Raw genomic sequence first — 55,256 nt, 5'->3', positions numbered from 1 at the left:
AGTCCTGGTTGGACTCAGCAGGAGATTCCGAAGATGAGGTCGACGAAGAAGCGCGTTGTCGTGGTCGGTGCGGTCGCCGGGGTGCTGGTCCTGGGTGGGGGCCTGGCCTACGCCTACTGGAGCTCGACCGGCACCGGGTCCGGTTCCGCCACGACCGGGACCAGCGCCGCGTTCGTGGTCACGACCGCCGCGGCGACCGGTGGCCCGCTGAGCCCGGGCGGGCCGAGCCAGACCGTGCCGTTCACCGTGACCAACCCCGGGACCGGCGCGCAGAACCTGACCAGCGTGGTGGTCACGGTGGCCAACGCCGACGGCACGCCGTGGACGGCGGTGGCCGGGTGCTCGGCCGCCGACTACACCGTGGGCACGCCCGCCGTGGCCTACGGCGAGATCGCCCCGGGTGGCGACGTGGACGGCACGGTGACGGTCACGATGAACAACCTGCCCTCGAACCAGGACGGGTGCAAGGACGCCGTCGTCCCGCTGCGGGTCGTCGCCGGCTAAGGGATCTCGGCTCGTGGCCGCGACGGGTGGACCCCGTGCGGCCACGCGCCACGTCCCGCCCGGTCCAGGTCGAGAGGAACAAGCATGGGACGCCCTCACGTGTGGCGTGCGCGGCGGCTGCCCGTCTTGTTCGGCGTGCTCACCGGGCTGGTGGTGATGGCCCTCGTGGCGACGCCAGCGGTCGCCTTTTGGACGGCGACCGGCGCCGGCAGCGGCAGCGGCGTGACCACGACGCTCGCCGCGCCCACCGGTGTCACCGTCCCCCCGACCAGTTCGACCACGGTCGCGGTCTCCTGGACAGGCTCGACCGGCTCCCCCGCCCCGACCGGCTACTACGTCCTGCGCGACTCCAGCGCCCCCGCCTGCGCCAGCAGCCCGTCCGCCCTGATCACCGGCACGTCGTGCGACGACACCGGGGTGGCCGCCGGGACCCACACCTACCGGGTCGTCGCGGTCTACCGGTCGTGGACGGCGACCAGCGCGGCCAGCGGCCCGGTGGTGGTGTCGACCGCGAGCAAGCTGGCCTTCTCCGTGCAGCCGACCAACGCGACCGCCACGCTGGCGATCTCCCCGGCGCCCCAGGTCGTCGTGCAGGACGCGAGCGGCGCCGCGGCGCCGGGCGCGGGCCGGACGATCACGGTCGCGATCGGGGCGAACCCCGCGGGCGGCACGCTGTCCGGGACGGTGAGCGCGACGACCAACGCCAGTGGGGTCGCCACGTTCCCCGGCCTGTCGGTCAACCGGGCCGGGGCCGGGTACACCTTGACCGCCGCCAGCACCGGGCTGACGTCGGCGACCAGCTCCCCGTTCGCCATCACGGCCGGGGCCGCGTCGAGGCTGGTGTTCACCGCCTCGCCCGCCACGTCGTTCGCCGGGCGCGCCTTCCACACCCAGCCCGTCGTCGCGATCCAGGACGCGGGCGGCAACGTCGTCACCAGCTCGACCGCCACCGTGTCGGTCGCCCTGACCACCCCCGGCGGCGCGACGCTCACCTGCACCGCCAAGGCCGCCGTCGCGGGCGTGGCGACCTTCACCGGGTGCCTCGTCAGCGCGGTCGGCACCCACACCCTGACCGCGACCTCGGGCGCGCTGACCCCGGCCGTGAGCACGCCGTTCCAGGTGATCGCCGCGCCGACAGCGCTGAACTGGGTGGACCACACGACCTCGGGGTGCGCGGGTCCGACCGGCACACCCGCCGCGCTGACCTACACCTACTGCTTCTCCCTCCTGGGCAACGGCACGGTCACATCGAAGGTCCAGTTGGTCGACGGCGCGGGGAACGCGGTGGTCAACGTCGGTCAGGCCATCACCATCACGCTGTCCACGACGACCGGCGGCACGACCCCGACAACGCTGACGATCCCGCACGGCGCGTCGGTCTCCACCGGGTCCACGACGTTCACCCCCGCGTACCTGCTCAACCCCGGTTCCACCGTGACGGCGGCGTCCTCCGGGTTCGCGTCCGCCACGGCCACCCTCCGGTCCTTCTCGTGAGGCGCGCGCAATGACCTGTGAAGAGGTTCCCCTCGCGCACACCGGCTCCCCGTTGGCGCTGTTGCTGGCGATCGCCGCGCTGGCCGTGGTCGCGGGTGTGCTGCTGGTGCGGTCGGCCCGGGGGCGCGCAGCCTTCGCCCTGCTGCCGTTGCTGCTGCTGGGCGCCCTGGCGACGGCGGAGCGCCCCGCGTCCGCCGACACCGTGTGCCTCCTGCGGATCGAGCAGACCTCGGTGAACGAGAACCTGCGCCCCGGCGCGGCACCCCAGTTGATCAGCGGCCGGGTCACCAACGACGCCCCGGAGAGCACCCGCGTGGCGGCGATCACGGTCGGGATCGCGGGCGTCACCAAGGCGCGGGGCGCGGTCGCGGGCGAGTGCGACGCCTCGGACTACCGGTTGACCGAGACCCGGATGCCCGTCGCCCGGCTGCTGGGGCCGGGGGAGTCCGCGGTCTTCTCGGGCGCGCGCATCAGCTTCGTCAACAAGGACCAGCTCCAAGACGCCTGCCAGGGCGCCGAGGTGCTGCTGCGCTACCGGAGTTCCTGAGCGGGTAGACCCTGACCGGGTGCTTGGCCGGGGCACTCCTCCACAATGGAGCACACCTTCACCACGGGAGCACCCCCGTGTCCACACCACCGCGAGACGCCACGCCGACGGCCTCGATGACCGGGGGACCGACGCGCGGTTCCCGGGTCTGCGTGGATCGCGCTCGTGGACGTCCTGGCGGCAGCGGGCGACCGGTCGCGAGAGCGCGCCGACGCGGCGCTGGCCGTCCCGGACATCGACTCCGACTGCTAACCGCTCGTCTTAGTCCCCGCCGACCGCGCCGACGACCTCACCCGCCTCGCCGCGCACGTCCGCGCCCGGGGGTCTGCGGCGTAGCCGCTCCGACCGTCACTCCCGCCGGGCGGAGACCGCCCGGGTGAGCACAGCGCAGAGGACCAGCACCACCACAGCGACCCCCGCGTCCAGGGCGGTGTCGGCCAGCACCTCGCCGCCGGCCGACTCGGTGCGCGCGAGGCGCAGGATCAGCGGGTTGATCGGCGGTAGGCCGCGGGTGAGCAGCACGACGACCAGCAGCAGGAGGGTCGACAGCAGCGAGTGCCCCGGCCTGCGCACGACCAGCCGTGAGGTGATCAGGCCGATCGCCGTCCCCAGGCAGGACGCGGCCACCAGCGCGACCGCCCCGGTGAGCAGGTCCAGTGTGGTGACCCGGTCGTTGCCCAGCACCGCGGGCAGCGCCACCACGAGCGCCGCCAGCGCCATCGAGGCCAGCAGCACGACGACAACGACGGCCACCAGCAGCGACCGGCCCGAGTTGACCGCCGAGATCGAGCGCTGGACCGGGTCCTCCAGGTTGATCAGCGTGACCGCCAGCCAAGCCGAGCAGACCAGGGCCGCACCGGTCATCGGCGCGAAGATCGGGACCACCGGCTGGTCGCCCGCGCCGTTGGCGAACACGCCCATGCACGCCACGAAGACCAGCGCGCTCGGCAGGTACCGCTGCGAGTGGAACATGATCGACGCCGTGTAGCGCACGAGCGCGATCACCGCCCGACCTCCTCGACCCGTACGACCGACCAACCCCGTCGCAGCGCGGCCAGCAGGAACGCGTCCGAGCGCTCGGCGTCCACACGCGCCACCACGGCCCCATCCTCCTCGCGCACGTCGAGGACCTCGTGCAGCGACGGGTCGGCCAGCGCGGGACCCGCCAGTGCGGGCGGGCGCAGCACGACGCGCGTCACAGCCACCCACTGAGCCGGACCGGCCCCGGTCACCACGACGCGGCCCTGCCGCAGGTGGCACACGCGGTCGGCGGTGAGCGCCACCACCGACTCGCGGTGATCGGTGAACACCACCGCCCCGCCCGCCTCGGCGACCTCGTCGATGAGCTGCCCCAGCACCCCGTGCGCGCCCCGGTCCAGCCCGGACCACGGCTCGTCCAGGGCCAGCAACGCGGGCGGCACCATCAACGACTGCGCCACCGCCACCTTCTGCAGGTTGCCCTTGGACAACTTCCGCAGGTGCGTGTCCACACCCCCGGCCAGGGCGAGTCGATCCAGCAGTGCGACCCCCCGCTCCGCGGCGGCCCGTGTGCTCATCCCGCGCAGCCTCCCCATGTGGGTCAAGTAGCTGCGCGCGGTGAGCCGCTCGTCGGACGGGAAGCGCTCAGGCACGTACCCGACCTGCCGCGGTCGATCCAGCACTCGACCGCTGGACGGCCGGGAGACCCCGGCGATGATCTTGAGCAGGGTCGACTTCCCGGACCCGATGGCGCCCGAGACGGCCAAGACCCCGCCGGGGACCAGGTCGAGGTCCACCTCGCGCAGGATCGCCCTGCCGCTGCCGTACCGCTTGCCCACGCCGCTCAACCGCACAGTCGACCCCCATCTCGCCGGCGAGGGTGGCGAAACCGGTGGTCCACCGCGGGTCAGACCAGAGGTCCTGGCGTTGACAGCCCGCCACCGGTGACCTGATCCGTCCGCAAGCCGTCCACCGGTGTCCGCGTCGATCGGCATACGGTCTTGGCGTGGACAACAGGGCGCGACGGGTCGTGGTGGTGGTCCAACCCGCGGTCAACCTCCTTGATCTGGCGGGACCGGTCCAGGTCTTCGACGCGGCCAACCACTGCGGCGCGGACTACCGGCTGAGCTACGCCGGAGTCGAGGACAGGGCGCGGAGCGCGCAGGGGTTGCTGCTGGCGGACCTTGCCCCACTGCCGGATGTGTCCGCTGGCGACCTGGTTCTGGTTCCCGGTCCCCGTGTCGAACGCTCCGGCCGCCTGGTCGACCCGGATCTGGTGGCCTGGCTGCGCCGCTCGGCGGATCGGGGGGCGCGGTTCGCCGCTGTGTGCAGCGGCGCGGCCGCGCTCGGCGAGGCAGGTCTGCTCGACGGCAGGCGGTGCACGACGCACTGGGAGCTGGTGGAGCCCATGCGATCCCGCTACCCCCGCGCCAAGGTCCAGGACGGTGTCCTGTTCACCCACGACGGGCCGGTGAGCACCAGCGCGGGTGTCGCGTCGGGCATCGATCTGACGCTGTCGCTGGTGCACCGCGACCACGGACCGGCCGTGACGGCGTCAGTCGCCCGCGCGCTCGTCGTGTACCTGCGCAGACCTGGTGGCGGGGCGCAGCTCAGCCCGTTCCTGAGCCACCGGGCGCACGTCGACGAGGCCGTGCACGCCGTGCAGGACCACATCGCCGAGAACCTGGACCGCCCGCACCGGCTGGCGGACCTGGCCGACCGGGTGCACCTGTCGCCGCGCGGGCTCAGCCGGGCGTTCGCCTCGGCCACCGGCATCACCCCGCTGGAGTTCCACCAGCGCCTGCGCCTGGCCATGGCCGAGGACCTGCTGACCAGCACCGACCTGACCGTCTCGGCCGTCGCCGCCCGCACCGGGTTCCGCGACGCCCGCCAACTCCGCAGGCTCTACCGCGACCGCCTCGGCGTCGCACCATCCTCGCTGCGCGTCTGAGCGGCGCATCCCTGAGAGGCCCTTCCATGCTGTTCCGCGTTGTCGGAGTTCTCGTCGCCATCGCCCTTTCCGCGGGTGTCGGCGTTCTCGGCGTGACCGCGTCGATGGCTGCGGCCTTCCCCGCGCCGCCGGCCGAGCGCTGGACCGCCGCCCCGCCTCCGCCCCCGGACCGGGTCGAGGTGGCCGTGGCGGTGGGCGCGACCGGGTCGGTGGCGGCCGACGTGCTGGCCCCGTACTCGGTGTTCGCCGGGTCATCGCGGTTCGCGGTGCGGGTGGTCGCCGAGGAGCTGTCGCCGGTCACCCTCTCCGGTGGCCTGCACGTCGTGCCGGACGACGTCTTCGCCGCGGTCGACGCCGCGGACGTGGTGGTCGTGCCCGCCGTCGTCGACTGGTCGGGGCCGGGGGAGCGGGCGCTGCGGCGGTGGGTCGCGCGGCAGGCCGCGCGGGGCGCGCTGGTGCTGGGGGTGTGCAGTGGCGCGAAGGTCCTCGCCGCGGCGGGCGTGCTCGATGGCCGCTCCGCCACCACGTTCTGGTCGGAGGTGGACGGGATGCGCGACAGCCACCCGGCCGTGGAGTGGTTGGCGGGCAGGCGGTATGTCGAAGACGGGAACGTCATCACCACCGCGGGCGTCAGCTCGGGCGTGATCGGCGCGTTGCGCGCCATCGAGCGCGTGGTGGGCCCGGAGGAGGCCGACCGGGCGGGCGCGCGGGCGGCCTACCCGGGCTGGTCCCGCACCGCGTCACCGGACATCCCGACGCACGGCTACGCCCTCGCCGACCTGCCCTACGCCCTCAACGCCGCCTTCCCCTGGGGCCGGTCCAGCACGGGGGTCGGTGTCGGTCCGGGGGTCGACGAACTCGACCTCGCCGCCGCCCTCGAGGTCTACTCCGGCTCGTCCTTCGCGGCGCGCACCACGCCGGTGGCCCTGCGGTCCCCGACGCGCACCAAGCACGGCCTGCGCCTGCTGGCCACCGCCCCCGCCGACCTCGACCGCCTGGTGCTCACCACCGACGACCCGGGGCTGAGCGGGTGGGCCGCCGACCACGGCGTCCCAGTCAGCAGGGTGAACGGGTTCGACGGCGCGCTCCTGGACCTGGCGGTGAACGCGGACCGGGGGAGCGCCACCGCCGCGGGCAAGTTCATCGAGTACCCGACAGGCCACCTCGCGCTGGCAGGCGGGGCTTGGCCCTGGCGGCCGACGGGGCTGCTGGTCCTGACCCTGGCCGTCGCGGGTGTCGCCGGGTGGGTGATCACCCGCTGGGCCGAGGCCACCGTCGCGCGCGCTCGGCGGAAGCCCTACCGGTCGAGTTCGTAGTCGAAGGTGATCCGGTGGGTGCCGTCCGCGTCCACCGCGATCGCCCCCGCGCCGGTGATGCCCGTCAACTCGTCCGTCCCGCTGCCGGGGACGATGGTGAAGAACTCGTCCTGCCGGTCGCTGCCCGTGGTGGTCGCGGAGTGGGCGAAGTTGAAGGTGCCCCGCCGCCCGTGCAGCGTGCCCTCGAAGGACTCCATCGCCACGTAGGTCCCCGTGCCGCTGGCCTGGTCGTACGCGGCGGTGAACAAGGTCGCGGAGCGGCCTTCCACCTCGCCGTCGTAGTGCTTGGACATCGTGCTGACGCCCACGGCCAGGGCGGTCGTGACCTCGGGGCTCGGCACCGCGGTCGGCGTGAAGCCGGCGACGGTGAACGTTGCTGATGCGTGCATGCCCGGATGGTATTCGGCCCCACCGACAACCAGCGGTCGACACCGCCGGGCGACCAGCGGAGCGGACCTAGCCCTGCCTGCGCGCCGCGATCGGGGGTCGCCTGCCGTCCTTGGTGAACACACCGCAGACGTAGGTGCGGTTGGTCTTGTCGGTCAGGAAGGAGACATAGGCCTGGTCGGCGTGCGGGCCCGCCACGTGCAGGACGGGGGAGGTCCCTGCTTGGAGGGCGTACCACTGGTCCACGACGAAGCAGTCGTCACCCCAGGCGGTGGGGGAGGGGACGGCCTCCCCGGTCCGCTGGGTGGCGTTGGCGCGGTTGACCACCACGATGGCGTGGCCTGTCATGAGTCCCTGCACGACGCCGATGTACTCGGCTCGCGCTCCTGTCGGCAGGGGGCTGTTCTTGGCCATCAGGATGGCCATGGTGACGCACACGAAGCTCTCGCACACCCCCGTGAACGGCTGCCTGACGGCGCGGTCGGCGCCCCACTGCAAGTACGCGTTGACGCGCTCCTCGTACGGGGGCGGCGCATTGTCGTAGCCGAAGGCCTTGGCCTCCCACTCGGTCAGCTCGGGTTTCAGTATCGTCGGGCTGGGCGTGCGATCGGGCCGGGGATGCTGCTTGCTCCTGCCGAACCGGTGTTCGACGTCGGGGTTGATGGCGCTGTAGGGGTTGTCGATGTAGACACCCTGGCACGGCCCGTTCACCGGCTCGCGGACCGCGATCCCCAGCGACGATGCCTGGACGCGCTCGGCGATCTGTTCCTCGAGCGATCTCGTGTCGGTCATGGTCGGCGTCCTCTCGTCGGCGCTCTCAGCCGTGCCACGCCAGTGTCGCCGCTTCCGACTGCCGAGGTCAGCACCCGCGGTGGCACACCATCCGAACTGCCGACCCTCGCTCGCCGCTCCCCGCCGTCGAGGCCGGGGCAGGCGGCGGGCGACCACCCGAACGACTTACGCCTAGGCTGGCGGTGATGGATGAGCTGAGCGAGTACGTGCGCGGCCTGCCCTCCGCCGCGCTGCGTCCCTACGCCTCCTACTACAGCGGCTACCGGGACAGCGGAACCACGCCTGCCGTGCACCGCGGCCTTCCGTCCCCGTACCTGACACTGATCTTCACCCTGGACGACCCGCTGGTCATCACCCAGCACCGGGGTCCGGGCGTGGGCACCCGCAGCTACCGCTCCCTCCTCGCCGGACTGGACGCCGTGCCCGCGCTGATCGCCTACGGCGGCAGGCAGTCCGGGGTGCAGGTGTCGCTCAACCCGCTCGGCGCCCGGGTCCTGCTGGGCTGCCCCGCTGGTGAGCTGGCGGGGATCGAGCTCGACGCGGGGGACGTGCTCGGGCCGGTGGCGGGTGAGATCCGGGAGCGCATGGTGCGAGCCGACACCTGGGCGCGGCGGTTCGCCGTGCTCGACCGGGCGTTGCTGTCCCGGATGGACGAGCGCGGGGAGGTCGACCCGAGGGTGCGCCACGCCTGGGGGCGGCTGCTGGGGTCGGGTGGGACCGTGTCGGTGGCGGCGTTGGCCGGGGAGCTGGGGTGGAGCACTCGCCACCTGTCCGGTCGGTTCGCCACGGAGTTGGGCTTGTCGCCGAAGACGGCCGCGCGGGTGGTGCGGTTCGACCGGGCGCGGCGGGCGCTGGCGGGCGCCCCGCAGAGTGTGGCCGCGGTGGCCGCGGCGCACGGGTACTGCGACCAGTCCCACTTCGTCCGGGACTTCCGCGAGTTCGCCGGGTGCGCGCCCACCACCTGGTTGGCCGAGGAGTTCCGAATCGTCCAAGCGGGCGCCCCGGTGGCGGCGGCAGACTCCCCGGCATGAGCACACCGAACGCGAACACCCCCGCACCCCAGGTCTGGCCGACGTTGCGGGCCAAGGACGCCGACGCGCTGATCCGCTTCCTGGTCGACGCCGTCGGCTTCGAGGAGACCACCGCCCACCGCGACGACAGCGGGGTCGTGCACCACGCCGAACTGGCCTGGCCCGAGGGCGGCGGCGTGATGCTCGGCCAGGAGCGCGAGGGCGGCGCCAAGGTCACCCCGCCGGGCGCGTTCAGCGCCTACGTCGTGACCGCCGATCCCGACGCCCTGCACGACAGGCTGGTCGCGGCGGGGGCGGAGATCACCACCGCCCCCTTCGACACCGACTACGGCTCCCGCGACTTCGCCCTGCGCGACCCCGAGGGCAACGCCTGGCACTTCGGCACGTACCCCGGCCACCCCCGCGAGGGAGGCTGACGGAGGCGGTCGGTCACCCTCGGGGCCGCGAGGGTGACCGACACCGGCTCGCCGCGTCTGCGGCCGACAACCTCCGCTCGCACGGGAGAACCCGCGAACCCGGGGTCAGTCCGCGAAGACCGGGCTGATGTCGACGAAGATGCGCGAATCGCTGCACAGGCCCTCGTCGTTGACGACCAGGAAAGCGGCGCCGCGGACGGTGACCTCGCGCTGGTCCTTGCGCGTGTAGACCACGTCGCACTCGAAGATGACCAGGCCGCCGTCCTCTTCCCAGGCGTCGCGCAGGGTGTGCTTGATGCCGCCGAGGGAGCCGAGCAGTCCGCCGAGCACCTCGGCGATGGCGTCCTTGCCGCGCACCGGCTCGGCGTTGGCGAGGACCAGTCGGGCGTCGGCGGTGTACATCGCCAGGTAGGCGTCGTGGTTCATCGCGTCGACGTGCGCGTAGTAGGTGTCGAGCCACTCGCGCTTCGCGTCGCTGATGCGCACGGCAGACCTCCGGGGCAGGTGCGGGCTGTCCAGGTTGCTGGGTCCGGTCCCGTGTTGTCAATCAACCGGTTCACGGTTGCCGCATCTGGGTGGACATCGGGCGCGACAGGCAAGATAACGACATAATCGGGTTACCCCGAATGGACCTGTACTGGCCGATTCGACAATGTCACGCGGCATTCGTCGTATTTGGCTGAGCATTGCCAGGAAGGCGCTCTGACCATACGATTCACCCTCGCTGGGGCGCGTCGGGGGCAATTGTTTGGGGAACTGTGCGGTTCCCGGTTCCGGCATCCGGACTGCCCATTCGACGAAGGGTGCTCAGTGCGATTCAGGATGTTGTTCACGCGGTCCGTGGTCGGCGTCGCCGCCGCCGCGGCCGTCGCGGCGGGTACGGTCGCGGTCACCGCGACGCCCGCGGCCGCCGCGCCGAACGGCGCGACGGCGCAGAACTGCCAGTTCCCCCTGCTCGTGGTCCAGACCACCACCGTCCAGGTCTCCACTGACCTGCCCGCCAGGACGCCGATCGGCCTGCCCTCGCCGGAGGCCGCGGGCAGGGTGGACATAACCCTGCCGGACATGGCCGGCCAGGGCTTGGCGATCGTCGGCGCGGCGCGGCTGGAGGGCACGGTCACCGTGCCGTTCGAGGGTCGGTACTCCGACGGCCGCACGACCGGCTTCACCCAGACGCTCACCATCCAGGACGCGCCCGTCGCGGGGGCGGCGCCAATCGTGATCTCCGGTGAGATCAGCTTCCCGGCCATCACCGAGCAGCAGCCGGTGCGACTGGACTGGCACGTCGGCGCGCTGCGGATGACGCTGTCCCCCAGGACCGCCGCAGGCTACGAGACCGGTCTCGGCACGTTCGACAGCGCGTGCGCCATCGCCGAGGGGGCGGACACGCGGGTCGCCACGGTCGACTACCACTCGGGCTCGGCGGGCATCGCGCACGGCTGCCAGTTCCCGTTGATCGGCAACCAGCGCGTGGTGCAGGTCAACACGCCGCGGCTGGCCACCTCGGTCCCGCTGGGCGCCACCGTGGGCGGCGAGGTCGACTACGCCATCACCTTCTCCACCGACACCGCGCACGGCTTCGAGATCGTCGGCGCGTCCTCGCTGACCGGGTCCATCCGGTTCACCACGGCCCGGTCGTTCAACGGCGCCCCGCTGGGCGACGACACCGCCACCGTGACCTTCGACCAGCCGCTGCCCGCCTCGCCGCAGGAGTTCACCGTCCGGGGCACCTACCGGGTCACCGAGTTCGCCGCCGACGCCCCGGGCGTCTACGACTTCGACGTCAAGGCGCTCGCGCTGACCATGCGCCCGCTGGCCGCCGGGGGCGTCGAGACCGGTCTCGGCGAGTTCGAGTCGCCCTGCGCCGCGGAGCCGGGCCAGAACCTCGACCTCGCCTCGGTGCGGGTGCGGCCCGAGTCCGCGGGTGTCTCCCACACCTGCCCGATCCCGGTGACCGGCAACCACACCATCGTCCAGGCCAACACCCCGCGACTGCCCGCCTCGGCGCCGGTGGGCGCGAACGCCTCCGGTGAGGTCGACTTCGTGCTGACCCTGCCCGAGTCCACCGTCCAGACCCTGCGACTGGTCGGCGGCGAGATCCTGACCGGGTCCGCGCTCCTGACCAACCAGCGCTCGCTCAACGGCGGCCCCGCCACCGAGTTCCAGGCGTCGGCGACCTTCGAGCCCGTCGACATCCCCAGTGCCCCTGGTGCGACGATGGACGTCCGCGGCACCTACCGCCTGCCCGACTACAGCGCCCCCGCCCCGGGCCTGCTCACCTACCACGTGGGGAACCTGACGCTCACCCTGCTGCCGCTGACGCACGACGGCGGCGCCACCGGGTTCGACGAGTTCGACTCCTACTGCGCACTGGACCCGGGACAGGACCTGCGCCTGGCGGCCGTCGAGATCACCGAGGCCGCGCCCCCGGGCCTGGCCCAGTCCTGCCCATTCCCGCTGATCGGCACCCAGACGTTCACGCTGGACCCCCAGGTGCGGCTGCCCTCGCCGCTGCCGGTGGGCCAGTCCACCCCGGCCGCGGTGGCGACCACCCGCGTCACCCTGTCCCCGCACACGACCACCGTCCTCGACCTGGTCGGCGCCGCCCGCCTCGCCGGTGAGCTGCGCATCCCCGTGCAGCGCACGTTCGGCGGCGACACGACCAGCCAGACCGAGGCCGTCGCCTTCGACATCGCCCTCCCGGCGGAGGGCGACGGGCCCATCGCCTTCGACGTCGCACTGCCCATCGCCCCCGCCACGGCCGCCTCACCCGGCACCGTCACCTGGGGCCTGGGCGACCTGTCGTACACGATGACGCCCACCCTGAAGGGCGAGGAGACCGGTCTCGGCACCTTCGACGGCGCCTGCGCCGTGCAGCCCGGCCAGCAGAACGCCTTCGCCTCGGTGGTGTTCGAGCAGGCCCAGCCCACCCGGTTCGCCTTCGACCTGTCCGGCTCGACCACCTTCGCCGCGGCCAACGCCAAGGGCGACCTGGGCGGCACGCTGGTCGGCACCCTGGCCGAGGGCGGGGTCGACGCCCAGTTGGAGTTCGGCACCACCTCGCTGGTCGTGCGCTACGCGGGCCTGCCGGTGACCGCCACCGTGCGCATCACCCCGACCGGCCCGGTCACCGGCGCGGTCGCGGGCGGCGCGGTCACCGGCTCGGTCGACGCCCACGTCGAGGTCCGAAGCGTCACCCTGTTCGGGCTCAGCCTGCGGCAGGCCACGACCTGCCGCACCACTGAACCGTCCCGTGTGGACATCGCGGCGGCCGCGGGCTTCACCGCGGCCGGGGGCGGCACGCTCAACGGCGCGTTCCCCGTGGCCCGCTTCGCGGGGTGCGGCGCCTACACCGCCTGGATCAACTCGGTCTTCTCAGGCGCCGGGAACACCTTCCAGGTGAAGGCCACCCCGCAGCGGTAGCCCGATCCGGGGGTTGTGGAGCCGTTCGCGCCGGACGGCTCCGCAACCCCCGCCATTCCGGGTGACGCAGGGCCGCGCCGGACACCGCGGCCCTGGTCGACGTCGCGCCCCAGCAGGCAGGCGCTTCCGGTAGGTTCGCGGGGTGCTCCCCCCGCAGCGCAAGGCGGTTGACGCCGACATCCCGTCCATCGCGGCCCTGATGCGGCGCTCGGTCCTGGACCTGTTCCCGGCCTTCTACGACGACCGGCAGGTGGCCAGCGCGGCGGTGCACATCGCCGCGCTGGACCGCGACCTGGTCCACGACGGGACCTACTACGTCCACGAGCACGACGGTGAACTGGTGGCCTGCGGCGGGTGGAGCCGCAGGGACAAGCTCTACGCGGGCCCCGCCGCCAACCCCGATGACGACCGCCTGCTGGACCCCGCGAGCGAACCGGCCCGCATCCGCGCCATGTTCGTCCGCCAGGACTGGACCCGGCGCGGGCTGGCCCGCGCGATCATCGACACCTGCACCGCCGCGGCGAGCGCGGCGGGCTTCCGGTCGCTGGCCCTCATGGCGACCCTGCCCGGCGTCGCGCTCTACCGGGCGGCGGGATTCGCCGAGGTCGAGGCCGCCACCATCCACCTGCCGGACGGCGTGGCCCTCGGGGGCGTGAGCATGACCCGGACCTTGGGCGGGTTTCCGATCGGGGACGACGGGTAACGCTGTGCGCATGATTGGACGTTTGCGCAGTGTGGTTCTCGATTGCCGGGAACCCCGCAGCCTCGCTGACTTCTACGCGCGGTTGCTCGGCGGCACGATCAAGGCCGAAGACGACACCTGGGTCGTCGTCACCGACCCCGAGGGCAGGCGGCTGGCCTTCCAGCAGGCGCCGGACCACCGCGCCCCGGAGTTCCCCGACCCCCGGGGCTCCCAGCAGTTCCACCTCGACGTCGTGGTGGACGACGTCGAGGCCGCCGAGGCCGCGGTGCTGGAGCTGGGCGCGACCCACGTGCAGAGCATGGACGAGGACCAGTTCCGCGTCTACCGAGACCCCGCCGGGCACACGTTCTGCTTGGTCTGGAGCATCGTCGACGAGTGAACCGCGCTTGACCACCCGGGCTCCGGGGGGCGGCCGCGGAGGCGTTCGGACTTTTTCCGGAGGCCGTGTCGAGAAGCTGTGCCTGGCTCCGTCCCAGGGGCGAGGGCGGCCACAATGGGGCGCCCAGCACCGAGGAGACCCACCATGGCCAAGTACCTGCTGCTCAAGCACTACCGCGGCGCCCCGGCGCCGGTCAACGACGCGCCCATGAGCGAGTGGACCCCCGACGAGATCTCGGCGCACGTGCGCTACATGAACGACTTCGCGGCACGGCTCGAGAAGACCGGTGAGTTCGTCGACAGCCAGGCGCTCGCCCCCGAGGGGACGTTCGTCCGGTTCGACGGGGAGGGGCGCCCGCCGGTCACCGACGGCCCGTTCGCCGAGACCAAGGACCTGATCGCGGGGTGGATGGTGATCGACGTCGACAGCTACGAGCGGGCCGTCGAGCTGGCCGGGGAGCTGTCCGCGGCGCCCGGGGCCGGTGGCGAGCCGATCCACGAGTGGCTCGAGCTGCGGCCGTTCTACGGCACGCCCAGCACCATCACGGAGTGACCTCCACGATGCACGAGGCACAGCTCAGGAGCCTCACGCCGAGCGTGCTCGGCGTCCTCGTCCGCCGCGGGGCCGACTTCGCGGCGGCCGAGGACGCCGTGCAGGACGCCCTGGTCGAGGCGGTGCGCGTCTGGCCCGCCGACCCGCCGCGGGACCCGAAGGGCTGGCTGGTCACCGTCGCCTGGCGCAGGTTCCTCGACGCGACCCGGTCCGACGCCGCCCGGCGCAGGCGCGAGGACGTCGTCGAGGAGGAACCCGGCCAGGGGCCCGTGCCCGCGGTGGACGACACGCTCCAGCTCTACTTCCTGTGCGCCCACCCCTCGCTGACGCCGGCGTCGGCGGTCGCGCTCACCCTGCGCGCCGTCGGCGGTCTGACCACCCGCCAGATCGCCCAGGCCTACCTCGTGCCCGAGGCGACCATGGCGCAGCGCATCAGCCGCGCCAAGCGCACCGTCTCCGGCGTCCGCCTCGACCAGCCCGGCGACGTCGCCACCGTGCTGCGCGTGCTCTACCTGGTCTTCAACGAGGGCTACTCCGGCGACGTCGACCTCGCCGCCGAGGCCATCCGCCTCACCCGGCAGCTCGCGGCGTCGGTCGACCACCCCGAGGTGGCGGGGCTGCTCGCGCTCATGCTGCTCCACCACTCCCGGCGCGCCACCCGCACCACGCCCGAGGGGGGCCTGGTCCCGCTCGCCGAGCAGGACCGCGACCGCTGGGACACCCGGGCGATCGCCGAGGGCGTCGAGATCCTGCGGGCCGCCCTGGCCCGCGACCGCCTGGGCGAGTTCCAGGCCCAGGCCGCCATCGCGGCGCTGCACGCCGACGCGCCCACCACCGAGGAGACCGACTGGCCCCAGGTCGTCGAGTGGTACGACGAGCTCGCCCGGCTGACCGACAGCCCGGTCGTCCGGCTCAACCGCGCGGTGGCCGTCGGTGAGGCCGACGGACCCCGCGCGGGCCTGGCCGCCCTCGCCGCGGTGGACGACTCGCTGCCCCGCCACACCGCGGTCGCCGCCCACCTCCACGAGCGCGACGGCGACCTGGCGACCGCGGCACGGCTCTACGCCGAGGCCGCCCACAAGGCCCCCAACCTCGCCGAACGCGACCACCTGACCCGCCAGGCCGCCCGCCTCAACGCCCGGTGACCGGCCGCCTGCCCGGGGGCAGGCGGCCCCAACCGCTCCAGGGCCTGCCGGTCCCGCGCGTCGACACCGTGTGCGGCGCGCGGGCGCAGACCACCGAGCCGATGGAGGTCAAGCACCCAGCACCGTGTTCGGCGGGTCCACGCCGACGTGCTCGGCGGGCGGGCCCGTCGGGCCTCGACGCCCCAGCCCAGCCGTGACCGGGGCGCCAGCCAGGCCGTCCGCCGGGTCTGGCCCGCGCTCGACCCCCCGCCTGCGCGGGGGCAGGCGGCCCCAACCGCTCCAGGGCCTGCCGGTCCCGCGCGTCGACGACGTGCGCGCCGCGCGGGCGCAGACCACCGAGCCGATGGAGGTCAAGCACCCAGCACCGTGTTTGGCGGGTCCACGCCGACGAGCAGGCCGACGTGCTCGGCGGGCGGGCCCGTCGGCCTCGATGCCCCAGCCCAGCCGTGACCGGGGCGTCAGCCAGGCCGTCCGCGGGCCTGGCCCGCGCTCGACCCCGCCCGCCTGCTGATCGACCCGGGCCCCAGGTCATCCGCGCCGCCTGAGCCGCCGCCGGACTTGCGCTGGAGCGCGCTCCAGGTCGTAACGTCGAGGACATGGCAGAGCTCAGCACGACCGCGCAGCGACCCATCGGCTCACCCTTCGGTGCGGAGAGCACCGCGGCGCAGGTGCTCGCCCGCATCGACCTGAGCGGCAAGAACGTCCTGATGACCGGCGGGTACTCCGGGATCGGCCTGGCCGCCACCACGGCGCTGGCCGCGGCGGGCGCGCACGTCATCGTCCCGGCGCGGCGGCCCGAGACGGCGGCGGAGGCGCTGGCGGGCGTCGGGGAGGTCGACGAGCTGGACCTGGCCGACCTCGACTCGGTCGCCGGGTTCGCCGACCGGTTCCTCGGGTCCGGCCGCGACCTGCACATCGTGATCAACAGCGCCGGGGTGATGGCCACCCCGTTCAGCACCGTCGGCCCGGGGTGGGAGTCGCAGTTCGCGATCAACCACCTGGGCCACTTCGCCCTGGTCAACCGCCTGTGGCCGGCCATCGTGCGCGGCCGGGGCAGGGTCGTGGCCGTGTCCTCGGCCGGACACCGCAACAGCGGTGTCCGCTGGGACGACGTCGACTTCGCCACCGGCTACGACCGCTGGGCGGCCTACGGGCAGTCCAAGACCGCCAACGCCCTGTTCGCCGTGCACCTCGACGCCCTGGGGCGCGCGGCGGGAGTGCGGGCGTTCTCCCTGCACCCGGGCGGCATCCTGACCCCGCTGCAACGCCACCTCTCGCACCAGGACCAGGTCGACGCGGGCTGGATCAATGAGGCGGGCGACGTCATCGTCGACTGGATGAAGACCCCCGAGCAGGGCGCCGCCACCCAGGTCTGGGCCGCGACCTCCCCCGACCTGGCCGACCTGGGCGGTGTCTACCTCGAGGACTGCGAGGTCGCCGAGCCGCGTGACGAGGAGGGCGCCACGACCGGCGTCCACCCCTGGGCCACCGACCCCGAGGCGGCGGCCCGGCTGTGGGCGCTGTCGGCGGAGCGCACCGGGGTGAACGCGTTCGGCGGCTGACCCCCCTGGGCCTACCGTGGTGGCCGTGACGATCGAGACCGCCACGCTCGCCGAACGCCCGGAGATGGCTGACGCCGTCGAGGAGCTCTCGGGGTGGCCCGCGTTCATGGAGCACGACCCGATCTCGGCGCTCTACTACGGCCAGGCGACGAGCGCGTTCGCCGAGCACGTGCTCGTCGCCTTCCGGTCGGACGACCCCGACGTCGCCGTCGGCCGCGCCTACACGGTCCCCTTCCGGTGGGACGAGCCGATCGACGAGCTGCCCGACGGCGGGTGGGACGCGGTGATCCGGCGGGCCTGCCTCGGGCAGCTGCGCGGCACGACCCCCGACACCGTCTCAGCCCTGGAGATCCTGGTCCGGCCGGACCTGCGGGGCACGGGCCTGTCCGGACTGCTCCTGCGCGCCATGCGCCGCAACGCGGCCCGGCTCGGCTTCACCGACCTCGTCGCCCCCGTCCGTCCCAGCGCCAAGCACCTGGCGCCTGCGGTGCCGATGTCCGAGTACGCCTGGCTCACCAGGGAGGACGGCCTCCCGCAGGACCCGTGGCTGCGGGTGCACGTCCGCTTGGGCGCCCGTATCGTCAAGGTCGCGCCGCTGTCCATGGTGATCCCCGGCACGCTGGCGCAGTGGCGCTCCTGGACCGGCCTGCCGTTCGACCGCAGCGGGCCGCTCGTGGTCCCCGACGCGCTCGTGCCGGTCGCCGTCGACGTGGACCACGACCACGCGGTGTACGTCGAGCCGAACGTGTGGGTGCACCACCTCCTCGGCGCTTGATCGGGCGCGCGGTGTTTCCACCGGCTCACGCGGGGTATCCGCGTTTCTGCGCGCGGAACCCGAACGCCGCGTGGAACCCACCATGTTGGAGGAGAACGTGCCCCCGAAGCGTCAGCGCGACCAGGCCGCACCGAAGCCCACGAGCCCGACCGGCAAGAGCGAGGTCCTGGGGACCGTCGGCGAGGACAGCCGGGCGCAGGCGGGGGAGTACCTGACAACGGCGCAGGGGGTCCGGCTCCCGGACACCGACCACTCGCTCAAGGCGGGCAGGCGCGGGCCGACGCTGTTGGAGGACTTCCACCTGCGGGAGAAGATCACCCACTTCGACCACGAGCGCATCCCCGAACGGGTGGTGCACGCGCGCGGCGCGGCCGCGCACGGCACGTTCGTGGCCAACGGGAAGGCCGCCTCGGTCACCAAGGCGGGCTTCCTGCAGAAGGGCCGCGAGACGCCGGTGTTCACCCGCTTCTCCACGGTGCTGGGGTCGCGCGGGTCGGCCGACACGGTGCGCGACACCCGCGGCTTCGCGGTGAAGTTCTACACCGACGAGGGCAACTTCGACTTGGTCGGCAACAACATCCCGGTGTTCTTCATCCAGGACGGGATCAAGTTCCCCGACATCATCCACGCGGGCAAGCCGCACCCGGACCGGGAGATCCCGCAGGCGCAGAGCGCCCACGACACGTTCTGGGACTTCGTCACGCTGCACACCGAGGCGACCCACCACGTCCTCTGGAACATGTCCGACCGGGGCATCCCGCGGTCCTACCGGACCATGGAGGGCTTCGGCGTGCACACCTTCCGCCTGGTGAACGCCGAGGGCGCCACCGCGCTGGTGAAGTTCCACTGGAAGCCGGTCGCGGGCGTGCACTCGCTGGTGTGGGAGGAGGCGCAGATCGCCGCCGGGATCGATCCCGACTTCCACCGCAGGGACATGGCCGACGGCATCGAGGCGGGCGCGCCGCTGGAGTACGACCTGGGCATCCAGGTGCTGCCCGACACCGAGGACCAGACCTTCGAGGGCATCGACCTGCTGGACGCGACCAAGATCGTCCCGGAGGAGCTGGCGCCGGTCCAGATCATCGGCAGGCTGACGCTGGACCGCAACCCCACCAACTACTTCGCCGAGACCGAGCAGGTCGCCTTCCACACCGGCCACCTCGTGCCCGGCATCGAGGTCACCGACGACCCGCTGATGCAGGCGCGCATGTTCTCCTACCTCGACACCCAGCTCACCCGGCTGGGCGGCCCGAACTTCTCCCAGCTCCCGATCAACTGCCCGCACGCCGCGGTCAACGACAACCTGCGCGACGGCATGCACCAGTCGGCCATCCACCAGGGCCAGGCCCCGTACAAGCCCAACAGCGTCGACGGCGACCAGCCCGCCGTCGCCACCGAGGCCGAGGGCGGCTACGTCCAGCGCCCCCGCCACGTCGACGGGGAGGTGGGCCGGGGCAACCCGGCGTCGTTCGAGGACCACTTCTCCCAGGCCACGCTGTTCTACCGCAGCCTGTCCGAGATCGAGCGGGTCCACGTCGTGGAGGCCTACACGTTCGAGCTGGGCAAGTGCTACGAGCAGGCCATCAAGGAGCGCGCCCTCACCGTCCTGGCCAACGTCGACGCGGAGCTGTGCGTCGCCGTGGCCGCCGGGCTCGGCCTGCCCGCCCCGGTCGGCGCGCCTGCCGACGACGTCGTCCCCTCGCCCGCCCTGTCCCAGATCCCGCCGGGCCCCGGTCCGATCGCGGGCCGGATCGTGGGCGTCGTCGCGGGCCCGGGCGCGGACCTGGGCGGGATCGAGAAGCTGCAACGGGCGGTCGAGGCCGCGGGGGCGATCGTGCGGGTGATCGCCCCGACCGGTGGCGTGATCGCGAAGGGCAAGAACACCTGCGTCGTCGAGCGCACGCTGCTCACCGCCCGCTCGATCGAGTTCGACGCCGTGGTCGTCGCGTCGGGCCTGGGCGGGTTCACCGACATCAAGCTGTCGATCCTGCTGCAGGAGGCCTTCCGCCACTGCAAGGCGATCGGCGCGTGGGGCGACGGCGCCCAGGTGCTGGAAGCGGCGGGTGTCGACACCTCCGCGCCGGGCATCATCCTGTCCGACAAGTCGGGCAAGGGGTTCGCCGCCGAGCTGAGCGCCGCCCTGGGCCTGCACCGGGTGTGGGAGCGCGCGCCGCTGGTCATGGCCGGGCGCTGACGGCCTCGCACGCACGAATCGGAGGTCCCGTTGTGAGCACTACTACCGCTCAGGAGTCACTGTGGTGGGCCGGGGGCGCCATGGCGCCCTACCCGGTGCTGGAGGGGGCGCGGCGCACCGACGTGGTCGTCATCGGCGGCGGCATCGCGGGGCTGACCACCGCGCTGCTGCTGCGCCGCCGCGGACTGGACGTCGCGGTGGTCGAGGCCGTGGCCGTCGGGTCCGGCGCCAGTGGCAACAACACCGCGAAGGTCACGGCGTTGCAGTCCACGATGTACACGGCGGTGGAGAGCAAGCACGGCAAGGCGGCGGCGGCCGCGTACGCGCGGGCCGCGGTGGAGGGCGTCGAGCTGGTGGCGCGCTTGGCCGACGAGGTGGGCTGCGAGGTCGAGCGCGCACCTGCGACGACCTTCGCCTTCACCCGGGGTGAGCGCCAGGCGGTCGAGGACGAGTTCGAGGCGGCAGCCCGGGCCGGGCTGCCGGTCGAGTGGACCGAGGAGCTCGACCTGCCGTTCGAGACCTTCGGCGCGGCGCGGCTGCCCGACCAGGTGCTGCTGCACCCGGCCAGGTACGTGCGGGGGCTGGCCACCGCGCTCACCGCCGAGGGCGGCGAGGTGTTCGAGGGCAGCCGGGTGACCGGCGTGTCGGTCACCTCGCCCTACACGGTCCGCACGGCGGGCGGTGAGATCACCGCCGACCAGGTCGTGGTCGCCACGCACTACCCGCTGCTGGACCGGGGCCTGTTCTTCGCCCGGTTGGAGGCCGAGCGGTCCTACTGCGTCGCCGCCCGCCTGCGGTCGGGGACGCCGCCGCGCGACCTCGCGATCAGCGCCGGGTCGCCGTCGTGGTCGTTCAGCAGGCACGACGACCTGCTGATCGTCGGCGGCCGCAGCCACCCGGCGGGCGAGCGGGGGGTCGACGAGGCGCACTACACCGACCTGGAGGACTTCGCCCGCAGGCACTTCGACGTCGAGACCATCACGCACCGCTGGTCCGCGCAGGACCCCAAGGTCTACGACATGCTGCCGATGGTCGGCTCCTACCTGGTGGGTGGGTCGTCGCTGTGGGTGGCGACCGGCTTCAACAAGTGGGGGCTGGCCATGGGCAGCGCGGCGGGCGCGCTGCTCGCCGACCGGGTGACCGGCACGGCGAGCCCGCACGAGGACCTGTTCTCCCCGCACCGCGTGAGCCTGCGCAGCTCGCCGACCCTCGTGCGGCAGAACGCCAAGGTCGCCGCCGACCTGATCGGCGACCGGCTGGTGGCCGCCGACGTGCCCGACTCCGGGGAGATCCCGCTGGACGAGGCGCGGGTGCTCTCCGACGGGCTCGGGAAGAAGGGCGTCTACCGGGACCCGGCGGGCGCGCTGCACGCGGTCTCCCTGCGCTGCACCCACCTGGGCTGCCTGGTCCGGTTCAACGGAGCGGAGCGCAGTTGGGACTGCCCGTGCCACGCCTCCCGCTTCGACGTCGACGGCGCTGTGCTGGAGGGGCCCGCGATCAAGCCGCTCACGCCGCGTGACCCGTGACCGTGGACGGACCGACGCCGCGGGTGGCGGGACCTCCTAGCGAAAGTTGTGCGGGCATGAGCGGCGAGAGCATGGGGGTCGAGGAGGAGTTCCTGTTGGTGGCGGCGTCCTCCGGGGCGGCCGCGGCCGTCGCGGAGGAGGTCTTCGACCGGGCGTCCGGGGCCGAGCTGCCCGTGGGCACCTTGATCCAGCGGGAACTGCGCGACACCCAGATCGAGGCGGCGACCGGTGTCTGCACGACCTCGGCCGAGCTGCGGGAGCAGCTCGTGGCCGGGCGGCGGGCGCTGGCGCTGGCCGCCCGGCCCGACGACGTGCTGGTGGTCCCCAGCGGGACCCCGGCGGTGGCGGCCGAGGCCGTGTTCCGCGGCTCGGCCACCAAGCGGTTCGCGGTGATCGATGGGCTGTTCGCGGGCGTGACCAGGGACTACGAGGCGTGCGGCCTGCACGTGCACGTCGGGGTGGCCGACTCGGACACCGCCGTCGCGGTCGTCAACCACCTGGCGCGGTGGCTGCCCACGCTGCTCGCGCTCTCGGTCAACTCGCCGTTCCACCAGGGGCAGGACACCGGGTACGCGAGCTGGCGCAACGTGCAGCAGGCGCGGTTCCCCGGGTCCGGGATACCGCCGCACGTCAGCGACTTCGACCAGTTCCGCGCCGAGAGCGCCCGGCTGGTGGACTGCGGGGTGCTGGCCGACGGCAACCAGACGTTCTGGTTCGCGCGGCCGTCGAACAAGTGGCCCACGGTGGAGGTGCGCATAGCCGACACGGCCGCCACGGTGGACGACGCGGTCGTGCAGGCGCTGCTGACCCGGGCGCTGGTCCGCACGGCGCTGGCCGAGCTGGCGCTGGGCCGGGAGGCCGGACCCCTGCCCGCCCAGGTGGCGTCGGCGGCGGTGTGGTCGGCGGCCCGGTACGGCCTCGACGGTCCCGGCGTCGACCTCGGCGTGGGCAAGCAGGTGCCCGCCACGCGGCTGCTGGCGGACCTGGTGGAGCACGTCCGCGACGCGCTGGTGGCCGCGGGCGACTGGGACGAGGTCGAGGGGCTGCTCCGCGCCGTGCGCGCAGGCGGCACCGGGGCGAGCAGGCAGCGGCGGCTCGCCGCCACGGGCGGGTTGCCTGGTGTGATGCGCGCTCTATCCGTCGATCTCGAGGGGTGAGGCGCGCGGTTGCGGGTATCCCGCCACTGACGACTTCAGGAGGTGGCCGGTGACCAGCACCGAGGAGATTCGCCGCGTGTCCGCTGCGTTGCCCACGCCGCGCGGCCCGCTGTCCCAGGCGGTCATCGGGGGGCTCGCGGGCGCCCCGGGCAGTGCCGCGTTCCCTGCCGTGCACGGCGATCCCCTGGGCGAGGACGTGCAGCTCGCCCTGCAAGTCTGCTACGAACTGCACTACCGGGGCTTCGATGGTGTCGACCCCGACTGGGAGTGGGACGCGGAGCTGTTGCGGGCGCGGGCGGGCATGGAGCGGGCCTTCGTCAGCGCTATCGCGGACCGGACAGTCGGCGGCAGCGACATCGACGCCGAACTGGACGCCTTGCTGGTGGAGCCCGTTCCGGCTGTGGGGGTCAGCCACCACCTGCGCGTCGCAGGCGAGTGGTGGCAGATGCGCGAGCTGTTCGCGGTGCGGTCGATCTACCACCTCAAAGAGGCGGACCCGCACGCCTGGGTCATCCCCAGGCTGCGCGGCCGCGCCAAGGCGGCCCTGGTGGCCATCGAGTTCGACGAGTTCGGCGGTGGCCGGGCGGACCGCGCGCACAGCCAGTTGTACGCCGACCTGCTCGACGCCGCGGGCATGTCCGCCGACTACCTGCACTACCTCGACCACGCGCCCGCCTGCGCGTTGGCGACGGTCAACATCATGTCGCTGTTCGGCCTGCACCGCAGGTGGCGGGGCGCGCTCGTCGGCCACCTGACCGCCGCCGAGATCACCACCGGCCCCAGCGCGGCCCGGATGGTCGACGCGCTGACCCAGCTCGACGCCGAGCCCCCGTGCGTGCTGTTCTACAGCGAGCACATCGAGGCGGACGCGGTGCACGAACAGGTCATGCGCCACGACGTGGTGGGCGGCCTGCTGGAGGCCGAACCCGAACTGGCCGCCGACGTGACCTTCGGCGTGCAGGCCACCAACTTCCTCGAACAGCGCCTCTCCGACCACCTGCTCGACGCGTGGCAGGCGGGCAGGTCGTCGTTGCGGATCGCGCTGTAGAACGGCCCTCAGTCGGCGCGCACCTTGCGCCGGTGGCTGCTGTCGCACAAGGGGTAGTGCTTGCTGCGCCGGCAGGTGCACACCGCCACCATGAACCGGTCGGACTCGACGTGGACCCCGTCCGGCAGCTCCAGGCTCACCGGACCCTCGACCAGGATCGGCCCACCGGGCTCGATCACCACCCGCCGGGGCCGCTCCGCGGGCGTGGGCTGGTTGTCGGGCATGTCGGTCAAGGCGTCCCCCGGTTCTGCGCGGTGTTCGGCGGTCCACCCCGGATTACCCCCGGGGACGCCGCACCAATCGGTATGCCCGCCCACACCGGCGGGGCGGGGCGCCTGTTGTCGCACCCCGCCCCGCCGGCAACTCAAGAGCCGCTTCACGCCTCGCAGAGCTTGTTCTTCGCGGGCAGCTCACCGTCGACCAGGTAGGCCGTCGTGGTGTTCAGCGCGCACGCGTTCCCACCGAACACGTAGACGCCGTGGCCACTCCCGTCCACGCTCACCAGGTGCGAGCGCTCGCCGAACTTCTCCTGGAGGGCGACCGCGCCGCGGTGGGGCGTGACGGGGTCGCGGAGGTTCTGCAGGATCAGGATTTCGCTGCCCTCGGGGTTGACCCGCACCGGCGGCTCGACCGGCTCGTGCTCCCAGTACGCGCACGGGATGATGTTGGCGGTGGCCGCGCCGAAGAGCGGGAACCTCTCGCGGTCCTCGGCCACGTCGCGCTGGTAGGTCTGGACGTCCTCGGGCCAGTTGATGTCGTTGCAGGTCACCGACAGGAACACGGTGAACGCGTTGTCGTTCGGCGACAGCTCCGGGGTCGCCGCGAGCTGCCGCTTGGCGGCGTCCGCGTCGGACTCGAGCAGGGACTGCCAGATCTGCGCGGTCGTCCCGTACCTCGTCTTGCCGTAGAGGCCCACGAAGGTGGCCATACGGAAGTCGCTGCCGCTGAGGCCGGGCACCGGGTTCTCGTCGAGCTGCCGGGCGATCTCGAAGTAGGTCGCCCGCACCTGCTCGGGCGTGCTGCCCAGGCCGTAGGCCCCGTGCCGCCGCGCCGCCCACGCCGCGAAGTCCGGGAACGTCTCCTCGGCGCCCGCGCCCCACGTGCGCATCCCCTCGTGGTCGAGGAACGTGTCCGGGAGGTTGCTGTCGAGCACCACCCGGTCGGCGCGCTCGGGGAACATCGACGCGTACGCCGCGCCCAGCGCCGTCCCGTAGGAGTAGCCGAGGTAGTTGGTCTTCTCCTCGCCCAGCGCGGCGCGGATGCGGTCCAGGTCGCGCGCGGTGTTCGCCGTCGACAGGTGGCGCAGCTCGCCCCCGGGGTCGTTGGCCGCGCACTGCGCGGCGACCCCCTGGGAGATCTCGGCCTGCTCGTCGACCGCCGCCTCGTCGACCGCGTACGGCGGGATGTTGGCGCGGTACTCCTGGTCGGCGGTGAACCCGCAACTCAGCGGTGTCGAGTGCCCGACGCCGCGGGTGTCCATGCCGATCACGTCGTAGGCGTTCATGACGCTCGCGGGCAGCCCCATGCCCACCAGGTCGGCGGGCATCGACAACCCGGACCCGCCCGGCCCGCCGGGGTTGAGCATCAGCACCCCGCGCCGCTGGTCCGGGACCGCGCTGGCGATCCGGGACAGCATGAGCTCGATCTGCGTGCCGTCCGGCTCCGCGTAGTCCAGCGGCACCCGCACGGTGCCGCACTCCAACGCCGTGAACCCGGTCTTCACGTCCTCGGGACACGCGCCCCACCGCACCTGCGCCGCGGGCCCCTGGGCCGCCGCGGGCGCCGCCGCGGCCATCGAGCCCACGAGGCCTGCCGCGACCACCAAGGTCAGACTTCGCCTTGCTCGCTTGCGTTCCACGTCTGTCTCCCCCGTTCCTGGTGTTGACCTCGGTGCGCTGATTCGAACCTGTGCCCCTGGGGCACAGTCAAGGCCTGCCTGCCTGCTTGACCGTGCCCCCGGGGCATGGTGTGGGATGCGGGGATGCCGTGGAGCACGCGTCAGATCGCCGAACTCGGGGGCACGACCTTGAAGGCCGTCCGGCACTACCACCGGATCGGCCTGCTGGAGGAGCCGGAGCGGGCGGCGAACGGCTACAAGCGGTACAAGGTCAGGCACCTCATCCGCCTGCTGCGCATCCGCCGCCTCGTCGACATGGGCGTGACCCTGTCGGACATCGCCGCCATGGAGGGCTCGGAGGAGACCGAGGAGCAGACCCTGCGCGCCCTCGACGCCGAGCTGGCCGCGAGCATCGAGCGCCAGCAGCGCATGCGCGAGGACCTCGCCGCGGTCCTGCGCGACCGGACACTGGTCGACCTGCCACCGGGCTTCGACGAGAACGCCGCCAGGATGTCGGAAGCGACCAAGGCCCTGATCCTGCTCTACTCCCGCGTCCTGCCCCCGCCTGCGATGGACGCGCTGCGGGAGCTGTACGCGACCCGCCTCGGCCAGTCCGAGGTCGAGTTCGAGGCCCTTCCGGCGGACGCGGACGAGCAGACCCGGCAGCGGATCGCCGAGGCGTTCGCCGTCGAGGCCCAGCGGCAGGCCGAGGAGCAACCGGAGCTCGAGGCCTCGACGGCGGTCATCCGGGATTCCCCGGGCCTCTCGGCCATCGGCCAGGGTGTGGTCGAGCTGTACAACATCGCCCAACTGGACGTCCTCAGACGCTTCGACAACCTGATCAACCGCAGGCCGACCCCCCGGTCCGCGACAGGCGACAGCCAGTCGCCGTGAAGGCGGCGCGCTCAGGCGGTCCTGGGGCTACCTCGGCGAGGGGATCGCGTACTGGCCCCCCGGCGCGAGCAGGGCGCCGGCGAGGTCGGTGTGGAGTTCGAACACGTCGTCCAGGCCGGTGACCGCCAGCGGCAGCAGGACGGGGCGGGCGTCCCCGACCACGGAGAGCCGTGTTCCCGCGGCCGCCGCCGCCTTCCTGACCACGAGCAGGACGGCGAGACCGGCCGCGTCGAGCAGGCGCACCCCGGTGAGGTCGACGACCAGGTGCGGGGGGCCGGGCCGCAGGTGCGCCAAGAGCGCGTCGCGCAGCAGCGGGCTGCTGGTCAGGTCCACCTCGCCGCACGCCGTGACCACGAGCGCGCCGGTCGGGAGCGGATGCGCTGTGACGGTGAGCAGTGCCGCGGCGGCCGCATCCGTCGGAAGGGTGGTCACCATCACGCCCCCTCGTCGCTCAGGGTGCTGTTGCGTCCTTCCAGGACAGCGAGCCGGGCCCGCACCCGGCCGACGAGCGATTCCGCCTCGGCCGCGGTGAACATGCCCTGCCCGGCCGCGCGAAGAATGGCCGCGATCGCCTTCCGATGAGCCGTCGCGACGTCCTTGACCTGCGTGGTTACCAGAATCGAGTTCGCTTGTGCCATGACAGATCCCTCGGTCGGCTTACATCACGCCGGGGACCAGGGCACGTCCACGGAGTGTACACCCGCGACCGGCCCCGAGCCGCCTCACAGCGGGACGGTGAGCAGCATCGCGACCGCCAGCAGCGCGGTGCACATGATCGCCCGGAACAGCGCCTGTGCCCGGCGCGCGCCCGGCCGGGCCAGGGCCAGGGCGATCACCACGCACGCGGTCGCCACCAGCAGCACGGCCACCAGGCCGGGCGGACCGGACGGCCCCAGGAGCAGGCAGCCCATCGCCGCCAGGAACGCCGCCACCGCCGCCCCGGTCGACGCGGCGGCCCCGAGCCGGTGCGGCAGCCCGCGCACGCCCGTGGCGGCGTCGTCGGCGAGGTCGGGCAGGGTGTTGGCGAAGTGGGCGCCGGTGCCCAGCAACGACCCCGCCGCGACCAGCCACCAGGGCGCGGAGCGCCCCGCGGCCATCAGGATGAACAGCGGCAGCAACCCGAACGACACCGCGTAGGGCGCGAAGGACGCCGCAGTGGACTTGAGCCCGGCGTTGTACGCCCAAGCCGACACCACGGCGACGAGGTGCACCGCCCCCGCGACCCACCCGACGGCCAGCGACAGCGGCACGCACGCCGCCGCGGCGACGAGCACGGCCACCCCGACCACCCGTCGGCTGACCGCCCCGGCGGCGATCGGCTTGTCCTGCCGGGACACCGCGTTGTCCCGGTCGGCGTCGAGGTAGTCGTTGAGCCAGCCGACGGACAACTGTCCGGTGAAGACCGCCGCCGCGACCAGGACGACGACCGGCCACCCCGCGCCCGCGCTCGCCGCCACCCCGGCGGCGACCAGGGTGACCGCCGCCGTGGGCTCGGGGTGGCAGGCCCGGACGAGGGCGGTCGCGGTCGAGGTCACCCGGCCACCTTCGCACGCCGCCCCCGCTGTGGCTCGCCGTCGCGGGTTCGGCCCGCACGCCCCGACGGGGACGCCGACGTCGAGGTGCGCCGGATCTCCCGCGCCCGCGCCCGCGCCGGGCCCGGCGTCGAGCAGACGGGTGCGAGGTGTGCGAGCGTTGGATGATGGCCGTTCGCGCACCCAGGGCCCGCAACGACCCGGCCCAGTACGACGACCTGGTCGGGCAGTGGTGGTTGCCCCGGGGGGACTTCGCGATGCTGCACTGGCTGGCGCGGGCCAGGGCGGCGTTGGTGCCGCCCGCGACCCGCGCGGGCGCGGTGCTCGTCGACCTCGGCTGCGGCGCGGGCCTGCTGGCCCCGCACCTGGCGGGCAAGGGGTACCGCCACGTCGGCGTCGACATCACCCGCAGCGCGCTGGAGCGCGCGGCCGCGCACGGCGTGGTGGCGGTGCGCGCGGACGTGGCGCGGGTGCCGCTCGCCGACGAGACGGCCGACGTGGTGTGCGCGGGGGAGATCCTGGAGCACGTCACCGACCACGCCGCCGCGATCGGTGAGGCGTGCCGGGTGCTGCGCCCCGGGGGACTGCTGGTGCTGGACACGATCGCGAACACCCGGCTCGCCCGGCTGGTCGCGATCGCCGTCGCCGAGCGCCTCCCGGGCGGGCCGCCGCGCGGCCTGCACGACCACGCGCTGTTCGTCGACCGGCGCGAACTGGTCCGGCTGTGCGGCGAACACGGTGTGCGGCTCGCGCTGCGCGGGACACGGCCGTCGGCGGCGGACCTGGCCCGGTGGCTCACCGGGCGGCAGGAAGGGGTGCGGATGGTTCCGGCGCCCACGACAGCGGTGTTGTTCCAGGCTATCGGGAGGAAGACGACGTGATGGCGAGAGCCGCGACGGGTGTGTTGGTCTCGCCGCAGGAGGCGTTGGCCGTGGCGCGGGACCTGGTGCCGCGGTTCGCGGCGCGGGCGGCCGAGCACGACGAGGCGGGGCGGTTCCCGGCGGCGGACTTCGACGACCTGCGGGGCGCCGGGCTGCTCGGGCTGATGGTGCCGACCAGGCTCGGCGGCGCGGGGGCCGGTTTCGGCGACTACGCCGAGGTGGCCGCGGCGCTGGCGGCGGGAGCGGGGGCCACCGCCCTGATCTTCAACATGCACGCCTCGGTCACCGGCGCGCTCGCGCACACCCCGGACGAGGTCGTGCGCGCCTTCGGGGTGCCGGAGACGTTCTTCACCGAGCGCGACCGGGTCCTGTCCGACGTGGCGGAGGGCATGCTCTGCGGGGTCGCGATGAGCGAGCGGGGGGCGGGGTCGCGGCTCTCGGCGATGACCACCTCCTACACCCCCGTGGGCGACGGGTTCCGGATCACCGGGAGCAAGGCGTTCGTCTCCGGCGCGGGCCACGTCGACACCTACCTGGTGGCCGCCCGCTCGGCCGCCGCCCCGGCCGACTCGCCGGTGGTCTCGCACTTCCTGGTGCCCGCGGGCGAGGGCGTGGTGGTCGAGCCCACCTGGGACTCGCTGGGCATGCGCGCGACCGGCAGCCAGGACGTCCACTTCGACGTCACCGTGCCCGCCTCCGCGCTGCTGGGCGGGGTGGAGGGCCTGGCGCTGCTGCTCGCCCAGGTCATGCCGCAGTGGCTCGTCGCGTCCTACGCGGCGGTCTACGTCGGGGTCGCCCAGTCCGCGGTCGACGCGGCCGTGGCGCACCTGCGAGAGCGCGGCCTCACCGCCCTGCCCGCCATCCGCGCCAGGGTGGGACGCGCCGACGCCGCCGTGGCCGCCGCCCGGGGCGTGGTCGAGCAGGCCGCGAAGCGGGTGGACACCGCCCCGGGCCGGCCGGAGACCAACCGCTGGGTGTGGCGGGCCAAGCTGCTCGCGGGCGACACCGCCGCGCAGGTCGCCGGGTCCATGCTGGAGGCGGCGGGCACCTCGGCGTCGCGCCGGGGGCACCCGCTCGAACGGCTCTACCGCGACGCCCGCTGCGGCGCGCTGCAACCGGCCACCTCCGACGTGTGCGCCGACTACCTGGGCGCCGCCGCGCTCGGCGACGACCCGCACGGCGACACGGCGGTGCCCCGGTGGTGACCGCGCGGATCGCCGGGTTCGGCACCTCGTTCCCCGGCAGGATCGACCAGAAAGCGGTGTGGGACGGGCACTTCGCCCCGCAGCTCGCCAAGCCCAGGGTGGCCGAGCGGCTGTTCCACGCGGCAGGCGTCGAACACCGGCACGCCGTCGCCGACCCGCTCGTCGAGGACGTGTCCGAGTGGTCGACCGAGCGGCGGATGCGCCGCTACAGCCTCGAGGCCCCGGCGCTGGGCAAGGAGGCGGTCACCGCCGCACTGGTCGAGGCGGGTCTGCCCGCCGCCGACGTGGGCCTGCTGGCCGTGGTGTCCTGCACCGGCTACGCCACTCCCGGCCTCGACATCCACCTCGCCGCCGACCTGGGCATGGCCGAGGACGTGCAGCGGCTGGTGATCGGGCACATGGGCTGCTACGCCGCGCTGCCCGGCCTGGGGGCGGTCGCCGACTACGTCGCCGCCCGCGGCCACCCGGCCGTCCTGCTGTGCCTGGAGCTGACCTCGCTGCACGCCCAGCCCGCCACCGACGACCTGGCCCAGGTGATCACGCACGCCCTGTTCGCCGACGCCGCGGCCGCGGTGGTCCTGCGCCCCGCGGGCGAGGGGATCGAGGTGCTCGACGTCGTCGCCCGCACCGCCCCCGGCACCGCCGACCACATGCGCTGGGACATCACCGACCGCGGCTTCCGGATGGAGCTGTCGCCGCGCGTCCCCGACGTCCTCGCCCGGCACGTCGCGCCCGCGGTCGACGACCTGCTCGCCCGCAACGGCATGACCCGCGCCGACGTCGGCGGCTGGGCCGTGCACCCCGGCGGCCCCCGCATCCTCGACACCGTCGCGCACACCCTGGGCCTGGCGCCGGACGCCCTCGACGCGTCCCGCACCGTGCTGCGCGAACGCGGGAACTGCTCGTCGGCCACGGTCCTGCTGGTGCTCGACGAGCTGCGCCGCACGGGGCTGGCCCCGGGTGCCCCGGTCGTGGCCATGGCCTTCGGCCCCGGCCTCACCCTCTACGCGAGCCTGCTGCGCGGCGCGGAGGGCTGACGGGCCCCCCTCCGCAGGACTCGCGACCGACCCCGGTTGGGAACCGTCCACAGGTCGTGCCCCTGCACGCCCCAGCCGTCGAGGAGGTGGTTGGCGGCGAGGAAACCGGTGGTGGCGGCGCGTTCCATCAGCGCGACCGGGAGGTCGACGCGGACGAGGTCGCCCGCCAGCACCACCGTCGGGTCCGGTGTGGCCACGGTCGGGCGGGTCGCGAAGCTCCCCGGCGCGAACAGCGGGCAGTCCTCGCGCAGCACGTGCTCGACCCGGAGTGCCTTGGCGCCGCGCAGTTCCGGGTAGACGCTGCGCGCCTCGTCGAGCAGGGCGGCCACGACGCTGTCGAGGTCCGGCTCGGGGTCCAGGGCGTAGGCGTGCAGTTCGACGACCGAGCCACCGGTGCGCTCGCGCCACGCGGCGGACTCGGTCTCGAAGGAGTCGAGGACGCTGATGTTGTCCAGGTGGCGGTAGCCGCTGGTGCCGAGGAAGGCCGCGCGGTCCGGGTTGGCCGGGCGGTCGAGCCAGAACCGGCTCACCAGGAACGGCGGCGCCGTGCGCACCCTGGCGACCCCCGCGCGCCAGTCCGCTGAGCCGAGCCCGGCCGAGCGGTCGACCACCTCGCGCAACCCGGCGGTGTCGCAGGCGAGCACGACCGCGTCGAACTCGTCCGCGACGTCGGTCGAGGCCTCGAGCCGGTGGCGGCGTTCGAGGCCGGGGCACACCGACTCCACCGCGACCCCGGTGCGCACCTCGACGCCCAGACTGGTGAGGTGCCTGCGGAACGGGCCCCAGAGGGAGGTGGGGTAGGGGTCGGCGGGGACGTCGAAGAGCAGGCCCTCGCTGGAACCGAGGAAGTAGATGTGGAACATCGTGGCCAACTCCGCCGCCGACAACGCGTCCGGGCGGGCGAAGAAGCTGCGGGAGAACACCTCGAACGCCAGGTGCCGCGCCGCCTCCGGGAACGCCATGTCGCGCAGGAAGGTGTCGGCGTCGACGTCGTCGAGCGCCTCGTAGACACCGGGCACGGCCACGTCGAACAACCGCGACGCCGCGGGCAGCCGCATCCGCGTCAGGTCCCGCATCGTGAAGGACTCGCTGCGCAGCACGAAGGACGCCACGTTCCACGGCGGACGCAGTGGCAGGCCGAGGAAGCTCTCCGCCGTCCCGTTCTTGTGCCGCAAGGGGTAATCGGCGATGGGGCGCAGCATCCGCAGGTCCGGGTCGACCCGGCGCAGCAGGGCGCGCAGGTTGTAGTACTGGCGGAAGAAGGCGTGGAAGCCGCGCGTCATCGTGGCGGGGGAGCCGTCGGCGTGGGCGCCCGCCCACCCGGTGACGCGGCCGCCGAGGTCGTCCCCGCGCTCGAGCAGGGTCACCTGGACGCCGCGCTCGGCGAGGCCGACCGCCGCGGCGACCCCGGCGATGCCACCGCCGACCACGGCGACCCTCGGCACCCGGTCGAGGTGACCGGCGTTCGGCCGCCCGGCTCTCGCCGGGACCTTCTCGGCGGCCCGGTCGCGTCCTGGCGCTTCCGACGGAGACCACAGGGGCAACATGGCGCAAAGTGTTGTCCAGGGCGGCCCGGCGTGCATGGCGAGTCATCCAGCCGACGCCCCACGCGCACCATAGGCTCACCTCATGCTCGCCACGCCTGGGGCCAACCGGTCGGTCCGCACGCGCGTGCTCCCCGTGATCGCCGCGCTGTTCGCCGCCACCTCGGTCGTGTGTCAGATCGTGTACTCCCAAACGGACCCCGGGCAGCGGGTCCCCTGGACCATCCTCACCGTGCTGGCCTTCGCGGCGGCGTCCGTGCTGGACGCCGCGGGCAGGCAGGGCGTTCGCGGCGTGCTGGCACTGCTGGCGGTCGCCGGGGGCGGGGGTCTGGCCGTCGAGGTCCTGGGCAGCCACACCGGGTTCCCCTTCGGCGACTACTCCTACGCGGGCGATCTCGGGTGGTCGGTGGCGGGAGTGCCGCTGGTGGTGCCGTTCGCGTGGGTGATGATGGCGTGGCCCGCCCTGCTGGTGGGTCGGGCCCTGGCCGGTGGCGGTCGCTGGCTCGTGGCCGTGGTGGGTGGGTGGGCGCTGGCGTCCTGGGACGTGTTCCTCGATCCGCAGATGGTCGACGCCGGGCACTGGTCGTGGGCGCACCCGGCGCCCGCGCTGCCGGGGGTCGACGGTGTGCCGCTGACGAACTTCGCCGGGTGGTTGCTCGTGGCTGTGGCGATGATCACGCTGCTGCACCACCTGGTCCCCGTGGACGCCGGGACCGACCTGCGGGCCGGGCCCGCGCCGGTGATGTACCTGTGGACCTACGGGTCCTCGGTGTGGGCGCACGCGTTCTTCTTCGGCCGTCCGGGGGTGGCGCTGGTGGGCGGGGTGCTGATGGGTGTCGTGGCGGTGCCGTACGCGGTCGCGCTGGTCCGAGCGGTGCGCCGGTGAGGGTTCCCTGGGTCGCCGCGGCCGCGCTGACCGCCGCGGCGGGCGCCGCGCACTCGGTGGTCAACGCCCGCTTGCTGCGCTCGGCCCCGGTGGACCCGCCGCCCTGCGCGGAGCGGGTCTCGGTGTTGCTGCCGCTGCGCGACGAGGCGCACCGGGTGGCGCCCACCCTGCGGTCGCTGCTGGCCCAGCGCGGCGTCGACGACCTGGAGGTGCTGGTCCTCGACGACGGGTCGACCGACGGCACCGCGGCCCTGGTGCGCGCGCTGTGCGGGGCAGACCCCAGGTTCCGCCTGCTGACCGGGGAACCGCCGCCCGAGGGCGTGCTGGGCAAGCCGCACGCCTGCGCCCAGCTCGCCCGGCGGGCCCGGGGCGGTGTGCTGGTGTTCGTCGACGCCGACGTGGTGCTGGGCGAGACGGCCGTGGCCTCGGCGGTGTGGTCGCTGCGGGCCGCCGGGCTGGACCTGGTCTGCCCGTTCCCGCGCCAGCTCGCCGACGGGTGGGGGCCACGGCTGGTCCAGCCGCTGTTGCAGTGGTCGCTGGTGGTGTCGCTGCCGATGCGGCTGGCGGAACGGTCGACGCGGCCCGCGCTGGCCGCCGCCACCGGCCAGTTCCTCGTCGTCGACGCCGCGGCGCTGCGGCGCTGCGGGGGCTACGAGTCGGTGGGCGGCGCCGTCCTGGACGACATGGCCCTGGCCCGCCGCGTCCGGTCGAGCGGCGGGCGGACCGCCGTGATCGACGGGAGCGGGGTCGCCGAGTGCCGGATGTACGAGGACTGGGACCAGGTGCGGGAGGGGTACGGGAAGTCCCTGTGGTCGGCCACGGGCTCCCCGCTCGTCGCGGTGCTGTTCGGCGCCGCACTGAGCTGGCTGTACCTGCTGCCACCGGTCGCCGCCCTGTTCGGGTCGCGGGTGGGCGCGCTGGGCTACCTGGCGGGCGTGGCGAGCCGCGTCGTCGCCGCCCGGCGGACCGGCGGTCGCGCGTGGCCCGACGCGTGGGCGCACCCGGCCTCCGCAGCGGCCGTGCTCGTCCTGCTCGGCCGGAGCTGGCGGGGCAAGCGCGCGGACACCCTGCGCTGGAAAGGCCGCCCGGTGGACGTCAGGGCCGTCAGGGCCGCAGCGCCCGCGCGATCCCGAGGGACAACTGGACCAGGCCCACAGCCAGCACGACGAGCCACACCACCACCCCCACCGCCGCCCAGGACCACCCAATGACCGGCGTGCCGCCGGGGAACGCCCCCGCGCCCGCGGCGACCACGGCGGTCACGATCACGCGCGTCGGCCGCTCGGCCACCGTGACCGCCCCCGCCCCGGCCATCCCGGCGCCCTGGGCCCGGGCCCTGGCGTACTCCAGCACGAACACCGCCGCCGCGATCACCGCGCACCACAGCGGGTCCGCCCCCAGCGCGAGCAGCACGGCGACGAAGGCCAGGTCGCTGAGCCGGTCGGCGACGGCGTCCACCACCGCGCCCAGCGGGCGGCCACGGCCGGTGGCGAGCGCCACGGCCCCGTCCAGCCCGTCGAGCAGACCGGTGAGCACCACCAGGACCGCGGCGAGCAACGGCCACCGCCCGCCCGGTGCGGCGACCGCGACCGCCGACCAGGCGCACACCACACCCAGCGCGGAGAGCACGTCCGGGGGGACCCACCGCAGTGGGCGGGCGCAGCGGTGCACCAGCCGCAACCACCCGACGACCAGGGTGTTGCCGCTCACATCGGTGCCGTGCACGCGGGACCAGCCCGCGACCGGGTCCTCCCCGCGCATCCGCGACACCTCCTCCCTGGTCCACCACACGGTACGTGGACTGTCGTGATCTCCACCGCACGCGCTCGGCGCGTCATCCGCCACACCGCGCGGTCCCTGCGCGGGCGGGACCTGTCGTTGTGGACGGCCGGGCTCACCTTCTTCGCCTGCCTCGCCGCCGTGCCGGTGCTGCTGCTCGCCCTGCGCGGGGCGGCCTGGCTCACCTCCGACCAGTTCACCGCCGACGGGGTCGCGGGCCTGGTCGACGCGCTGCCCGACGAGCACGACGGGCGCGAAGGCCTGCGCGCTCTCGTCGACGCGGCCCTGGGGTCGCCGTGGTGGCTGGTGGTCGTCGCGCTGTTGCCCGCCACGTTCTACGGCGAGGGCCTGCGGCGGTCGATGCGCCAGATCGAGGGCGCGTCCCCGGGGCGGCTGGCGGGCTGGAAGGGCCGCGTGGGGTTCTTGCCGCTGCTGGCGCTGAGCCCGGTCCTCGTCGTGCTGCTGCTTACCACCGCGCCCGCTGTCGTCCCGCTCTACACGGGCGGGGGCCTCGACCCGGTGTGGGGGGTGATCGCGACCTTCCACGTGGACTGGCTGGTGGTGTCGGCGTGCCTGAGCGTGGTCTACGTCGTCCACTCGCCCGCCGCCTTGCCCGTGCGGACAGCGGTGGCGTGCGGGTTCGCCACGGGCGCGGTCGTGTCCGGGTTCCTGCACGGCTTCCTGCTGTTCCTGAGCATCCCGATCGACTGGGCGGTGCCGTTCGGGGGTATCCAGACGGCGGGGGAGGGCGTGGCGCTCGCCCTGTGGATGTACCTGTTGCACGCGATCGTGCTCGTGGGCTACCGGGTCGCGTTGAGCGTGCACGCCACGGAGTGAGGAAGGAGAGACACACCATGTCCCTGCTCGACGCGCTGCGCGCCCGGTGGCCGGACTCGGCGCCGGTGCGCCCCCTGGCCCGCCAGAGCTGGTCCCGCCAGCGCCCGACCTACCGCGAGGCCAAGCCCGAGGTGATCGCCGCCGCGGCGGCCCGGGCGGCGGCCCGCCCCTCCGGCAACTGGTTCGTCCTCGCCGCCAGCGCCGACATCCGCGCCGACCGTCCCTTCGGGACCCACGTCGGCCCGGTGGAGCTGGTCGCCTTCCGCGACCCGGGCGGCGGACTGGTGGTCGGCCCCGGCGCCTGCCCGCACCTGGGCGCCCCGCTGGCCGCGGGCCGCGTCGAGTGCGGCACCCTGCTGTGCCGCTGGCACGGCCTGCCGCTGGGCCGCGACGGCGGCCCCGGGTGGTCCCCGCTGCCCGCGCACGACGACGGCGTGCTGGCCTGGGTCCGGCTCGACGAGCTGGGCGGTGAGCAACCGCTGCCCGCCCCGGTCCTGCCCCGGCGGCCGGACCCCGCCGCGGCCATCGCCGCGGTCGCCAAGGCCACGGGCGCCTGCGAACCCCACGACATCATCGCCAACCGCCTGGACCCCTGGCACGGCTCCTGGTTCCACCCCTACGCCTTCGCCCGCCTGACCGTCGAGCAAGCCCCCGCCGTGGACGTCGTCAACGAGTCCGACGACCGGTTCCTGGTCGACGTGACCTACGCCCTCGGCTCCCGCCTGGGAGTCCCGGTGCGAGCCGAGTTCCACTGCCCCGAGCCGCGGACAGTGGTCATGCGCATCACCGAGGGGGAGGGACTGGGCAGCGTGGTCGAGACCCACGCCACCCCGCTGCCCGCGGGCCGGGACGGCCACGCCCGCACCGCGGTCACCGAGGCGGTCATCGCCACCTCCGACCGCCCCGGCTTCGCCACCGCGGGCAGGATCGCCCCGCTGCTGCGCCCCCTCATGCGCTGGGGCGCGGCCCGGCTGTGGCGCGACGACCTCGCCTACGCCGAGCGCCGCTACGCCCTGCGCCAGACCTGACCCCGGGGGCTGACCACGACTGTCAGCGGACGACGCTCTGCGGGCACGCCCCGGGGGAGCGGCGTGCCCACCAGGCCCGCGCCAGCGCCGACCCCGCCACCCGCAGCCGCCTCGGGGTGCCGACGGTGGCGCGGGTGGCGAAGACGTCGTGGTCGAGGGCGGCGATGCGGTCGAGGATGCCCGCGTAGAGCGTCAGGGCGGTCTCGACGCACGGGCGCGACACCGGGTGCAGCATGGGGATGCCCTCCTCCGCCACGCGGTAGACCTCGCGGATCACCCCCGCCTGGGCGGCCAGGGCGCGGCGCACGGCGTCGTCGGCGCGGCCGCGGTCGCGGCACCACTGGAGGCGGTCGCGGTCCACGCCGGAGGCCGCCAGCTCGTCGGCGGGCAGGTACACCCGGCCGCGGTCGAGATCCTCGCCGACGTCGCGGAGGAAGTTGGTGAGCTGGAAGGCCTCGCCCAGGGCGGCGGCGTGCGGCGCCGCCTCCTCGCGGGGCGTCACCGTGCCCAGCACCGGGAGCACCTGCAGGCCGATCACCTCCGCTGACCCGTACACGTACTCGGTCAGGGCCGTCCTGGTCGGGTAGTCGGTCACGCGCAGGTCCATCCGCATCGAGTGCAGGAAAGCGGTGAACAGGGTCGGTTCCAGCCGGTACCGCCGGGCGGTGTCGGCGACCGCGGCGACGACCGGGTTGTCCGACCACCCTTGCGCCAGACCAGCCGAGAGCGAGGACTCCGCGGCGGCCAGGTCGTCCGCGGCGCCCGTCGAGCCGGGGGCGGGCTCGTCCACCAGGTCGTCGGTCCACCTGGCGAAGCCGTAGAGGGCGTGCACGGCCGGGCGCCGGTCGCGGGGCAGCAGCCGGGTCGCCAGGAAGTAGGTGCGGCCGTGGCGGGCGTTGAGCTCGCGGCAGCGCAGGTACGCCTGGCGCAGCGGGGCGTCGGTGATGCCCGCGGCGTCGAGTTCGCGGGCGGTCATCTCGGGCCCGTGACCCGGTCGGCGGCCAGCCTGCCCGACACCAGCGCCGTGGGCACCCCCACGCCGGGCACGGTGCCGGAGCCGGCGAGCACGACGTTGTCGGTGTGGCGCGGGAAGTTGCCCGGCCGGAACGGGCCGGTCTGGGTCAGCGAGTGCGCGTAGCTGAACGGCGTGCCCGCCGTCATGCCCATGGCCGCCCACTGCGCCGGGGTCACCAGATGGGTGGCCTCGACCGACGCCGCGAGCCCGGGGAAGAGCCTGCGTTCGGCGACGGCCACGACCTCCTCGGCGTAGGCCTTGCCCTCGCGCTCCCAGTCCACCGCGCCGACCGCGAGGTTCGGCACGGGCGCCAGCAGGTACAGCAGATCGCGGTCGGGCGGGGCCAGTGCCGGGTCCGACGCCGTGGGTCTGGTGATCAGCAGGGAAGGGTCGCTCATGACAGTGCCCCGGTGGATGATCTCGTCGAAAGTGGGCTTCCACGCCTGGCCGAACGACAGCGAGTGGTGCGCGGTCCCCGGCCAGCGAGCCGTGGTGCCCATGTGGACGACCACCGCGGACGGGGACGCCCGCAGCCGGGTCGGCCTGCGCGGTGTTCGGCCGAGCAGGTCGTAGGCCGTAGCCGGTTCGGTGGTCAGCACGACCGCGTCGCACTCGAACCGCTCGCCCGCCGTGGTGCGGACCGCGGTCACCCTGGCGCCCGACCGCTCGAGGTGGTCGACCGCACTGCCGTAGTGGAACTCGACACCCGCCGACGTCGCGGCGGCGGCAAGGGCGTCGGGCACCACCCGCATGCCGCCGCGCGGGAAGTACACACCCGCGATGGTGTCCATGTACGGGATGACCCCGTACACGGCCAGCGCCCGCTGCGGGGACTCGCCCGCGTAGAGGGCCTGGAAGCTGAACACCCGCCGCAGCCGCTCGTCGGTGAGGAACCGGCCGACGGCCCGGTCCAGGCTGCCGAACCCGCCCATCGCGACCAGCCGCGCCAGCGTGGGCGTCAGCAGCGAGAGCGGGGAGTCGAAGTTGGCCGCGATGAACCGCTCGTACTCGACGGCGTAGAGCTTGGTCAGCCACGTGCGCAGACGCTGGTACCCCGCCGCCTCACGCGGGCCGGCGAAGTCGCGCACCGCCTCAGCCATGGCCTCGCCGTCGCTGAGCACGTCCAAGGTGGAATCGTCCGCGAAGTGCGCCCGGTAGGCCGGTGTCAGCGGCATGAGGTCGAGCAAGTCGTGCGCCGACGCGCCCACCGCGTTAAGGGTCTCTTCGAGGATCGAGGGCATCGTCAGCACTGTCGGCCCCGTATCCATCCGGTAGCCGCCCAGGTCATGCCTGCCCACCCGCCCACCCGGGACCGCGTCGCGCTCCAGCACCGTCACCGTTCGCCCACGCCCGGCCAGGTGCAGAGCGGCGGCCAGCCCGGACAACCCCGCTCCAACCACCACAACCCGGTCTGTCCGGCCGTTCACCGTCCGCATGAACCGCACTCCGTCATCTGTGCTGTCATCTGCTGCGCTCGCCGCACGCGTGGGCGAGGTGGACCAGGTATTCCGCGGCCAAGCCTGGGATGGGAGCGTCCGCCAACGCTGCCACCCCCCGGCGCAACCGCTCATCGATCAACTGCTCGACCCGCTCACGCGCGCCGGTCTGCTCCAACAGTCGCACCCAGCGGTGCACAGTGGCCGTGCCGCCATCCCCACGCATGTCCCGCAGCTCGCGGAGCTGCCCCGGGGAGGCGAGGTCGCGGGCGACCACGACCACGCTGTTGGCCTTGCCCGCCAGCAGGTCGTCGCCGAGCGGCTTGCCGGTGACCGCCGGGTCGCCGAACACCCCGAGCAGGTCGTCGCGGAGCTGGAACGCCTCCCCGACCGCGTCGCCGTACCCGGCCAGCGCCCCGATCACCTCCGGACCGCACCCGGCCAGGTCGGCCCCCAGCTCCACCGGCCTGCGCACCGTGTACCGGCCCGACTTGCACCGGGCGATCGCCAGCACCTCGGCGAGCGACGGCTCACCCTCCACCTGGTTGACCAGGTCCCGGAACTGCCCCACGGCCAGCTCCGCGCGCAGCCAGTCGTAGCGCGGCTGCACCCTGGCCACCGCGGCCTGACCGACCCCGCTCTCGCGCAGCATCTGCCCGGCCCACACCAGGCACAGGTCCGAGGCCAGCACGGCCGCGGACTCGCCGAACCGCGCCGCCGAACCGGTCAGGCCCGCCCGGCGGTGCCAGTCGGCGAAGAGCACGTGCGCGGCGGGCTCGCCGCGGCGGGTGGCGGACTGGTCCATCACGTCGTCCTGGATGAGCGCGAAGCAGTGCAGCAGCTCCGCGCTCGCCGCGGCACGCACCGCCGCCTCGGTCTCGGCCGCGCCGCACAGCCACCCCGCGAGCACGAACGTGGACCGCAGGTACTTGCCCCGGTCCACGAACTCCGCCAGGACGCGGCCCAGCACCTCGGTGCCCGCGCCCAGGTGCTCCTCGCCCCGGCTCGCCATGAACTCGGCGATGTGGGCGGCCGCCCCGGTCCGCACGCGCGGGCGCCAGGAGCGGAACTCCTCGATCTGGTCGGACCGGGCTGCTGTTCCGAAAAGGGTCACAAGCCCTCCGTCGTGACTGTGCCGCAGGTGGGCTGCCGAGGTCCCAAGCAGATCCGCAGCAGGTGCCTACGACCCTAGGTCGGTTGCGGCCGCACCGCCGGGCGAACACCGCGGCGCCGGTTGTTTGGACAGACCCCCGCGGGGAACCCGGTTGCGAACAGTCCCCCTCGGTCACGGCGCCGATAGCGACGCGCGGTTCCCGCAGCCAGGACCAGATCCGAGGAGAACGAGATGAGCGTTGAGACAACGACCCCCAGGATTCCGCGCGGCGCCCAAGTCGTGTGCGCCACACTCGGCACGGTGCTGCTGGCCGTGGGCGTCATGGGCCTGATCTCCCGGGGCGTCGACGGGTTCGGCGACCTCACGGGCCGCACTGTCCTCGGGCTCGGCGGCTCGCCACTGCTGAACTCCGCCCACGTGGTCGCGGGTCTGGTGGCGCTGGTGCTGGCCAGGCGGGCCCTCGGGGCAGAGATCGCCGGGCTCGTCGGGGGACTGACGTTCCTGGGGTTCACCGTCTACGACTCCGTGGCGCTGATCAACGGCGCCCCCGGCGACCCGCTGAGCATCCAGTGGCCCGGTCTCGTCCTGCACTCGGCCGCCCTTGCGGCCTCGGTGCTCATGGTCGTGCTCGCCGGTCGAGCCGTCGGAGACCGCCCCGTCGCCGCCCGCTACTGAGCCGCTGGACGACTTGCGCAGGGCCGCCGGGGTTCGCTGGCGGGGGTGAGTCGAACCCGAGGGCCGAGTTGCGGGGGGCGCGCGAGCTGGGCTATGGTTGGCGCTGATCCCGAGGATGTCGGCTCAGTCGCCCTTGGACTCATCCCACTTCGACCCGGAGCGGTTTCGGGTCTCTCGTTTTCCCGCGATCGGTCGCACCACGCGACGATCGTGCCTCTCTCCAGGAGTTCACCACCATGTCCCATCACGGAATCCTCAACACCCAGGGGAAGAACGCCACCCTCGGCTACGGCCCCGGCGGCGTCACCGTCCCCCCTGGCCTGATCAGGAACCACCGCCTGCGCCCCGGCGACGAGATCGTGTTCGACGGCGACCGGCTCCTGTCCCTCAACGACGGCCCGCCCGTGCGCGACCGCCCGGAGTTCGACCAGCTCACCCCGGTGCACCCGCACGAGCGGCTCGTGCTGGAGACCAGCCGCATGCAGCTCACGACCCGGGTGCTCGACCTCGTCGCCCCCCTGGGCAAGGGGCAGCGCGCGCTCATCGTCGCGCCCCCGCGCACCGGCAAGACCTCGGTGCTGCAGGCGATCGCCCAGGCCGTCGCCGTGAACCACCCCACCGCCCACCTCATGGTGCTGCTCACCGACGAGCGCCCGGAGGAGGTCACCGACATGCGCCGGACCGTGCGCGGGGAAGTGCTCGCCTCGACCTTCGACCGCGCGCCCGCCGAGCACACGGCCCTCGCCGAACTGGCGCTCGACCGCGCCAAGCGCCTGGTGGAGTCGGGCCGCGACGTCGTGCTGCTGCTCGACTCGCTCACCCGGCTCGGCCGCGCCTACAACCTCGCCGCCCGCCCCTCCGGCCGCGTCCTGTCCGGTGGCGTGGACGCGAGCGCGCTGCACCCCATGAAGAAGATCCTGGGCGCCGCCCGCACCCTCGAGGAGGGCGGCTCGCTCACCATCGTCGCCACGGCCCTGGTGGGCACCGGGTCGCTGGCGGACACGGTGTTCTTCGAGGAGCTCAAGGGCACCGGCAACTCCGAGCTGCTGCTCGACCGCACCCTCGCCGACCAGCGCGTCCACCCGGCCGTCGACCTGATCGGCTCCGGCACCCGCCACGACGAGCTGCTGGTCTCGCCCGCCGAGCTGGCCGTGATGGCCGACGTCCGGCGCGCGCTGTCCAGCCAGGGCGCCAAGCGCGCGACCGAGCAGTTCCTCGAGCAGGTCCGCACGACCAGGTCCAACGCCGAGTTCGTCGCCCGGGTCGCGGCCTCGCTGCGCACCCCGCAGGCGATGGCGGCCTGACCGAACGACCACCGCCCGCCCGCGCCCGCCGCCATTGACCGACGGCGCTACTGCCCGGTCCGGCCGTCGACGCACTCGCGCAGCAGGTCGGCGTGTCCACAGTGGCGGGCGTACTCCTCGATCCGGTGCACCCACAGCTCCCGGATGGCGATGTCGTCCTTGCCCGCCCGCGCGCCCAGATCCGGCCACTCGGCCAAGAGCGCGTCGGTCGCCGCCTGCTCCCGGGCCAGATCGGCGAACGCGCTGTCGACCAGCGCCTGGTCCCCAGCGGCGCCGTCGAAGTCACCCGCCTCGTACAGCCTCGGTGTCGGCTCGCCCGGCGTGACCCAGTCCCGCCAGTCCCGCTCCACCTCGGCGAGGTGGCGGATAAGTCCCAGCAGCGACATCGTCGAGGGCGGCACCGACCGCAGCGCCAGTTGCCCCGGGGTCAGTCCCTCGCACTTCATGCGCAGGGTGAGCCGGTAGTTGCGCAGGTAGTCCTGCAACGTCGCCAACTCGCCCTCGGGGCTGGGGCCGTCGTTGTCGCGGGGGTCGTCATCGGGGTCCGCCCACATGTCGGGGTAGACGTTGGCCTTGGTCCACCGCTCGGGCACGTCGCTCATCGTGCCGAGGGTGCTGCGCGGCGGGCCCGCGCGCAAGCGGATATCCCGGGCTCAGGCGGCGGCCCAGGCCAGCGCGGCCAGAGCGGCGGTGCAGGCGAGGGTCCGGATGGTGTTCGCGCGGTTCCACGGCCGTTCGTAGGCGGCTCGGGCGGCGGTGAAGTCTTCCCCCGCGGCGTCGAGCCGGTTGTTGAGGGGCACGTTGACGACGACGGTCACCAGGAACGAGACCAGGGAGCACCCCAGCCCGACCAGCGCCCACGCCGTCGCCGGGCCATCGCCCGCACGGTGGCTCCACCACGCCGCGGCCGCGGGCAGCAGCGCGGAACCGAAGAACCCCAGGAAGAACAACGGGTTCTGGATGGCGGCGTTGACCTGCCGCATCGTCTCGACGAACGTCCGGTCCGACCCGCGCGCCAGCCCCGGCATCACCGCGGTGGAGAACGCGAAGAAGACGCCCGCCATCAGGCCGGTGGCGACAGCGGAGGCGACCAACAGGCCGTGGTGCGACATGACCCCAGTCAACCGCCCCGCGCTGATACGCCCAATAGCTGGTACCCGCAAATCCATAATCGAGCGTCTACGCTGACGCCGTGGACGCCCTCGCAGCCCTCCTCGACGGTCCCCGCGCCCAAGGCGCCTTCCTGCTCAAGTCCGTCCTGCGCGCGCCCTGGGCCCTGCGCGTCGAGGACGAGGCCCCGCTCACCCTCGTCGCCGTCGTCCGCGCCACCGCCTGGGCCGTCCCCGACGACGCGCCACCCACCCACCTCCCCACCGGCGCCGTCGCCATCCTCCGCGGCCCCGCCCCCTACACGATCGCCGACGACCCCACCACCGCCCCGCAGGCCACCATCGGCCCCGGCCAGACCTGCGCCACCCCCGACGGGACCCCCTCCACGCTCCAGGACCTCGGCGTCCGCGCCTGGGGCAACCACCCCGCCGGGGAAACGGTCCTGCTCACCGGCACCTACAACCTCAGAGGCGCGGTCACCGAACGCCTCCTCGACGCCCTCCCACCCCTGATCGTCGAGTCCGGCTCCCCGCTGACCCCCGTGCTGGCCGACGAGATGGCCAAGGACGAGCCCGGCCAGGGCGCGGTCCTGGACCGCCTCCTGGACCTGCTGCTCATCTCAACCCTCCGGAGCTGGTTCGCCCGCCCCGACACCCCCGCCCCGGCCTGGTACCGAGCCCACACCGACAAGACAGTCGGCCAAGCCCTCCGCCACCTGCACGACGACCCGGCCCACCCCTGGACCGTGGAGTCGCTGGCCAGGGCCACCGGGGTGTCCAGGGCTTCCCTGGCCCGCCGCTTCGCCGCCCTCGTGGGCGAACCCCCGATGTCCTACCTGGCCACCTGGCGCCTGACCCTCGCCGCCGACCTCCTCCGCCACCCCGAGGCCACCGTTGCCTCGGTGGCCGCCGAAGTCGGCTACGGCAGCGGTTTCGCCCTCAGCACGGCCTTCAAGCGCCACCACGGCGTCAGCCCCACCCAGCACCGCCGAGACAGCCCCACGAACGGGTGATACCCCGGAGCGTCGCCGGGCGACGTCGGCCGGCTGGGTTTCCGCGGACGGCACAGGATCGCCACTCCGGGAGGGCCACATGATCACCGCCGAGCCGCACGCGTCGGAAGTGGAGGCCGCGGTGGCGCAGACGCTCACGGCGCACAAGTCCCTGTACCTGGCCACTTCCGCCAGCTCCGGCCCCTGGGTCGGCGGGGTCTACTTCGCCGAGGTGGACCCGTTCACCCTGGCCGTCGTGCTCGAGCGGCGAGGACGCGCGCTGGCCGCCGTGCGCGAGAACCGGAGGTCGCCCTGGTGGTCTCGACCGGATCACCCGCTCAGCCCTTCCTCCAGGCCCAAGCCAGGGCACACGTCGTCGACGGGGACCAGGACGACGAGGTCCGCCGCCGGTTGCTGGCCAAGGTCCCGGAGTGCGCGCCGTTCCTGGACTTCCCCACCGCGGCCGTCCACCTGGCGGTCGCCACCTGGCGGATCAGCGACCTGGGCAAGGGATGGCTCCCGGGAAAGGAACTCGCCGCGCCCGCGCCCGACTAGCGCCCCTCCGCGAGGTCATGTCGGACCTGACCGCGCTGGGGGAGTGGTCGGTGGTCATCGAGGTGGCGCAGGCAAAGGGGTGCATCGACGGGATCGAGACACCTCCACCGGCCCATTGCTCACCGCGACCCGGAACCACCCTCACCACCCGCCGCACGGGAAACCCCTGCCACCAAACAGCTTCAAGCACCGAACAGTCGCATCCTCTGATCCAGTCTGACCATCCCCTCGCTCAGCGCGCGCAACAGCGCGCCCGCAGCGGGCTCGGCGTCGAGCCAGCCGTTGGCATTCGCATTTCCCCACTCGATCCGCGCGGCGGGAACGCTACCAATCAGCGCATTCGCCGATGAGGCAAATGCCGATAGGCCGAACAGCCGCTGAGGTGTGGCGTGGCGATTGCCGGTGCGGGCAAACTCCGAATGGCCGCTTGTGCGCTCCGAGATCACGGAGCTACTTTCCGTTATCGGCCCTCTCCCTGCCTCGGGGCCGACTTCCTGGGAAGGAAACAGCGACAATGAAGTTGCGCTCGCTGGCCGCCACCCTGTTCGCGGCCACATCACTCCTATTCGCCTCAATGGCCGCGCCCGCCGCGGCCGCCGCCGGACCGCCACCGGACAGCGGCGTGCTCCAGCCCGATGTGATCGGCGGGACCCCGGCGCCCGCCTACTCGTTCATGGCCTCGCTGCAGAACCTCAGCGGCAGCCACTTCTGCGGCGCCTCCGTCGTGCACGCCAACTGGGCCGTCACCGCCCGGCACTGCGTGCAGGGCCGTTCGCCGTCCAGCATCCGGGTGCGGGTGGGGAGCAACAACCGCACCAGCGGCGGGGTGGTGGTCTGGGTCTCGACCATCGCGCTGCACCCGAACAACGACCTGGCGGTGATCAGGCTGAGCACGGTCCCGGCGAACTACGCGCCGGTCAAGATCGCGTCCGCCTCCGGGCCGGTCGGCACCGCGACCCGGATCCTCGGGTGGGGGCAGACCTGCCCGTCGCCCGGTGGGTGCGGCGCCGCGCCCATCCAGCTCCAGCAGCTCAACACCTCGATCGTGGCCGACGGCCTGTGCTCGGGCATCTCGGGGTCGACCGAGATCTGCACCAGCAACCCCGGTGGCGACTCCGGCGCCTGCTACGGCGACTCCGGCGGGCCGCAGATCAAGACGGTCGGCGGGGCGTGGCACCTGGTCGGCGCCACCAGCCGTTCCGGCGGCGGGTCCACGTGCGCGGTGCACCCGTCGATCTACGTCGACGTCCCGGCCCTGCGGGCCTGGATCCAGGGCGTCACGGGACTCCCGCTGTGACCCGGGGAGCAGGCCGCCTGGGCCGGGTGGTGATCGCCGCGGTGGCGGCGTTGGTCCTGCCGCTGCTGTCCACCGCGTCCCAGGCGGGCGCGGCGGACTTCGGGACCACCGCGGGCACCGACGTCTTCATCCGCGACTACGTCGGCGACACCGGCGTCGAGCCGCACTCGAACGCGGTCTGGACGAGCCCGGACGTCAAGGTGTGCCCGACCGCGACCGAGTGCTCGGGCAGCCAGAACCCCGAGGTCGGCTCGATGAACTACATCTTCGTCAAGCTGCGCAACCCCGGCCCCTACGGCTCCGGGCCCGACGTCGGCAACCTCGACGTCTACCGCTCGACCCCCGGCGGCGGCACCGGGTGGAGCGCGGACTGGACCAGCATCGGCGGCGCCCTCGGGGTCTCGGTCCCGACCGGCACGACCACCGTGCGGATCCCCTGGCCCGACGTCCCCGGGCCCGGCCACTTCTGCCTGCTGGTGCGCTGGGAGTCGACGAACGACCCGATGACGCACGCCGAGGGCGCGAACACCGTGCTCAACACCCAGCGCAACAACAACATCGCCTGGCGCAACGTCGACTCGGTCGACCTGTACTCCGGCGCGGTCGAGCCCAGGCCGTACGCGCTGGGCAACCCGGGCCGGACCCAGATCGCCACCGACCTGGTCCTGACCGACGTCGGCGCCGGGTTCCTGGCCGCGGGCGGTCGCCTGACCGTAGACCTCGGACCCGAGCTGTTCGCGCGCTGGCGCGAGGGCGGTGGGCGCGCGACCGGGGTCAAGCAGGTCGGCGAGCACAGCTTCGAGGTGGGCGACTTCCGGCAGGCCAGGTTCCACGGCGTGCTGCTGTCGCCGCGGAGCAGACCCGAGCTGGAGCTTCGGTTCAGCGCGCCTTCCGTGGCGCGCAAGGGATCGCACGTGATCCGGGTGAACCAGTTGGCCCCGCTCGAGAAGAACCCGCTGGCCGACGTCGGCGGCGTCGAGTACCGGGTCACCCTGCGGTAGCCGGGCGGGTGGCGCCGCGGGCACCGCGGCGCCACCCGTTTCGCAGCGTGACTAGCCAGTCACGCGAACCTAGGTTACGGTGACTCACGTGTGGATCGAGGTGCTGCTGCTCGCCAAGCTGTCCGGCGGACCGCTGCACGGCTACGAGCTGCGGAAGGAGATCGAGCGCTCGACCGGGCGCACCCTGTCGAACAACTCGCTCTACCCGGCGCTGCGGCGGTTCGTGGACGCGGCCGCGGTGACCCGCAGCGCGCAGGAGCAAGAGGCCAAGCCGCCCCGGCACGTGTACACCATCACCGACGTCGGGCGGGAGCTGCTGCACGACGTGCTCGTCGACTTCCCCGACGAGGCGGCCCGCAACGAGGCCGAGTTCCTGGCCAGGGTGAGCAACTTCAGCAGGCTCACCGCCGCCGAGCGCACGGCCGTCGTCGACACCCGCGACCGCGCGCTGGCCGCGGAGCTCGACCGGCTCGGCGCGCTGGTCCACACCCAGGACGACCCGTGGAGCCGGACGGTGCTCGAGCAGGTCTGCGCCCGGCTCACGGCCGAGCGGGAGTGGGTGGCGCGCCTGCGCGAACTCGCCGCCGACACCGACCAGGAACTGACGAGGGGACTGCCATGACCACCGCAGAGGCGCCACAGCTACCGTTCGACCGGCCCGACGCGCTCGCCGCGGCACCGATCTTCACCCGGCTGCGCGCGCAGGGCCCGGTCGTCCGCGTGATCACCCCGGCAGGCGACCCGGCCTGGCTGGTCACCTCGTACGACGCGGTCCGCGAGGTCTTCCGCGACCGCCGTTTCGGCCGTTCGCACCCGGCCCCCGAGCAGGCCGCGCGGATCTCGCACGCGGCGATCCAGGACGGTCCGAGCGGCAACTTCGAGACCGAGGAGGCCGACCACAAGCGGATGCGCCGCATGTTGGCCCCCGCGTTCTCCGCCCCGCGGATGCGCGCGCTGGACAAGCGCGTCACCGAGATCGCGACCGAGCTGCTCGACGCCATGGAGGCCCAGCACGCGGCCGACCCGGACCAGCCGGTCGACCTCTACACCGCGCTCGCCTTCCCGCTGCCGGTCCTGGTCATCTGCGAGCTGCTCGGCGTGCCGTACGAGGACCGGGAGATGTTCGCGGACCTGTCCGAGCGCATCGCCATCTTCGACGGCGGCGCCGACGCCCGGCAGGCGATGGCCGACTTCAACGCCTACATGCGGCGGCTGGCCGAGGTGAAGCGGGCCGACCCGAAGCCCGACGTCATCTCCGACATGGTCCAGGTGCAGCGCGAGGCCCCCGACTTCACCGACGACGACCTGGCCAACCTGGCCGCGGGCCTGCTGTTCGCGGGCCACGAGACCACCGCTACCCGCCTGTGCCTGGGCACCCTGCTGCTGCTCACCGACCTCGACCGCCGCGACGCCTTCGCGGCCGACCCCGACGGCCAGGTCAACGACGCGGTCGAGGAGATCCTCCGGCTGACCGTCACCGGCGGCGTCGGCCTGCTGCGCTACGCCCACGAGGACGTCGAGGTCGAGGGCGTCCACATCGCCCGCGGCGACGCCGTCCTGGTCTCCATCGAGTCGGCCAACCGCGACGAGTCCGTCTTCGACTCCCCGGACGAGTACGACCCGCACCGCACCCCCAACGTCCACGTCGCCTTCGGCCACGGCGCCCACGTCTGCATCGGCGCCAACCTCGCCCGCACCGAACTGCGCACGGTCTTCCCCATGATCTTCAAGCGCTTCCCCGGCCTGACCCTGGCCAAGCCGCTGGACCAGATCGCCGTCCGCAAGAACCGCGTCGCGGGCGGCGTCGACGAAGTCCCCGTCACCTGGTGAGGAGAAGCCTGTGAAGGTCCTGGCGGACAAAGACATGTGCGTGGGCGCGGGCCAGTGCGCCATGCTGGCCGAGCGCGTCTTCACCCAGGACGAGGACGACGGCACCGTGGTGGTCCTGCAGCCCGTCCCGCCCCCGGCCGACGAGGAGGACGCCCGGCAGGCGGTCCTCGTCTGCCCCTCGGGGGCACTCACCCTCGCCGAGTCCTGATCGGACGCTGACACACCTCCGCCACCGCTGACCGCGGTGGCGGAGGTGTGTCAGGGCCGGAATACGCCGATGTAAATGGTTTATGAAGATCGCGTGACTTGGTCCTATTGTGCGATCGTCAGGTTCGGCATAGGGCTGAATCGTGTCGTCGTGATGGGCGAGTGCCCATTCCGCGATCGGGTCGCGTATTCCAGGGCGATCGAGAACAAAGGCGATGTCGTCTCGGGCGGAAGTTTTCCAACCGACAAGACGATGGGGAACAATATCGCGGTCCGCGTGTGTCTGAACCTCTACCACCTGCGCCTATGTACTTGATGGGTGTTGTTAGCCCTCGGTGAGCGTGGCCGTTCTTCGCTACACTCGATCAGCGCTACCGTTCCGGCTCCTCGATATGTACGTTTCGCGGTGGAGATATTCCGACAACAGGAATGGCGATCCCTTGACATCGGCAATTCCAATCGGATTGCTACGGTTCCGTGTCCTCGGGCCGGTGGAGGTCTTCCGCGGCGGTGTGCCCTGCTCCCCCCAGGCCCCCAAACAACGCGCGCTGCTGGCGATTCTCCTGCTGCACCACAACCAGGTGCTGCCCACCGACACGATCATCGACATGCTGTGGGCGCAACGGCCGCCGCGCTCGGCCTCGGCCGCGCTGCAGATGCACGTCTGCGGCGTGCGGCGGCACATCGGCGGTGGCGGGCACCGGCACCCGGTGCTGCGCACCGAGACGCGGGGCTACTCCATCCGGCTGCGTCCCGATCAGCTCGACCTGGCGGTCTTCCGGGAGTTGGCCCGCGCGGGCCGGCGTGAGCTGGCGGCGGGTCGGTGCGCCGACGCGGGCGACCGGTTCGACGCCGCCCTGCGCCAGTGGCAGGGCCTGGCGATGGCAGGCGTGGCCGCGGCGGGACCGCTGGCGAACTACGCGGTGCACCTGGAGGCGGAGCGGTTGGCGGTGCACCAGCAGCGCATCGGCGTGGACCTGTGCCAAGGTGCCGCACGGCAGGCCGTCGGCGAGTTGGCGGAGCTGTGCGACCGGCACCCGACGCGCGAAGACCTGCACCAGCAGTACATGGTCGCGCTGTCCGCGGTGGGTAGAACAGCCGACGCCCTGCGCGTCTACACCCGGCTGCGCGCGGCCGTGGTGGCCGAGGCGGGCATCGAGCCCGGCCCCGGCCTGCGCGCCACCCACCAGGCCGTCCTGCGTGGCGAACCAGCCGTGGACCCGGGGCACTCGTGCGGTAGGACCCGAGTCGCGGGCCGCCTGCCGTGACGCGGCCGGGGCACCCCGCCGTCGCACGCCCACGCGCCCCCGGGCGGGGTTCGGTCTCCCGGTCACCGGGCCAGCGCCCGCCTGCAGGATTCCAGTCGGGTGCGGGCGTCGTCGTCCTCGACGGCGGCGAGCACCGCCTCGTAGTCGACGATCGCCTGGCCGAGGTCGCCCGCGCTCTCGTGGGCCACCGCGCGGTTGAACCGGATCTGCGGGGAGTCGTCGAGCTCCGCGGCCCGGTCGAGGTGCTCGATAGCCGTGCCGACCTGGCCGGACTCGTAGTCCAACGAGCCCAGCAGCGCCCAGGCCTGGGCCATGCCGGGGTCAGCGCTCAGCGCGGCGTTCGCCGCCGCGCGGGCGCCGTCGGTCTCGCCGCGTTCGATGAGCACGCGGGCCTTGGCGCACAGCAGGTGCGGGTGCTCGGGGGCGACGCGCAACCCGGCCGCGATCTCCGTCCACGCCTGCTCCGGCAGGTCGAGTTCGCACAGCAGCCCGGCCAGGTTCGCCCGCGCGTCGGCGTGGTCGGGGTCGAGGTCGACGACCCGGCGCAGGTCGGCGAGCGCCCCGTCGAGGTCGCCGAGCTCCAGGCGGGCGTCGGCGCAGTTGTAGAACACCTCGGGGAACGGCGGGGACAGCCGGATGACCTCCTCGTAGTCCGCGATCGCCTCGGCCGGGCGGCCCATCCGCAGCAGGACGGCCGCGCGGTTGAAGTGGTGGTCGGCGAACCCCTCGTCGATCGCCATCACCGCGGTGTACTCGACCAGCGCCTCGTCCAGCCTGCCGAGCATGGTGTGCACCCGGGCGCGGTTGTAGCGCAGACCCGCGCGGTGCATCGCCCGCTCACCGGGGTCCAGCTCGCGGTCGAGCCGCTCCATTCCCTGGTCGAGCAGCGCGATCGCCTCGTCGACGCGGCCCTGGCGGATGGCCACGAGCGCGAGGCCGTTGCCGTTGAAGACGGTGAAGTAGGTGCGCTCCTTGGGGTCCTCGAGCCGCGTCGCCAGCGCGATGGCCAGGTTCAGCCAGCTCCTGGCCACCTGGTAGTCGTGGCGTTCGGGGGCGTGGTGCCGGGCGTAGAGCATCGCCATGCCGTAGGCGACCTTCATGTGCACGGCGGGATCGGTGGAACTGGCCCGCACCTCGCCGTAGACCGTCTCGGCCTCGTCGGCGCGCCCGGCGGAGGACAGCGCGGTGGTCATGCCACCGGTGAACTCCCACCACAGTTCGGGGTCGTCCGCCCGGTCGACCAGCGCCCGGCCGCGTTCGCCGAGGTCGGCGGCGGCGTGGTACATGCCGAGGTTGCGGCAGTGCACCTGGGCCTGGCGCAGCGCGACCGCGGCGGCGGCCGGGTCGGAGCCGCGCTCCAGGTGGAACGGGATGGCGCCGAGGGACAGCGAGAACTCGCCGACCGCGGTCAGCCGTGCGGCGTGGGCGTCGTGCAGCGCGGCGCGTTCCCCGGGGGGCAGCGCGTCGTAGGCCGGGTCGGCCACCGTGCCATCGCTGTCCACGAAGGACGTGGCGACCACCGTCGACTCGGTGCCCTCCAGCCGCGTCGCGTACTCGGCCAAGGCGTCGGGCAGCGACGCGGCGACCGGTCCGGGCGGGTCGACGACCGACCCCGCCGCGCCCACCACGAGCCGCAGCACGGCCGGGTCGAGGCGGCGCAGTGCGACGGCGAGGAACTCCTGGTCGGTCGGGTCGGCCGAGTCCGCGTTGGCCACCACCAGCGCCATCGGGCCGTCGGCGCGGGCGGCGAGGTACTCGGCCAGCAGGTCCACGACGCCGTGGGAGATGCGCAGGGTGTGCAGACGGGCCTGGAACCGGGTGCGCTCGCCCGCCTTGGACATGAGCTGGAGCGGGGTCTCCATCGGGGGCACCGCGCCCGCGAACTCCGGCGCGCAGGTGAGGATGGCGACGTTGGCGCGCTCCCCGATGCCGGGGCAGCGCTCCAGCGCGTCGTCGACGATCTCCCGCAGCAGCGTTCCCACCAGCGTGTAGGGACCGCGGTGGTGGCGGTGGGCGTCGATCCAGGCAAGCACCGGGGAGTGCGCCGAGGCGGGCGGTCGGGGGGTGCCGGGCAGCCACAGGTGTTCGCGCATGGGGGTTCCCTTCAGGAGATGACGTGCACGGGCCGCACCTGGTCGCGGCGGCGCCTGCGGTCGCGCACGGCGAGCCAGCCCGCGACCGCCAGCGGGCCGAGTGTGACGACGAGGAAGACCACGGAGTCGAGCAGATCGCGCGCGGGCACCGAGCCGGTGGCGAAGAACCGGCCGATCGCGCCGGAGAACAACTGGTAGGCGGCGGGGCCGACGGCCACCACGAAGGTGGTGATGCTGGCGGTGTACCCGCCGACGATCAGCCAGGAGTACCAGCGGGCGACCCTCCGGTCGACCGGGTGCCACTCGGAGTCGTCGATCAGGCGGTGCTCTCGGCCCAGCAGCCGGTTGAACCGGTTGCGCAGCGTCCGCTTGGCCGTCTGGTGCAGGTCGACGCACCCCAGCACGGTGCTGATGAGGACATACAGGTCGGTGCGCAGGTAGAGGAAGAGCTGCCAGGCCAGACGCAGCGTCGTGGCGTACGCGACGGCCAGGCAGACCCGGCCGCTCATCGACAGCCCGCCGCCGGGGTCCCGGGTGAGGTCGGCGACCAGCACCAGCACGGCGAGGACCAGGACGTCGGCCAGGACCCCGGCCAGGATGGGCAGGTAGCGCTTGCGGCGGGGCACCGCGACCAGCCCGTCGAGCGAGGTCTCCACGACCAGGAAGTAGAGCCTGCGGCCGAACCGCAGCCGTGACCTCAGCCCGAGCCTGCGGCCCGCCAGGGCGTGGAACCCCTCGTGCAGGACCAGTTGCGGGATCGCGGCGAGGATGAGGACGGCCTCGATGACGGTGAAGTAGTCGGTGAAGAACAGGTTCCGGTAGTCGGGCAGCAGCGCGGGATCGCGCGCCGCGGCCACGACCGCCCATCCGAGCAGGCCCGCGTACACCGCGAACGCGACGGGGGAGAACAGCGCGGCGCCCAGCCGTTGCCAGCGCACCGGTTCCGCCACCGCTGCGGGCTCCTCGGCCGCGCGGGTGAACCCCAGCTCCTCGAGGGCGCCGATGATGTGGTCCATGTCGGTGACCTCGCCGTACTCGGCCTCGTACCAGCGCCCCACGCTGGTGGGGGGCTCGCCCGCGGCCAGCCTGCGCACCACCTCGGCGCCGTCGGCGGGGAAGACCGCGTAGGAGTCGGTGTCCGGGCGACCGATGGTCACCTCGTCGCCGTCTTCCAGGTAGACCAGGGGGTGAAAGGCGAGCGGCTGGTCGAGAGTGTCGGTCACGTGGCCCCTTCGGGTTGGAGCCGTGCATGGGCGCGGGGAGCGCCCATGCACGGAGCGGACCTCAGACCTCGATGTGGTAGCACTCGCACGCGGCGGAGGTCAGGCGCACGGCGCCCGCCTTCCGGACCTGGATCTTCTTCATGCTGGCGGGCTTGCTCTTGGTCGTGGTCTTGGTCTTCACGGCCGTTCCTCTCGCCGAAGGGGTGATGGTCTCCACCCTCGCAACCAGGGCCAAAGATCAGCCAACGGTTCGCCAACGCCCGTGCGGACCCGGTTTCAGCGCGGGGCCAGCCCGCACCTCCCAGGAACTTCCGGGGGCTCCGCGTCCCACGGCTTTGTCAGGAGCTCCGGGTCGTCTCGTGGCGGGCGGTCGCTCGCACCGCCGCCAGCGACACCGAGTACAGGGTCAGCTCGGCCCACAGGCCCGGCTCGACGCGTTCGCAGTAACCGTCCACGTGTCCATCCACCCGTTCATCTGACCACTGCGACATGGCCGACGGCTGGAATGGACGGACGGGCCACCGCCCTCGTTGGCGGTGGCCCGTCCGGGCTGGGGTGGGTCAGCCGGTGTGCGGGCAGTTGCCGCGGTAGGCGGAGATGGCCCGGTCGTTGGTGGGCAGGGGGCAGAGGAACTGCTCGTAGCGGGTGTCGTTGTCGATGAAGCGCTTGAGCCAGGAGATGGTGTATTTGGCGATGGTGGTGTTGGAGGTGTTGGGGGCGAAGTGTGAGGCTCCGCGCAGTTCGAGGTAGGCGCGGTCGAGGGAGCTGGGCAGGCTGTTGTAGAAGGGGATGGAGTG

At 73.4% G+C, this 55,256-nt stretch carries 58 protein-coding genes; 36 read left to right on the top strand and 22 right to left on the bottom strand.

All coding sequences use genetic code 11. The features are described from left to right. Positions 1 to 33 precede the first annotated feature (33 nt). From GCL84_RS10535 to GCL84_RS10525, 3 genes are all read left to right on the top strand, one after another. The gene (locus tag GCL84_RS10535; RefSeq protein ID WP_156755231.1) at positions 34 to 504 is read left to right on the top strand and encodes a hypothetical protein; all 471 of its coding nucleotides are present in this window, start codon (positions 34 to 36) and stop codon (positions 502 to 504) included. 84 nt (positions 505 to 588) lie between these two features. Next, the gene (locus tag GCL84_RS10530; protein ID WP_156755230.1) at positions 589 to 1,998 is read left to right on the top strand and encodes a fibronectin type III domain-containing protein; all 1,410 of its coding nucleotides are present in this window, start codon (positions 589 to 591) and stop codon (positions 1,996 to 1,998) included. A 10-nt stretch (positions 1,999 to 2,008) separates the two neighbouring features. After that, positions 2,009 to 2,545 carry a hypothetical protein gene (locus tag GCL84_RS10525; RefSeq protein ID WP_156755229.1) on the top strand — a complete coding sequence of 179 codons (537 nt, stop codon included), beginning with the start codon at positions 2,009 to 2,011 and terminating at the stop codon, positions 2,543 to 2,545. Between the two features lie 348 nt (positions 2,546 to 2,893). On the opposite strand, the gene GCL84_RS10520 is transcribed toward GCL84_RS10525, so the two are convergent. Together GCL84_RS10520 and GCL84_RS10515 are read right to left on the bottom strand one after the other, a co-directional pair. Continuing rightward, entirely contained in the window at positions 2,894 to 3,550 is a 657-nt protein-coding gene (locus GCL84_RS10520) for a hypothetical protein (protein ID WP_156755228.1), read from the bottom strand. Then, positions 3,547 to 4,362: an ATP-binding cassette domain-containing protein gene (locus GCL84_RS10515; RefSeq protein ID WP_235926136.1), complete on the bottom strand. Its 816-nt coding sequence runs from the start codon at positions 4,360 to 4,362 to the stop codon at positions 3,547 to 3,549. Before GCL84_RS10515 ends, GCL84_RS10520 begins: the two co-directional genes overlap by 4 nt. Positions 4,363 to 4,529: 167 nt before the next feature. Between GCL84_RS10515 and GCL84_RS10510 the strand changes: the two genes are divergently transcribed. Next, the gene (locus GCL84_RS10510; protein WP_156755226.1) at positions 4,530 to 5,474 is read left to right on the top strand and encodes a GlxA family transcriptional regulator; all 945 of its coding nucleotides are present in this window, start codon (positions 4,530 to 4,532) and stop codon (positions 5,472 to 5,474) included. Between the two features lie 26 nt (positions 5,475 to 5,500). Next, complete coding sequence (locus GCL84_RS10505) at positions 5,501 to 6,790, top strand: DJ-1/PfpI family protein (RefSeq protein ID WP_156755225.1); 1,290 nt, start codon at positions 5,501 to 5,503, stop codon at positions 6,788 to 6,790. On the opposite strand, the gene GCL84_RS10500 is transcribed toward GCL84_RS10505, so the two are convergent. After that, positions 6,772 to 7,179, bottom strand: coding sequence for a DUF3224 domain-containing protein (locus tag GCL84_RS10500; RefSeq protein WP_156755224.1), 408 nt, complete (start codon positions 7,177 to 7,179; stop codon positions 6,772 to 6,774). The genes GCL84_RS10505 and GCL84_RS10500 overlap by 19 nt on opposite strands. Positions 7,180 to 7,246: 67 nt before the next feature. Further along, positions 7,247 to 7,969 (bottom strand): hypothetical protein, encoded by a 723-nt coding sequence (locus tag GCL84_RS10495; protein ID WP_156755223.1) that lies wholly within the window; start codon positions 7,967 to 7,969, stop codon positions 7,247 to 7,249. Positions 7,970 to 8,154: 185 nt separating this feature from the next. Here GCL84_RS10495 and GCL84_RS10490 point away from each other — a divergent pair, with 185 nt between their 5' ends. Together GCL84_RS10490 and GCL84_RS10485 are read left to right on the top strand one after the other, a co-directional pair. After that, a complete protein-coding gene (locus GCL84_RS10490) occupies positions 8,155 to 9,000 on the top strand; it encodes a helix-turn-helix domain-containing protein (protein WP_156755222.1) in 846 nt (281 codons plus the stop codon). After that, the gene (locus tag GCL84_RS10485; RefSeq protein ID WP_156755221.1) at positions 8,997 to 9,416 is read left to right on the top strand and encodes a VOC family protein; all 420 of its coding nucleotides are present in this window, start codon (positions 8,997 to 8,999) and stop codon (positions 9,414 to 9,416) included. The genes GCL84_RS10490 and GCL84_RS10485 overlap by 4 nt, the downstream gene beginning before the upstream one ends. Positions 9,417 to 9,521: 105 nt before the next feature. Here GCL84_RS10485 and GCL84_RS10480 read toward each other — a convergent pair whose 3' ends face one another. Beyond that, positions 9,522 to 9,902 carry a nuclear transport factor 2 family protein gene (locus tag GCL84_RS10480; protein ID WP_156755220.1) on the bottom strand — a complete coding sequence of 127 codons (381 nt, stop codon included), beginning with the start codon at positions 9,900 to 9,902 and terminating at the stop codon, positions 9,522 to 9,524. Between the two features lie 324 nt (positions 9,903 to 10,226). Between GCL84_RS10480 and GCL84_RS10475 the strand changes: the two genes are divergently transcribed. From GCL84_RS10475 to GCL84_RS10455, 5 genes are all read left to right on the top strand, one after another. Beyond that, a complete protein-coding gene (locus GCL84_RS10475; protein WP_197523151.1) occupies positions 10,227 to 12,839 on the top strand; it encodes a DUF6801 domain-containing protein in 2,613 nt (870 codons plus the stop codon). 142 nt (positions 12,840 to 12,981) lie between these two features. Then, positions 12,982 to 13,542: a GNAT family N-acetyltransferase gene (locus GCL84_RS10470; protein ID WP_235926135.1), complete on the top strand. Its 561-nt coding sequence runs from the start codon at positions 12,982 to 12,984 to the stop codon at positions 13,540 to 13,542. Positions 13,543 to 13,573: 31 nt separating this feature from the next. Beyond that, complete coding sequence (locus GCL84_RS10465) at positions 13,574 to 13,921, top strand: VOC family protein (protein WP_235926137.1); 348 nt, start codon at positions 13,574 to 13,576, stop codon at positions 13,919 to 13,921. Between the two features lie 144 nt (positions 13,922 to 14,065). Continuing rightward, a complete protein-coding gene (locus tag GCL84_RS10460) occupies positions 14,066 to 14,473 on the top strand; it encodes a YciI family protein (protein WP_156755217.1) in 408 nt (135 codons plus the stop codon). 8 nt (positions 14,474 to 14,481) lie between these two features. Next, complete coding sequence (locus GCL84_RS10455) at positions 14,482 to 15,618, top strand: RNA polymerase sigma factor (RefSeq protein ID WP_156755238.1); 1,137 nt, start codon at positions 14,482 to 14,484, stop codon at positions 15,616 to 15,618. Between the two features lie 108 nt (positions 15,619 to 15,726). Here GCL84_RS10455 and GCL84_RS10450 read toward each other — a convergent pair whose 3' ends face one another. Beyond that, positions 15,727 to 15,972, bottom strand: coding sequence for a hypothetical protein (locus GCL84_RS10450; protein ID WP_156755216.1), 246 nt, complete (start codon positions 15,970 to 15,972; stop codon positions 15,727 to 15,729). A gap of 242 nt (positions 15,973 to 16,214) precedes the next feature. Here GCL84_RS10450 and GCL84_RS10445 point away from each other — a divergent pair, with 242 nt between their 5' ends. From GCL84_RS10445 to GCL84_RS10420, 6 genes are all read left to right on the top strand, one after another. Continuing rightward, positions 16,215 to 17,180: an oxidoreductase gene (locus GCL84_RS10445; protein WP_156755215.1), complete on the top strand. Its 966-nt coding sequence runs from the start codon at positions 16,215 to 16,217 to the stop codon at positions 17,178 to 17,180. A gap of 25 nt (positions 17,181 to 17,205) precedes the next feature. Then, on the top strand, positions 17,206 to 17,955 hold the full coding sequence (locus tag GCL84_RS10440) for an N-acetyltransferase (protein WP_156755214.1): 750 nt from the start codon (positions 17,206 to 17,208) through the stop codon (positions 17,953 to 17,955). A gap of 97 nt (positions 17,956 to 18,052) precedes the next feature. Further along, complete coding sequence (locus GCL84_RS10435) at positions 18,053 to 20,149, top strand: catalase (protein WP_156755213.1); 2,097 nt, start codon at positions 18,053 to 18,055, stop codon at positions 20,147 to 20,149. Positions 20,150 to 20,181: 32 nt separating this feature from the next. After that, on the top strand, positions 20,182 to 21,675 hold the full coding sequence (locus tag GCL84_RS10430) for an FAD-dependent oxidoreductase (protein WP_235926133.1): 1,494 nt from the start codon (positions 20,182 to 20,184) through the stop codon (positions 21,673 to 21,675). 56 nt (positions 21,676 to 21,731) lie between these two features. Further along, positions 21,732 to 22,832, top strand: a complete 1,101-nt coding sequence (locus GCL84_RS10425) for a carboxylate-amine ligase (RefSeq protein WP_156755212.1) — start codon at positions 21,732 to 21,734, stop codon at positions 22,830 to 22,832. 49 nt (positions 22,833 to 22,881) lie between these two features. Continuing rightward, a complete protein-coding gene (locus GCL84_RS10420) occupies positions 22,882 to 23,880 on the top strand; it encodes an iron-containing redox enzyme family protein (protein ID WP_156755211.1) in 999 nt (332 codons plus the stop codon). A gap of 8 nt (positions 23,881 to 23,888) precedes the next feature. On the opposite strand, the gene GCL84_RS10415 is transcribed toward GCL84_RS10420, so the two are convergent. Further along, the gene (locus tag GCL84_RS10415) at positions 23,889 to 24,104 is read right to left on the bottom strand and encodes a CDGSH iron-sulfur domain-containing protein (RefSeq protein ID WP_156755210.1); all 216 of its coding nucleotides are present in this window, start codon (positions 24,102 to 24,104) and stop codon (positions 23,889 to 23,891) included. A gap of 152 nt (positions 24,105 to 24,256) precedes the next feature. After that, on the bottom strand, positions 24,257 to 25,702 hold the full coding sequence (locus GCL84_RS10410; protein WP_235926132.1) for an alpha/beta hydrolase: 1,446 nt from the start codon (positions 25,700 to 25,702) through the stop codon (positions 24,257 to 24,259). 159 nt (positions 25,703 to 25,861) lie between these two features. Here GCL84_RS10410 and GCL84_RS10405 point away from each other — a divergent pair, with 159 nt between their 5' ends. Continuing rightward, positions 25,862 to 26,611, top strand: a complete 750-nt coding sequence (locus GCL84_RS10405; RefSeq protein WP_156755209.1) for a MerR family transcriptional regulator — start codon at positions 25,862 to 25,864, stop codon at positions 26,609 to 26,611. Between the two features lie 27 nt (positions 26,612 to 26,638). Here GCL84_RS10405 and GCL84_RS10400 read toward each other — a convergent pair whose 3' ends face one another. The 3 genes from GCL84_RS10400 to GCL84_RS10390 all read right to left on the bottom strand — a co-directional run bounded on the left by GCL84_RS10400 (position 26,639) and on the right by GCL84_RS10390 (position 28,146). Continuing rightward, positions 26,639 to 27,046 (bottom strand): STAS domain-containing protein, encoded by a 408-nt coding sequence (locus GCL84_RS10400; RefSeq protein ID WP_156755208.1) that lies wholly within the window; start codon positions 27,044 to 27,046, stop codon positions 26,639 to 26,641. Then, positions 27,046 to 27,249, bottom strand: a complete 204-nt coding sequence (locus GCL84_RS10395; protein ID WP_156755207.1) for a hypothetical protein — start codon at positions 27,247 to 27,249, stop codon at positions 27,046 to 27,048. The genes GCL84_RS10400 and GCL84_RS10395 overlap by 1 nt, the downstream gene beginning before the upstream one ends. Positions 27,250 to 27,333: 84 nt before the next feature. Beyond that, positions 27,334 to 28,146, bottom strand: a complete 813-nt coding sequence (locus GCL84_RS10390) for a UbiA family prenyltransferase (protein WP_156755206.1) — start codon at positions 28,144 to 28,146, stop codon at positions 27,334 to 27,336. A gap of 164 nt (positions 28,147 to 28,310) precedes the next feature. Here GCL84_RS10390 and GCL84_RS10385 point away from each other — a divergent pair, with 164 nt between their 5' ends. From GCL84_RS10385 to GCL84_RS10375, 3 genes are read left to right on the top strand one after another with little or no spacing between them, the layout of a single operon-like run. Then, positions 28,311 to 29,024: a methyltransferase domain-containing protein gene (locus GCL84_RS10385; protein ID WP_156755205.1), complete on the top strand. Its 714-nt coding sequence runs from the start codon at positions 28,311 to 28,313 to the stop codon at positions 29,022 to 29,024. After that, a complete protein-coding gene (locus GCL84_RS10380) occupies positions 29,024 to 30,229 on the top strand; it encodes an acyl-CoA dehydrogenase family protein (RefSeq protein ID WP_156755204.1) in 1,206 nt (401 codons plus the stop codon). Before GCL84_RS10385 ends, GCL84_RS10380 begins: the two co-directional genes overlap by 1 nt. After that, positions 30,226 to 31,266, top strand: a complete 1,041-nt coding sequence (locus GCL84_RS10375) for a type III polyketide synthase (RefSeq protein WP_156755203.1) — start codon at positions 30,226 to 30,228, stop codon at positions 31,264 to 31,266. Before GCL84_RS10380 ends, GCL84_RS10375 begins: the two co-directional genes overlap by 4 nt. Here the strand turns inward: GCL84_RS10375 and GCL84_RS10370 are convergent. Next, a complete protein-coding gene (locus tag GCL84_RS10370; protein WP_156755202.1) occupies positions 31,233 to 32,813 on the bottom strand; it encodes an FAD-dependent oxidoreductase in 1,581 nt (526 codons plus the stop codon). The two genes, GCL84_RS10375 and GCL84_RS10370, sit on opposite strands and share 34 nt — an antisense overlap. An 82-nt stretch (positions 32,814 to 32,895) precedes the next feature. Here GCL84_RS10370 and GCL84_RS10365 point away from each other — a divergent pair, with 82 nt between their 5' ends. Together GCL84_RS10365 and GCL84_RS10360 are read left to right on the top strand one after the other, a co-directional pair. Continuing rightward, positions 32,896 to 33,696 carry a carotenoid biosynthesis protein gene (locus tag GCL84_RS10365; protein WP_156755201.1) on the top strand — a complete coding sequence of 267 codons (801 nt, stop codon included), beginning with the start codon at positions 32,896 to 32,898 and terminating at the stop codon, positions 33,694 to 33,696. Next, positions 33,693 to 34,907 carry a glycosyltransferase gene (locus GCL84_RS10360; RefSeq protein ID WP_156755200.1) on the top strand — a complete coding sequence of 405 codons (1,215 nt, stop codon included), beginning with the start codon at positions 33,693 to 33,695 and terminating at the stop codon, positions 34,905 to 34,907. Before GCL84_RS10365 ends, GCL84_RS10360 begins: the two co-directional genes overlap by 4 nt. Here GCL84_RS10360 and GCL84_RS10355 read toward each other — a convergent pair. Continuing rightward, a complete protein-coding gene (locus GCL84_RS10355) occupies positions 34,801 to 35,457 on the bottom strand; it encodes a CDP-alcohol phosphatidyltransferase family protein (protein ID WP_235926131.1) in 657 nt (218 codons plus the stop codon). The two genes, GCL84_RS10360 and GCL84_RS10355, sit on opposite strands and share 107 nt — an antisense overlap. A 45-nt stretch (positions 35,458 to 35,502) precedes the next feature. Here GCL84_RS10355 and GCL84_RS10350 point away from each other — a divergent pair, with 45 nt between their 5' ends. Then, the gene (locus GCL84_RS10350; protein WP_197523150.1) at positions 35,503 to 36,312 is read left to right on the top strand and encodes a YhjD/YihY/BrkB family envelope integrity protein; all 810 of its coding nucleotides are present in this window, start codon (positions 35,503 to 35,505) and stop codon (positions 36,310 to 36,312) included. Positions 36,313 to 36,329: 17 nt separating this feature from the next. Next, positions 36,330 to 37,340 carry a DUF5914 domain-containing protein gene (locus GCL84_RS10345; protein WP_156755197.1) on the top strand — a complete coding sequence of 337 codons (1,011 nt, stop codon included), beginning with the start codon at positions 36,330 to 36,332 and terminating at the stop codon, positions 37,338 to 37,340. A 22-nt stretch (positions 37,341 to 37,362) separates the two neighbouring features. Here GCL84_RS10345 and GCL84_RS10340 read toward each other — a convergent pair whose 3' ends face one another. Genes GCL84_RS10340 through GCL84_RS10330 form a run of 3 tightly spaced genes read right to left on the bottom strand, consistent with a single transcriptional unit; the run spans position 37,363 to position 40,905 of the window. Then, entirely contained in the window at positions 37,363 to 38,316 is a 954-nt protein-coding gene (locus tag GCL84_RS10340) for a phytoene/squalene synthase family protein (protein ID WP_156755196.1), read from the bottom strand. After that, a complete protein-coding gene (gene crtI, locus GCL84_RS10335) occupies positions 38,313 to 39,791 on the bottom strand; it encodes a phytoene desaturase family protein (RefSeq protein WP_156755195.1) in 1,479 nt (492 codons plus the stop codon). The genes GCL84_RS10340 and crtI overlap by 4 nt, the downstream gene beginning before the upstream one ends. A 25-nt stretch (positions 39,792 to 39,816) precedes the next feature. After that, positions 39,817 to 40,905: a polyprenyl synthetase family protein gene (locus GCL84_RS10330; protein ID WP_197523149.1), complete on the bottom strand. Its 1,089-nt coding sequence runs from the start codon at positions 40,903 to 40,905 to the stop codon at positions 39,817 to 39,819. Between the two features lie 231 nt (positions 40,906 to 41,136). Between GCL84_RS10330 and GCL84_RS10325 the strand changes: the two genes are divergently transcribed. Beyond that, entirely contained in the window at positions 41,137 to 41,580 is a 444-nt protein-coding gene (locus tag GCL84_RS10325; RefSeq protein ID WP_156755194.1) for a DUF4383 domain-containing protein, read from the top strand. Positions 41,581 to 41,816: 236 nt separating this feature from the next. Continuing rightward, positions 41,817 to 42,884 (top strand): transcription termination factor Rho, encoded by a 1,068-nt coding sequence (rho, locus tag GCL84_RS10320; RefSeq protein ID WP_156755193.1) that lies wholly within the window; start codon positions 41,817 to 41,819, stop codon positions 42,882 to 42,884. Between the two features lie 47 nt (positions 42,885 to 42,931). Here the strand turns inward: rho and GCL84_RS10315 are convergent, their stop codons facing one another. Both GCL84_RS10315 and GCL84_RS10310 read right to left on the bottom strand, forming a co-directional pair. Further along, a complete protein-coding gene (locus GCL84_RS10315; RefSeq protein ID WP_156755192.1) occupies positions 42,932 to 43,486 on the bottom strand; it encodes a DinB family protein in 555 nt (184 codons plus the stop codon). 51 nt (positions 43,487 to 43,537) lie between these two features. Continuing rightward, positions 43,538 to 43,996 (bottom strand): anthrone oxygenase family protein, encoded by a 459-nt coding sequence (locus GCL84_RS10310; protein WP_156755191.1) that lies wholly within the window; start codon positions 43,994 to 43,996, stop codon positions 43,538 to 43,540. 80 nt (positions 43,997 to 44,076) lie between these two features. Here GCL84_RS10310 and GCL84_RS10305 point away from each other — a divergent pair, with 80 nt between their 5' ends. Both GCL84_RS10305 and GCL84_RS29965 read left to right on the top strand, forming a co-directional pair. After that, complete coding sequence (locus GCL84_RS10305; protein ID WP_156755190.1) at positions 44,077 to 45,006, top strand: AraC family transcriptional regulator; 930 nt, start codon at positions 44,077 to 44,079, stop codon at positions 45,004 to 45,006. Positions 45,007 to 45,300: 294 nt separating this feature from the next. Continuing rightward, positions 45,301 to 45,540, top strand: coding sequence for a hypothetical protein (locus GCL84_RS29965; protein WP_235926130.1), 240 nt, complete (start codon positions 45,301 to 45,303; stop codon positions 45,538 to 45,540). A 182-nt stretch (positions 45,541 to 45,722) separates the two neighbouring features. On the opposite strand, the gene GCL84_RS10295 is transcribed toward GCL84_RS29965, so the two are convergent. Continuing rightward, entirely contained in the window at positions 45,723 to 45,986 is a 264-nt protein-coding gene (locus GCL84_RS10295; protein ID WP_156755189.1) for a hypothetical protein, read from the bottom strand. Positions 45,987 to 46,054: 68 nt separating this feature from the next. On the opposite strand from GCL84_RS10295, the gene GCL84_RS10290 reads away from it, so the two are divergent. From GCL84_RS10290 to GCL84_RS10265, 6 genes are all read left to right on the top strand, one after another. Next, on the top strand, positions 46,055 to 46,837 hold the full coding sequence (locus tag GCL84_RS10290) for a S1 family peptidase (protein WP_156755188.1): 783 nt from the start codon (positions 46,055 to 46,057) through the stop codon (positions 46,835 to 46,837). Next, positions 46,834 to 47,838: a hypothetical protein gene (locus tag GCL84_RS10285; protein WP_156755187.1), complete on the top strand. Its 1,005-nt coding sequence runs from the start codon at positions 46,834 to 46,836 to the stop codon at positions 47,836 to 47,838. The genes GCL84_RS10290 and GCL84_RS10285 overlap by 4 nt, the downstream gene beginning before the upstream one ends. An 88-nt stretch (positions 47,839 to 47,926) precedes the next feature. After that, on the top strand, positions 47,927 to 48,460 hold the full coding sequence (locus GCL84_RS10280; RefSeq protein WP_156755186.1) for a PadR family transcriptional regulator: 534 nt from the start codon (positions 47,927 to 47,929) through the stop codon (positions 48,458 to 48,460). Beyond that, entirely contained in the window at positions 48,457 to 49,668 is a 1,212-nt protein-coding gene (locus tag GCL84_RS10275; RefSeq protein ID WP_156755185.1) for a cytochrome P450, read from the top strand. Before GCL84_RS10280 ends, GCL84_RS10275 begins: the two co-directional genes overlap by 4 nt. A gap of 10 nt (positions 49,669 to 49,678) precedes the next feature. Then, on the top strand, positions 49,679 to 49,876 hold the full coding sequence (locus GCL84_RS10270; RefSeq protein ID WP_156755184.1) for a ferredoxin: 198 nt from the start codon (positions 49,679 to 49,681) through the stop codon (positions 49,874 to 49,876). A 490-nt stretch (positions 49,877 to 50,366) separates the two neighbouring features. Then, positions 50,367 to 51,143 (top strand): AfsR/SARP family transcriptional regulator, encoded by a 777-nt coding sequence (locus GCL84_RS10265; RefSeq protein ID WP_197523148.1) that lies wholly within the window; start codon positions 50,367 to 50,369, stop codon positions 51,141 to 51,143. 62 nt (positions 51,144 to 51,205) lie between these two features. On the opposite strand, the gene GCL84_RS10260 is transcribed toward GCL84_RS10265, so the two are convergent. The 3 genes from GCL84_RS10260 to GCL84_RS10250 form a co-directional block, all read right to left on the bottom strand. Beyond that, complete coding sequence (locus GCL84_RS10260; RefSeq protein WP_156755182.1) at positions 51,206 to 53,236, bottom strand: tetratricopeptide repeat protein; 2,031 nt, start codon at positions 53,234 to 53,236, stop codon at positions 51,206 to 51,208. Between the two features lie 11 nt (positions 53,237 to 53,247). Continuing rightward, positions 53,248 to 54,459, bottom strand: a complete 1,212-nt coding sequence (locus tag GCL84_RS10255) for a hypothetical protein (protein ID WP_156755181.1) — start codon at positions 54,457 to 54,459, stop codon at positions 53,248 to 53,250. A 560-nt stretch (positions 54,460 to 55,019) separates the two neighbouring features. Then, the coding region (locus tag GCL84_RS10250; RefSeq protein ID WP_456236896.1) for a poly(ethylene terephthalate) hydrolase family protein at positions 55,020 to 55,256 on the bottom strand (237 nt) is incomplete at its 5' end.

Origin of the sequence: Actinokineospora pegani (assembly GCF_009745975.1) — a bacterium.
GTDB classification, from domain to species: Bacteria; Actinomycetota; Actinomycetes; order Mycobacteriales; family Pseudonocardiaceae; genus Actinokineospora; species Actinokineospora pegani.
The sequence above is the reverse complement of the archived record's forward strand: the minus strand, read 5'-3'. Positions and strand labels throughout refer to the sequence as shown.

Excerpts from the sequence above, each read along its gene's own strand:
- GCL84_RS10315 (WP_156755192.1), bottom strand. The coding sequence starts at position 43,486 with ATGAGCGACGTGCCCGAGCGGTGGACCAAGGCCAACGTCTACCCCGAC.
- GCL84_RS10415 (WP_156755210.1), bottom strand. The coding sequence starts at position 24,104 with ATGCCCGACAACCAGCCCACGCCCGCGGAGCGGCCCCGGCGGGTGGTG.
- rho (WP_156755193.1), top strand. The coding sequence starts at position 41,817 with ATGTCCCATCACGGAATCCTCAACACCCAGGGGAAGAACGCCACCCTC.
- GCL84_RS10405 (WP_156755209.1), top strand. The coding sequence starts at position 25,862 with ATGCCGTGGAGCACGCGTCAGATCGCCGAACTCGGGGGCACGACCTTG.
- GCL84_RS10385 (WP_156755205.1), top strand. The coding sequence starts at position 28,311 with ATGGCCGTTCGCGCACCCAGGGCCCGCAACGACCCGGCCCAGTACGAC.
- GCL84_RS10310 (WP_156755191.1), bottom strand. The coding sequence starts at position 43,996 with ATGTCGCACCACGGCCTGTTGGTCGCCTCCGCTGTCGCCACCGGCCTG.
- GCL84_RS10535 (WP_156755231.1), top strand. The coding sequence starts at position 34 with ATGAGGTCGACGAAGAAGCGCGTTGTCGTGGTCGGTGCGGTCGCCGGG.
- GCL84_RS10530 (WP_156755230.1), top strand. The coding sequence starts at position 589 with ATGGGACGCCCTCACGTGTGGCGTGCGCGGCGGCTGCCCGTCTTGTTC.
- GCL84_RS10460 (WP_156755217.1), top strand. The coding sequence starts at position 14,066 with ATGGCCAAGTACCTGCTGCTCAAGCACTACCGCGGCGCCCCGGCGCCG.
- GCL84_RS10325 (WP_156755194.1), top strand. The coding sequence starts at position 41,137 with ATGAGCGTTGAGACAACGACCCCCAGGATTCCGCGCGGCGCCCAAGTC.
- GCL84_RS10365 (WP_156755201.1), top strand. The coding sequence starts at position 32,896 with ATGCTCGCCACGCCTGGGGCCAACCGGTCGGTCCGCACGCGCGTGCTC.
- crtI (WP_156755195.1), bottom strand. The coding sequence starts at position 39,791 with ATGCGGACGGTGAACGGCCGGACAGACCGGGTTGTGGTGGTTGGAGCG.
- GCL84_RS10370 (WP_156755202.1), bottom strand. The coding sequence starts at position 32,813 with ATGTTGCCCCTGTGGTCTCCGTCGGAAGCGCCAGGACGCGACCGGGCC.
- GCL84_RS10290 (WP_156755188.1), top strand. The coding sequence starts at position 46,055 with ATGAAGTTGCGCTCGCTGGCCGCCACCCTGTTCGCGGCCACATCACTC.
- GCL84_RS10500 (WP_156755224.1), bottom strand. The coding sequence starts at position 7,179 with ATGCACGCATCAGCAACGTTCACCGTCGCCGGCTTCACGCCGACCGCG.
- GCL84_RS10490 (WP_156755222.1), top strand. The coding sequence starts at position 8,155 with ATGGATGAGCTGAGCGAGTACGTGCGCGGCCTGCCCTCCGCCGCGCTG.
- GCL84_RS10395 (WP_156755207.1), bottom strand. The coding sequence starts at position 27,249 with ATGGCACAAGCGAACTCGATTCTGGTAACCACGCAGGTCAAGGACGTC.
- GCL84_RS10345 (WP_156755197.1), top strand. The coding sequence starts at position 36,330 with ATGTCCCTGCTCGACGCGCTGCGCGCCCGGTGGCCGGACTCGGCGCCG.
- GCL84_RS10455 (WP_156755238.1), top strand. The coding sequence starts at position 14,482 with ATGCACGAGGCACAGCTCAGGAGCCTCACGCCGAGCGTGCTCGGCGTC.
- GCL84_RS10260 (WP_156755182.1), bottom strand. The coding sequence starts at position 53,236 with ATGCGCGAACACCTGTGGCTGCCCGGCACCCCCCGACCGCCCGCCTCG.
- GCL84_RS10275 (WP_156755185.1), top strand. The coding sequence starts at position 48,457 with ATGACCACCGCAGAGGCGCCACAGCTACCGTTCGACCGGCCCGACGCG.
- GCL84_RS10485 (WP_156755221.1), top strand. The coding sequence starts at position 8,997 with ATGAGCACACCGAACGCGAACACCCCCGCACCCCAGGTCTGGCCGACG.
- GCL84_RS10400 (WP_156755208.1), bottom strand. The coding sequence starts at position 27,046 with ATGGTGACCACCCTTCCGACGGATGCGGCCGCCGCGGCACTGCTCACC.
- GCL84_RS10525 (WP_156755229.1), top strand. The coding sequence starts at position 2,009 with ATGACCTGTGAAGAGGTTCCCCTCGCGCACACCGGCTCCCCGTTGGCG.
- GCL84_RS10425 (WP_156755212.1), top strand. The coding sequence starts at position 21,732 with ATGAGCGGCGAGAGCATGGGGGTCGAGGAGGAGTTCCTGTTGGTGGCG.
- GCL84_RS10445 (WP_156755215.1), top strand. The coding sequence starts at position 16,215 with ATGGCAGAGCTCAGCACGACCGCGCAGCGACCCATCGGCTCACCCTTC.
- GCL84_RS10505 (WP_156755225.1), top strand. The coding sequence starts at position 5,501 with ATGCTGTTCCGCGTTGTCGGAGTTCTCGTCGCCATCGCCCTTTCCGCG.
- GCL84_RS10355 (WP_235926131.1), bottom strand. The coding sequence starts at position 35,457 with ATGCGCGGGGAGGACCCGGTCGCGGGCTGGTCCCGCGTGCACGGCACC.
- GCL84_RS10495 (WP_156755223.1), bottom strand. The coding sequence starts at position 7,969 with ATGACCGACACGAGATCGCTCGAGGAACAGATCGCCGAGCGCGTCCAG.
- GCL84_RS10340 (WP_156755196.1), bottom strand. The coding sequence starts at position 38,316 with ATGACCGCCCGCGAACTCGACGCCGCGGGCATCACCGACGCCCCGCTG.
- GCL84_RS10380 (WP_156755204.1), top strand. The coding sequence starts at position 29,024 with ATGGCGAGAGCCGCGACGGGTGTGTTGGTCTCGCCGCAGGAGGCGTTG.